A 57671-nucleotide genomic window follows, 5' to 3' on the forward strand; every position below is an offset into this window, starting at 1 on the left:
CATAACTCATTGAATCTCAAGGAGTTTTCCGTTTCGACTGCGCCGGAAGTGGGGCGAATTATAGACATCTGAAATTCGCCGTCAACACTTATTTTCAGAAATCACTCAGATTTCAGTGTGATACGCGCAAACGCCTTCTTGCCAGCCTGACAAACGTGGGTCGCGCCCAGTACATATATAAAGGAGCGATCAACGACTGCACCATCGATGCGCACACCACCAGACGCCAACAGATCACGCGCTGCCGCCGAGTTCTTCACCAACCCTGCCTTATTAAGGACAGCAGCGATCGGCATATCCTCAGTAGAGGCCAACTCGATCTCTGGCAGATCATCCGGCAACTCGCCATCTTTCATACGGTTACCCGCCGCACGATGGGCATTGGCAGCAGCCTCTTCGCCATGGAAGCGCGCAACGATCTCTTCAGCCAGTTTGATTTTGACATCGCGCGGATTAGCACCCGCCTCAACATCAGCGCGCAGTGCATTGATCTCATCCATCGAGCGAAAGCTGAGAAGCTCGAAGTAACGCCACATCAATGCATCCGGAATCGAAACCAGCTTGCTATACATGACGCCCGGCGCTTCCTGGATACCGACGTAGTTGCCCAAGGATTTGGACATCTTCTTCACGCCATCCAGACCTTCGAGCAGCGGCATGGTCAAAATGCATTGAGCCTCTTGACCATAACCACGCTGCAACTCACGCCCCATCAGCAAGTTGAACTTCTGATCGGTACCACCCAGCTCGACATCCGCCCGAAGCGCAACCGAATCGTATCCCTGCACCAGCGGATAGAGGAACTCGTGAATAGCGATTGGCTGATTGGTGGTGTAGCGCTTATCGAAGTCGTCACGCTCAAGCATGCGCGCCACGGTGTACTGAGAGGTCAGGCGGATGAAGTCCGCCGGCCCCATCTGGTCCATCCAGGTGGAGTTGAACGCAACTTCGGTTTTCGCCGGATCAAGAATCTTGAACACCTGCGTCTTGTAAGTCTCGGCGTTTTCCAGAACCTGCTCGCGAGTCAACGGAGGACGCGTAGCACTCTTGCCGCTCGGATCACCGATCATTCCGGTGAAGTCACCTATAAGGAAGATAACCTGATGCCCCAGCTCCTGGAACTGGCGCAGCTTATTAATAAGCACTGTGTGACCCAAATGCAGATCAGGAGCGGTCGGATCGAAACCAGCCTTGATACGCAGCGGTTGGCCGCGCTTGAGCTTCTCGATCAGCTCGGACTCGACCAATAGTTCTTCCGCACCACGTTTAATCAGCGCTAGCTGCTCTTCAACCGACTTCATAACAGACCCGCAAGGCTCAGATTCAAAGGGAACCAACCATACAAGATCGTGCACCAATTACAAGTTTTGCCCGGCGCACGGACACCAATCCACAAACGCGGCGTCTGCAGACTTGCTTCAGAGATGATTTGGTTATATTTTATACAGTTATTTCATCTTCATCATGTCATTCATCTTTTCCAATTCATCTTTTTTCAAAGTCAAAATTACTTATGACCACAGAACCGTCTAAAGCACCTCCGCTTTACCCGAAGACCCACCTGCTCGCCGCAAGTGGAATCGCCGCCCTTCTCAGCCTGGCACTCCTGGTATTCCCTTCCAGTGATGTTGAAGCCAAAAAGACGACCCTGAGCCTTGAACTGGAAAGTCCTGCTGAACAGCTGACACAAGATCAAGACGCCGCTGACGCAGCTCAAGCCACAAATGAGCCCGTAGCTTCGCCATTTGCTCAAATCGAAAACAGTAGCGAAAACACCCCGCAAACCGCAGAGGCTGCACCTGCGCCAGCCGCCGAAAAGCCAAAAGCGCCTGGCCATCGCGAGGTCATTGTTGCCAAGGGCGATACCCTGTCGACCCTGTTCGAAAAGGTCGGCCTGCCTGCCGCCTCCGTTCACGAAGTCCTGGCCAGCGACAAACAAGCCAAACAGTTCAGCCAACTCAAGCATGGCCAGAAGCTCGAATTCGAATTGACCCCTGACGGCCAACTGACCAGTTTGCACAGCAAGGTCAGTGACGTCGAAACCATTACCCTGACCAAGAATGACAAGGGTTATGCCTTCAACCGGGTTACCGCAAAACCAACCGTTCGAACTGCTTACGTCCATGGCGTAATCAATAGCTCGCTCTCACAATCAGCAGCCCGTGCCGGTCTCTCCCATAGTCTGACCATGGATATGGCCAGCGTCTTTGGCTACGACGTCGATTTCGCTCAAGACATCCGCCAGGGTGACGAATTCGATGTGATCTACGAGCAGAAAGTGGTCAACGGCAAAGCCGTCGGCACCGGACCTATCCTGTCCGCTCGCTTTACTAACCGCGGCAAGACCTACACCGCCGTGCGTTACACCAACAAGCAAGGCAACAGCAGCTACTACACCGCTGACGGCAACAGCATGCGCAAGGCGTTCATCCGTACTCCGGTGGATTTCGCCCGCATCAGTTCGAAGTTCTCAATGGGCCGCAAGCACCCGATCCTCAACAAGATTCGCGCCCACAAAGGTGTTGATTACGCTGCGCCGCGCGGCACGCCAATCAAGGCTGCCGGTGACGGTAAAGTGTTGCTGGCCGGACGTCGTGGTGGCTACGGCAACACGGTGATCATCCAGCATGGCAACACCTACCGCACGCTGTACGGCCACATGCAAGGCTTCGCCAAAGGCGTGAAGACTGGCGGCTCCGTTAAGCAAGGCCAAGTCATCGGCTACATCGGCACCACCGGCCTCTCGACCGGCCCGCACTTGCACTATGAGTTCCAGGTCAACGGCGTTCACGTCGATCCGCTGGGACAGAAGCTGCCAATGGCTGATCCAATTGCCAAAGCCGAACGCGCTCGCTTCCTTGCACAGAGCCAGCCGCTGATGGCGCGCATGGATCAAGAGAAAGCCACCATGCTGGCTTCGAGCAAGCGCTAAGTCATGGCCCTGTATATCGGCGTGATGTCCGGAACCAGCCTCGACGGTCTGGACATTGCCCTGATCGAACAGACTTCGGCGATCAAACTGGTCGCCACCCACTACATCCCCATGCCTGAATCCCTGCGCGCCGAGCTGCTTGGCTTGTGCGCCAGCGGTCCTGACGAAATCGCCCGCTCGGCAATTGCCCAGCAGAACTGGGTGACACTCGCGGCGCAGGGCATTCATACCCTCCTCGATCAGCAGCGACTCAAACCGCAAGACATTCGGGCGATAGGCAGCCACGGCCAGACCATTCGCCATGAGCCTGCACGCGGTTTCACCGTGCAGATCGGCAACCCCGCTCTGCTGACCGAACTGACCGGTATCACCGTAGTCAGCGATTTCCGCAGTCGCGATGTGGCGGCCGGAGGCCAAGGCGCTCCGCTGGTACCTGCATTTCATGAAGCGTTATTTGAAGAGCGTACCGGTAACCAGGCCGTCTTGAATGTCGGCGGCTTCAGCAATCTGAGTCTGATTGAGCCGACCAAACCTGTAGCCGGTTTCGACTGCGGCCCCGGGAATGTGCTGATGGACGCCTGGATTCACCAGCAGCGCGGCGAAAACTATGATCGCAATGGCGACTGGGCTAAAACAGGTTCAGTCGAGCCGACACTGCTAAACGCACTCCTCAGCGATCCGTTCTTCGTCACCAAGGGGCCGAAAAGTACCGGCCGAGAAGTGTTCAACCTGCCCTGGCTGGAACAACATCTCTCGCACCTGCCAACCTTTGCTGCCGAGAACGTGCAAGCGACGCTGCTTGAGCTGACCGCGTTGACGATCATTGAATCTTTGCAAAACGCTCAAACCGATACTCAGGAACTGTTGGTCTGCGGCGGCGGCGCGCACAACGCCACGCTGATGAAGCGTCTGGCCGAGCTGCTGCCGACCACCAAAGTCGCCAGCACTGCCACTCACGGCGTTGACCCGGACTGGGTCGAAGCCATGGCCTTCGCCTGGCTGGCCCATTGCTGCCTAGAAGGCATCGCCGCCAACCGCCCAAGCGTCACCGGCGCACGCGGGCTGCGGATACTTGGCGCTATCTACCCTGCTTAAAGATTAAGCACAGCAAAACGCCGCAGAACCGTGAGGCTCTGCGGCGTTTTGTTATCTGGAGCGAGGAGCGATCAGATCGAGAACGAAGACCCGCAACCACACGTCGTGGTGGCGTTCGGGTTCTTGATCACGAAACGCGAACCTTCCAGACCTTCCTGGTAGTCCACTTCAGCACCGGCCAGATACTGGAAGCTCATCGGATCCACCACCAGACTCACGCCTTCGCGCTCGACGATGGTGTCGTCCTCGGCCACATCTTCATCGAAGGTGAAACCGTATTGAAACCCTGAACAACCGCCGCCCGTAACGAATACGCGCAGCTTCAAGCGATCATTCCCCTCTTCATCGACCAGGCTCTTCACCTTGTGCGCGGCACCGTGGGTGAATTGCAAAGCCGTGGGGGTGAAGGATTCGACGCTCATGCTGACTATCTCCCGGCGTTACGCCGCCATAATGCGTGATGACGCGCATTATCCGCTTGTCCGAGAAAATCGGTCAACTATTGTTACGGTATATCAATAAACCCGACGAGCTGTTCAGAATGCAAAAAGGCCCGCTGAACGGGCCTTTTCGCTGTGCTGCTTAAAGTGTTACGGCAGCATACCGGCGTGGGACAGACCGAAACGCTCGTCCAGCCCGAACAGGATGTTCATGTTCTGCACCGCTTGACCCGACGCACCTTTGACCAGGTTGTCGATCACCGACAGCACCACCACCAGATCGCCATCCTGCGGACGATGAACGGCGATACGGCACACGTTGGCACCGCGCACGCTACGGGTTTCCGGATGGCTGCCGGCCGGCATTACATCGACGAACGGTTCGTTGGCATAGCGCTTTTCAAACAGCGCCTGCAGATCCACTGAGCGATCAACCACGGTCGCGTAGAGCGTCGAGTGAATGCCACGGATCATCGGAGTCAGGTGCGGAACGAATGTCAGACCGACATCCTTGCCCGCTGCGCGACGCAGGCCCTGGCGAATTTCCGGCAGGTGACGGTGACCTTTCACCGCATAGGCCTTCATGCTTTCTGACGTTTCGGAGTACAGCGAGCCGACAGCCGCACCGCGACCGGCACCGCTGACGCCGGATTTGCAGTCGGCGATCAAGCGCGAAGTATCCGCCAGACCAGCCTCGAGCAATGGCAGGAAACCCAGCTGCGTAGCGGTTGGGTAGCAACCCGGTACCGCGATCAGGCGAGCCTTCTTGATTTGCTCGCGATTGACTTCCGGCAGACCGTAAACCGCTTCATCCAGCAACTCCGGTGCGCCGTGCGGCTGACCGTACCACTTGGCCCACTCTTCAGCGTCTTGTAGACGGAAGTCTGCCGACAGGTCGATGACCTTGGTGCCCGCCGCGAGCAATTCACCGGCCAATGCGTGAGCCACACCGTGCGGTGTAGCGAAGAACACTACGTCGCAAGCGCCGAGGGTCTTGATGTCTGGGACGCTGAAGGCCAGGCCGTCGTAGTGTCCGCGCAGGTTCGGGTACATGTCAGCCACGGCCAGACCGGCCTCGGATCGGGAAGTGATCACTACCACTTCTGCCTGCGGATGCTGCGCCAACAGACGCAGCAGTTCGACACCGGTGTAACCCGTGCCGCCGACGATACCGACCTTGACCATAACCTGCCCTCAAAGAACCCACTGGAAAGCCGTCGATAATAGGGGCCGCGCGGCCCTGCGACAACCGTCAAGGTGACGTGCGGACGCTCAAGCCTCTACTATCCGGCTTACCGTGAACCTGGAATAACTAAAAATGCTCTATCTATGGATCAAAGCTTTTCACATTGTCAGCATCGTTTGCTGGTTTGCCGGGCTGTTCTACTTGCCGCGTCTGTTCGTGTATCACGCGCAAAGCGAAGACACGATCAGCAAAGAGCGCTTCAGTGTCATGGAGCGCAAGCTGTATCGCGGCATCATGGGTCCGGCGATGATTGCGACGCTGATCTTCGGCGGCTGGCTGATTTACCTCAACCCGAGCATCTTCAGCATGGGCGGCTGGATTCACGCCAAACTGACCCTGGTCGTCTTGCTGATCGGCTACCACCACATGTGCGGCGCGCAGGTAAAACGTTTTGCCCGTGGCGAAAACACCCGCAGCCATGTCTTTTATCGCTGGTTCAATGAAGTGCCGGTTCTGATATTGCTGGCTATCGTAATTCTGGTCGTGGTCAAGCCGTTCTAACTTCAACAAGTACAGATCCTTGGGGTGTTCATAATGTCGCTGCCCGCTTTGCTCGAACAACGTCTGCGTCTGCCTGTAGTGGCGGCGCCGATGTTTCTGATTTCCAACCCTGAGCTGGTGCTCGCCTGCTGCCGTAATGGCGTGGTCGGCAGTTTTCCTGCGCTGAACCAACGCGAAAGCAGCGGATTCAAAGCCTGGCTGGAACAGATCGAAGCGGGCCTGGCGACACTGGACAACCCGGCGCCGTACGCGGTGAACCTGATCGTGCACAACAGCAACCCGCGCTTGCAGGCAGACCTGAACATCTGCGTCGAACACAAAGTACCGATCGTCATCACCAGCCTCGGCGCGGTGAAGGAGTTGGTCGACGCGGTACACAGTTATGGCGGCCTGGTCTTCCATGACGTCACCACTCGCCGACATGCCGAGAAAGCGGCCGAGGCGGGTGTCGACGGTTTGATCGCCGTGGCGGCCGGCGCCGGGGGGCATGCCGGGACCTGGAGTCCGTTTGCGCTGATTGCCGAGATCCGTCAGTTCTTCGATAAAACCCTTCTGCTTGCAGGATGTCTTAACCACGGGCATGAGATTCTCGCCGCACAGCTGCTCGGCGCGGATCTGGCCTACTTCGGTACGCGATTTATCGGCACCACGGAAAGTCATGCGCCCGACGCCTACAAGGAGATGCTGCTGACAGCCAAGGCGTCCGACATCATCCATACTCCAGCGGTCTCGGGAGTGCCGGCGAGCTTTATGCGGCAGAGCCTGGAAGCGGCCGGTTACGACATGGCCGCTCTGCAAGGCAAAGGCGAAGTGAATTTCGGTGACAAGCTCAAGCCAATCAATGATGAAGCCAAAGCCTGGAAGACTGTGTGGTCGGCCGGACAAGGCGTCGGACAGATCGATGACCTACCGAGCGTAGATCAATTGATCGCACGGCTGGACGCTGAATACCGGAAAGCCCAGGAACACGCAGCACAATTGCCAAAACGCTGGCCGCGCGAATAAAACCGGGCCAGTCGACTCAAGACTGGCCTTACACTGACGACCTTTCAAACCATTCGCGACAAGGATGCCTCGGCCATGAGCGAACCCCGTTACAAGATCGTATTCGACGGTGCTTTGCAGCCCGGTGTCGATATCACTACCGCCAAGCTCAATCTGGCTGATCTTTTCAAAAGTGAAGTGGCCGCCATCGAACGCCTGTTCAATGGCCGCGCCGTAGCACTCAAACGCGACCTGTCCCACAACGATGCACAGGCTTATCTACAAGCTCTGAGCAAAACCGGGATTGATGCACGCATTGAAGCAGAGACGGCAATCGAACTGAATCTATCGGACGTCCAGGAACACTCCACTGTGGTGGCAGAACCGGACTCCCCGTATGCACCGCCTCGCGCCAATGTGGGGGAAAATCTTCCGGCGTTCGCCACGCTCAAGCCGTTCAGCGTCGAAGGCCGCATAGGTCGCCTGCGTTTTCTGGCATGGACGATGGTCCTGAGTCTGGTGACCCTGCCCATTGTCGGCGTGTTCGCCCTGCTGGCTCTGGGTCTGGTCAGCGGCGACTCCACCACCGGCCTGATCATCGGCGGAATTTTCGCGTTCTTCCTGTTTATCGCCTTCCTGATTGTCAGCATTCTGTTCAGCGTCCAGCGTCTGCACGACATTGGCTGGTCCGGCTGGCTCTGGCTGCTGAACCTGGTACCGTTCGTGGGCAGCTTCTTCCCGCTGGTGATCATGGTCGTACCGGGCAACACCGGCGCCAATCGCTACGGCCCTCCCCCGCCGCCAAACAGCACCGCCGTGAAAGTGCTGTGCTCCCTGTGGATCGTGTTCTTCGCACTGATTTTTGTCGGTGGAATGCTCGGCGGCATCTCAGCCATCCAGCAGGAATATGAAAGCAATCTGGAAAGCAGCTACGAAAGTGGCTCGGTGACCACTGACGAAGTCGAAGTAGAGGTCGAAACGCCTGCGGATTCCGCCGACGAGGCAGCCGAAGCGGCGCAGGCCCCTGTAGACTCTGCGAAAGAATGAACAGCGCTCCCCGCCGTGACACCCGCGTCGCCGGCGCGGAGCTGTTGCGATGGAGAATTGCATGACCCGTTACGCACTGATCACCGGCGCCTCCAGCGGCATCGGCCTGGCCATGGCCGAAGCTCTGGCCCGGCGTGGCCGCAGCCTGATTCTGGTGGCCCGACAGCGTGATCAGCTCGAAAGCATTGCGATCGAATTGACCCAGCGTTTTGGCGTCGAGGTACTGTTCCGCGCCTGCGATCTGGGCGAGCCATTGCGTCTGTCCGGCTTCCTGCTGGAACTGGAAGAAGGTGACCGACAGATCGACTTGCTGGTCAATTGCGCCGGCATCGGCACCTGCGGCCCGTTTCTCGCACAGGACTGGATGACCGAGCAGGATCTGATCGAAGTGAACATCCTTGCCCTCACCCGTCTCTGCCACGCCATCGGCAACAGCATGGCGCTGCAGGGTGGCGGGCAGATTCTCAATGTCGCCTCGGTGGCCGCCTTCAATCCCGGCCCATGGATGAGCACTTACTACGCCAGCAAGGCGTATGTGCTGCACTTCTCCGAAGCCTTGCGGGTTGAACTGAAACAAAGTGCGGTGAAGGTCTCGGTACTCTGCCCCGGCCCGACACGCACGGCATTTTTCCGCACGGCGCAGTTGAACAGCGACAAACTCAAAGACAGCAAGTTAATGATGAGCCCAGAGGAAGTTGCGCTGTACACCGTACGCGCCCTCGACAAGAACCGCGCAATCATCATTCCCGGACGACGCAACCGCTGGTTCGCGTTCTTGCCGCGACTGGGCTCGCGCTGGCTCAATCGCACCATCGTCGGTATGGTCAATAAAGCTTACTGCCCGCGCTGAAGAAACCGGATTCAACGCGGTACACTCGATTCAGCCCAAACAGCGGAGAAAACAGCAGTGGATACTCTGTTCACCAAGATCATCAACCGGGAAATCCCGGCCAAGATCATTTACGAAGACGACCAGGTTCTGGCCTTCCATGACATCGCCCCTCAGGCACCGGTGCATTTCCTGGTGATCCCGAAAAAACCGGTGCGCACCCTCAATGACCTGACCGAAGATGACAAGGCATTGGCCGGGCACATCCTGTTCACTGCGCAGCGTCTGGCACTGGAACTGGGTTGCGAAGAAGGTTTCCGCGTGGTGATGAACTGCAATGAAAAAGGTGGGCAGACCGTCTATCACATTCATATGCACGTACTCGGTCAGCGTCAGATGAACTGGCCACCGGGCTGATTCACGACAAAAACTGTGGGAGCGAGCTTGCTCGCGAAGGCGTCGGCAGATTCAAAACCTCCATTGCCTGACACTCCGCTTTCGCGAGCAAGCTCACTCCCACAAAAAAGCATGACCGCGCAGCAAATGACCCAACGCAAACCTTCCCCGGCCGATTCGGTTAAACTGGCCGCCGAGATTTTTCCCGGAGGTCAGCATGACTACCCAACGTCACTACTCGCCGATTGACCGTCTTCTGCTGCAAGCCGATGCTGCAATGCGTACTCTGCTGCCCTTCAGTGGCCAGCCGTACCGTCCGTCGCCGGCGATTTTGCAGCCGGACACGCAGATGAGCGACGAAGACACCCGCCACGTCGCCGGCCTGATGCGTATCAACCATACCGGTGAAGTCTGCGCCCAAGCGCTGTATCAGGGGCAGGCGTTGACCGCCAAGCTGCCTCAGGTGCGCGAGGCCATGGAGCACGCCGCCGAAGAAGAGATTGATCATCTGGTCTGGTGCGAACAGCGTATTCATCAGTTGGGCAGCCATACCAGCGTTTTGAATCCACTGTTTTACGGGATGTCGTTCGGGATCGGCGCAGTGGCCGGGTTGATCAGCGACAAGGTCAGCCTTGGATTCGTCGCGGCGACCGAGCATCAGGTGTGCAAGCACTTGAATGAACACCTGGAGCAATTGCCGGCCGAGGACGAAAAGTCCCGGGCAATTCTGGAGCAGATGCGCATAGATGAAGAACATCATGCGGAAAGTGCGCTGGAGGCTGGGGGTTTTCGGTTTCCGGCGCCGGTGAAGTTCGGGATGAGTATTCTGGCCAAGGTGATGACCAAGAGCACTTATCGAATCTGAGATCTGTGTAGGTGCTGAATCGCGAGCAGGCTCGCCCCCACAGGGTGCTTTGTTCCAGCAATAAAAAAGGCGACTGTCCTGAAACAGTCGCCTTTTTTGTACCCGGGAATCTTAGGTCGGCATGTTGCGTGCGTAGAAGATTTCGAGCATTTCGTGTTTCACACGGTCGGTCACCTGAACGCGCTGCTCGGAGGACAGATTGCTGGTGGCGTCGCCGAACAGGTAGTTGTCCAGTTCGAAGTTCTTCAGCAGCATTTTGGTGTGGAACAGGTTTTCCTGGTACACGTTCACGTCAGTCATCTGGTACGCGTCGCGGGTGTCTTCAGAGAGGTAGTTCTGGATCGAATTGATCTCGTGGTCGATGAAGTGCTTGTTGCCTTCAACGTCACGGGTGAAGCCGCGCACACGGTAATCTACAGTCACGATGTCCGAATCGAACTGGTGAATGAGGAAATTGAGCGCTTTGAGCGGTGAAATGACACCACAAGTCGACACATCGATGTCCACACGGAAAGTTGCAATACCGTCGTCCGGATGGATTTCCGGGTAGGTGTGCACCGTAATGTGACTCTTGTCGAGGTGGGCCAGGATAATTTCGGGCAACGGACCCGGCGACTCTTCGATCTGGCTTTCAGTCGGAGTTACCGGCTCTTCAGAAATCAGAATCGTGACGCTGGCGCCCTGGGGTTCATAGTCCTGACTGGCAATGTTCAGGATGTTGGCACCAATGATCTCGACAACTTCTGTGAGAATCTGCGTCAGGCGTTTCGCGTTGTACTCTTGATTGATGTACTCGACGTAAGCCTGCTGGTCTTGCGGGGTTTGCGCGTAGCAGATGTCATAGATGTTGAAGCTCAAGGTCTTTGTCAGGTTATTGAACCCGTGGAGCTTGAGTTTGCTTTTCACCGTTAAAAACTCTCTATGTATGCGGCCCGGCCGCGTGATCAAGCATGCCCGTCAAGTGCGAACGACGCACCTGCGTAGGACGGTTAACACCTCTTCGCTATGGCGATTTTGGTTATCTGTTCAAGCGGCTGATCCGTCGGCTGACCGATCACTGCCCTGAAAAAAGTGGCGCATTATGCAGACCTCAACGAGTGATCGTCAGAGTCTGCACTGCGTTTATGATAGTTGAATGTCGGTTCAACCGAGTTCGACGATTTCGTAGTCGTGGGTGATCGCCACGCCTGCCGCGCCAAGCATGATCGAAGCGGAGCAGTATTTCTCGGCGGACAGTTCAATGGCGCGCTTGACCTGAGCTTCTTTCAAGCCACGGCCCTTGACCACGAAATGCATGTGGATCTTGGTGAACACCTTCGGATCTTCGGTCGCGCGCTCGGCGTCGAGAAAGGCCTCGCAGCTTTCAACGGCCTGACGGGATTTCTTCAGGATGCTGACCACGTCGAAGTTGCTGCAACCGCCGACACCCAGCAGAAGCATTTCCATCGGACGAACACCCAGATTACGACCACCGGCGTCCGGCGGACCGTCCATCACCACGACATGACCGCTACCGGATTCGCCGAGGAACATGGCTTCGCCAGCCCATTGGATGCGTGCCTTCATCGCCCAGACTCCACTGTAAAAAAAAGGGTCGCCAGCTTAGCACAGGGCTTTGCCCGGACAGCGAGCAACGTTCCTAGGACACGATGCCTCCGCGCTGTAGGTAATTTCTCGAATTTGCGACGAAGTGTCTGTTAAGCTGGCGCCAATTCGCTGGCGCCCATGCCAGCCCGTGTAGCGACCGCCTTCAGCGCCTCATAAAAAATCAAACATCACCGTGCAGTCTTTTCGGGATACAACCATGGTTGCTATTACCCCCACATCCAAAATCAAGAATCTCGACAAGCTGTTGATGCATTGCCAGCGCCGTCGCCATGCGGCCAAGAGCAACATCATCTGTGCGGGCGATCGCTCGGACACGCTGTACTTCATCATCAAGGGTTCTGTGACGATCCTGATCGAGGATGACGACGGTCGGGAGATGATCATCGCTTACCTCAACGCCGGGGATTTCTTTGGCGAACTGGGCCTGTTCGAGCAAGCGGGACAGGAACAGCAACGCAGCGCCTGGGTGCGGGCCAAGGTCGAATGCGAAACAGCGGAAATCAGCTACGCCAAGTTCCGCGAATTGTCGCAGCAGGATCCGGACATTCTTTACGTACTCAGCGGACAAATCGCACAACGTCTGCGCAACACCACGCGCAAGGTCGGCGATCTGGCGTTCTTCGATGTAACCGGCCGAGTGGCGCGTTGCCTGCTGGAACTGTGCAAACAACCGGATGCGATGACCCACCCGGACGGCATGCAGATCAAGGTGACCCGTCAGGAAATCGGCCGGATTGTCGGTTGTTCGCGGGAGATGGTCGGTCGCGTGCTCAAGGATCTTGAGGAACGCAACCTAGTCGATGTGAAAGGCAAGACCATGGTGGTCTTCGGTACGCGCTAAGCCCGAAAGTCAGGCGTTGTAGATCTGCGCCAGCATCAAACGAAACAGTTCATCGAGACGCGCCAAAGCCCCGGGCGCGTTGAACTTTTCATGCAGGCCAATGTGGCTCTCCGCCCGCACCCGCTGCTCCAGGCCGCACGCTTCATTGAAACGATTGACCGCCGCGACCATCGAGTCGCGCTCGTTATCCATCAGCATCGCACCGTGCACCAGGCCCACCGGACGTTGCCCGCCCTGACTCTGGCGCCAGCGCTGGGCCGTGCCGACCATTTTGCGACCGTCCAGATTGACGTTGAAGCGACCGTCGCAGAATGCACCGTCGATTTCGCCAAGTGATGACGTGCCGCCCAACTCCTCCAGCAACTGACAGATCGGATCGCAGAGACGGTGGTAGCCGGTTTCGATGCGGTTCAGGTCGCCTTCGCTGCGTGGTGGCGCATAGACCAGGGCGATGTTGATCGTCGCCGCTGATTGCGGGACGGGTTCGCCACCGGTTTCGCGTAGCAGGACGGGCCAGCCAGCGGCGGCTGAGACTTCGCAGGCGTGGTCGAACGTGGCGAGGCGATTGAGGCGGCGAGGCATGACCAACGCACGATCGCTGGGTTGCCAGAATAGAAGGCCGAATTCTGCATCACCGGCGCAGACCGAGGCCAGCAAGTCTTGTTCGGCTTGCAGACCGGCGTCGATGGTCAGGGAGGTTGGCAGCGACATAACAGGCTCCGGCAACATGGAAATCTTTAGCGGTTTCGATGGCCCCTTCGCGAGCAAGCTCGCTACCACATTGGAATGCATTTCCCCTGTGGGAGTGAGCCTGCTCGCGATGGTCTCGACTCGGTCTAGAGCGAATCAGTCGAGGGTCGAACCGCTGATGGAAGTCCCGCGCTCCGGGAAGAACAGACGCTGCAATTCAGTGCCAGGATTCTCGGCGCGCATGAACGCTTCACCCACCAGGAACGAATACACTTCGCTGATTTCCATCAACTCGACATCGGCACGATTGAGAATACCGCTCTCGGTAATCACCAGGCGATCGCGCGGAATGCGCGGCAGCAGGTCGAGGGTGGTTTCCAGGCTGACGTCGAAGGTGTGCAGGTTACGGTTGTTGACCCCGACCAGCGGCGTGTCGAGGGTTTTCAATGCACGTTCCAGCTCATCGCCGTCGTGCACTTCGACCAACACATCGAGACCGACGCCTTTGGCGACAGCGGCCAGCTCGGCCATTTTCACGTCATCCAGTGCGGAGACGATCAGCAGCACACAGTCAGCACCCAGCGCGCGGGCTTCGACGATCTGGTAAGGATCGATCATGAAGTCCTTGCGAATCACCGGCAGTTTGCACGCGGCCCGGGCCTGTTGCAGATAAGCATCGGCGCCCTGGAAGTAATCGATGTCGGTCAGCACGGACAGACAGGTCGCCCCGCCCTTCTCGTAGCTTTTGGCGATGTCGGCCGGAATGAAGTTCTCGCGGATTACACCTTTGCTCGGCGAGGCCTTTTTGATTTCGGCAATGACTGCAGGCTGCTTCTTCTTGGCTTGCGCCAGCAACGCTTGGGCAAAACCACGGGGTGCATCGGCCGCCTTGGCCAGACTTTCCAGCTCACTCAGGCTCACACGGGCGCTACGCTCGGCGACTTCCTGAACCTTGCGGGCCAGAATGTTTTCCAGAACCGTCGGTACACTCATCCCTCATTCTCCACTTTGAATACCGCGGTAAAGGCACCCAGCTCCTCGAGTTTTTCTCGAGCGAGGCCGGTGTGCAGGGCGTCGTGCGCAAGCTCCACACCCTGTTTCAAACTACTCGCCACGTCAGCGGCATACAGCGCCGCACCGGCGTTGAGCACAATCATTTCGGCGGCTTTCTGGCCGTTTTCGGTCTTGCGCTTGCCGAGGGCATCGCGGATCAGCGCCAGCGACGCCTCCGGGCCTTCGACCGACAGACCGTGCAGACTCTGGCTCTTCATGCCGAGATCTTCCGGCTCGACCCAATACTCGGTGATTTCGTTGTTCTTCAACTCGGCAACAAAAGTCGGCGCGGCAAGACTGAACTCGTCCAGGCCGTCCTTCGAATGCACCACCAGTACATGCTTGCTGCCCAGGCGCTGCAAGACTTCGGCCAATGGCCGGCACAATGCCTGAGTGAACACGCCCACCACCTGATGTTTCACACCGGCCGGATTCGTAAGCGGGCCGAGCATGTTGAACAGCGTACGCAGGCCGAGATCGCGGCGCGGGCCGGCGGCGTACTTCATGGCTTTGTGGTGAGTCTGGGCAAACATGAAACCGATGCCGACGTTGTCGATGCAACGCGCGACTTGCACCGGCGTCAGGTTCAGATAGATGCCGGCGGCTTCCAGCAAGTCGGCGCTGCCGCTCTTGCCCGATACCGCGCGGTTGCCGTGCTTGGCCACGGTGCAACCGGCTGCCGCTACGACAAACGAAGAGGCGGTGGATACGTTGAAGATATTCGCGCCGTCACCGCCGGTGCCGACCACATCGACCACGCCGTCGAGGGTCTTCAGTTCTACCTGATCGGCCAGCTCACGCATCACCGACACGGCGCCGACGATTTCGTCGATGCTCTCGCTCTTCATGCGCATGGCCATCATGAACGCGCCGATCTGCGCGTCGCTGCATTGGCCAGTCATGATTTCGCGCATCACGTCGCGCATTTCATCGGTGCTGAGGTCGAGGTGATCGACGATACGGCTCAGGGCTGTCTTGATATTCATGGGAAGTCCTTAGCGCGTGCCGCCGGTTTGTTTGAGGAAGTTGGCAAACAGCTCATGGCCCTGCTCGGTCAGGATCGACTCGGGGTGAAACTGTACGCCCTCAATGTTCAGGGTCTTGTGACGCAGGCCCATGATTTCGTCGACGCTGCCGTCATCGTGTTGCGTCCATGCGGTCAGCTCCAGGCAATCGGGCAACGTCGCATGCTTGACGATCAGCGAGTGGTAACGGGTGACGGTCAGCGGATGATTGAGGCCTTGGAAAACACCCTTGTCCTCGTGGAATACCGGACTAGTCTTACCGTGCATCACCTGCCGCGCACGCACTACGTCGCCGCCAAAGGCCTGACCGATGGACTGGTGGCCGAGGCAGACGCCGAGGATCGGCAGCTTGCCGGCAAAGTGCTTGATCGCTTCGATGGAGATGCCGGCTTCGGTTGGCGTGCACGGGCCGGGGGAAACCACGATGCGCTCAGGCTTGAGTGCTTCGATTTCGGCGATGGTCAGCTCGTCGTTGCGCACCACTTTGACTTCGGCACCCAGCTCGCCGAGGTATTGCACAACGTTGTAAGTAAAGGAGTCGTAGTTGTCGATCATCAGCAACATGGCGTGTCGAACCTCTTGAATTCTGATTTGAAAACAGCCTTCAGATCACTTGCCCGCAGGGCGCTGCACGATGTCGGACGCAGAAAGATGCGTCGGCACAGCGGCATTTCAAACAGGCAAGGAAGGCAAAGCGATACAGATCCGGCAGGGCCGGCAGAAAAGATTCAGGCGCGCCAACGCCAGCGGGCGTGTGCCTTGATGACTTGATCCAGAAGTTTGCTGGTGATCAACACGGGGAAGGTCTCGTTCATACGTTTCGGCACAGTAACTTAGCTGGGCGGAGCGTGCAATATGGCCGGGGCTGCGGCAGATAAAACCGGGGGAGGATTCGCGACCGATGGCAAAACGCCGGGAGTTTTTGGTACTGTCGTTTCGTTCACCCACAATAATAAATAAACGGACTTGCTCATGATCAAACAGACGTTGTTTGTACCGCTGGCTGGCTGCCTGCTTGCACTGGCTTGTGCTCAGGCCAATGCTGCACCCAATCCCTATTCGAATTTCATAGTTTTCGGCGACAGTCTGAATGACGCCGGAACCTTCACCGACACTGGCGGACCGGCCGGCTCCACCGAGCGTTACACCAACCGGACCGGGCCGGTGTATCAGGATGGCAGCGGTGAACTGTATTCATTGAATTCCACGCAGTTGCTCGGCGGACGCCTTGGCTTTTCGCCAGACCAGACAGCCTCCTCCAGCTCCGCCGTGCGCGCCGAAAACGGCCAGCCGGACGGTAACAACTGGGCGGTCGGCGGTTATCGCACCGACCAGATCCTCGACTCGATCACCACGCAATCCGCAACCGGCGAACGCACCCGCGCCGGTTACCTGCCATCGAACGGCTTCCGCGCCGACCCGAATGCGCTGTATTACATTTCCGGCGGCGGTAACGACTTCCTGCAAGGTCGCATTCTCAGCCTGCCGCAAGCCAACGCCGCCGCCGATCGACTGGCCGACAGCGTGCAGACCCTGCAAACCGCCGGCGCCAAGTACGTGATGGTCTGGCTGTTGCCTGACGTTGGCCTGACCCCGGCCATCAACGGTACACCGCTGCAAGCCTTCAGCAGCCAGCTCGCCACGCAGTTCAACAGCCAGTTGGTCACTCGCCTGCAAGGCATCAACGCTGAAATCATTCCGCTGAACATTCCGGTCCTGTTGTCGGAAGTGTTTGCCGATCCAGGACGTTTTGGCCTCGCAACCGATCAGAACCTCACTGCGACCTGCTTCAGTGGCAATAGCTGCACCGAAAACGCCCGTTACGGCATCAACAGCGCGACACCCGATCCGAGCAAGCTGATCTACAACGACGGCGTGCACCCGACCGAGGCCGGGCAAAAGCTGATCTCCGATTACGCCTATTCCCTACTCGCCGCGCCGTGGGAGCTGACGCTGCTACCGGAAATGGCCCACGCCACCGTGCGTGCGCATCAGGATGAGCTGCGCAATCAATGGCAGGCGGACTGGGAGAACTGGCAAGCGGTAGGTCAATGGCGCGCCATTGTTTCGGCAGGCGGCCAACATCTTGATGTCGACAGCCAAAGCAGCGGCGCCAGCGCCGATGGCAGCGGTTACAACCTCAACGTCGGCGGCAGCTACCGCTTGAATGAAGCTTGGCGCGTCGGTGTGGCAGGCGGTTTCTACCGGCAGAATCTGGAGGCTGGGCATAACGACTCCGACTACAAACTCAACAGCTACATGGCCACGGCATTTGCCCAATATCAGCAAAATCGCTGGTGGGCTGACGCAGCGTTGACCGGCGGCAAGCTCGACTACGACAACCTCAAGCGCAAATTTGATCTGGGCGTCAGCGAAGGTGCTGAAAAAGGCGACACCGACGGTAGCCTCTGGGCCTTCAGCGCCCGCGTCGGTTACGACATTGCCCAGCCGGGCAGCGAGTGGCATCTGTCGCCATTCGTCAGCGCCGACTACGCCAGCGTCGATGTCGACGGCTACTCAGAGAAAAGCAACCGCGCCACGGCGCTGACCTTCGATGATCAGACTCGTGACTCGAAACGCCTGGGGCTGGGCTTGCAGGGCAAGTACAACATCACCCCGCAAACCCAGGTATTCGGCGAGTACGCTCACGAGCGTGAGTACGAAGACGACGTGCAGAAGGTCAACATCGCACTCAACACCTTGCCGGCCAACGACTTCAAACTTGAGGGCTACACGCCGCAGAGTCATTTGAACCGTTTGAGCCTGGGCGTCAGCCACAAACTCACGGCGGATCTGGCGCTGCGCGGCGGTTATTCCTTGCGCAAGGATGATGATTTTACCCAGCAGGGCGTTAATGTCGGGGTTGTGCTCGACTTCTAAATCCCACGCATAAAAAAGCGGCGCCTTCACAGGCGCCGCTTTTTATTGCCGAACACAAAGCCCACGGTGGGAGCGAGCCTGCTCGCGAAGAGGGTGTGTCAGTCGCCTTTAATGTTTCCTGACACAACGCCTTCGCGAGCAGGCTCGCTCCCACAAGGTTTTGTGTTGGCTCAGGCTTCCGGGGTTTGCTCGGCCAGGGCCACGGCGCGGAACATCGCGCGGCGCTTGTTCAGAGTTTCTTCCCATTCCAGTGCCGGCACCGAGTCGGCAACGATGCCGCCGCCGGCCTGCACGTGCAGTTCGCCGTTCTTGATCACCGCCGTACGAATCGCAATCGCGGTGTCCATGTTGCCGTTCCAGGCGAAGTAACCCACCGCCCCACCGTAGACGCCACGCTTGACCGGCTCCAGTTCGTCGATGATTTCCATCGCGCGAATCTTCGGCGCGCCCGACAAGGTGCCCGCCGGCAGAATCGCTCGCAGCGCGTCCATTGCCGTCAGCCCGGCTTTCAACTGGCCGGTGACGTTGGAGACGATGTGCATCACGTTGGAATAGCGCTCGATGACCATCTTCTCGGTGAGCTTCACCGAGCCGATTTCCGAAACCCGGCCAGTGTCGTTACGCCCCAGATCGATCAGCATCAAGTGTTCGGCGATCTCCTTGTCGTCTGACAGCAAGTCCTCTTCCAGCGCCACATCCGCTTCTTCCGTGGCGCCACGTGGGCGCGTGCCGGCAATCGGGCGCACGGTGATCAGGTTGTCTTCGACCCGCACCAGCACTTCCGGCGAACTGCCAACGACGTGGAAGTCGCCGAAGTTGAAAAAGTACATGTACGGCGTCGGGTTGAAGCAACGCAAAGCGCGGTACAGATCGATCGGCGCAGCCTTGAAGTCGATCGACATGCGCTGCGACGGCACGACCTGCATGCAGTCGCCGGCAAGGATGTATTCCTTGATGGTGTCGACGGCTTTTTCGTAATCGTTCTGGGTGAAACTCGAACGGAACACCGGATCAGCCGCTTGTTGCTTGCTGAAATCCAGGCCACGACGCGGGGTTATCGGCTGACGCAGTTTCTCCAGCAATGCCTGCAACTGCGCCTGACCTTGTTCGAAAGCATCGGCCTGCGCAGGGTCGGCCAGCACGATCGCGTGCATCTTGCCGGCGAGGTTGTCGAACACCACGACGGCGTCGGAAACCATCAGCAGAATATCCGGTACACCCAGTGGATCCGGGTTCGGGCACTTGCCCAGGCGCTTTTCGACATAACGCACGCAGTCGTAACCGAAGTAACCGACCAGACCACCGTTGAAACGCGGCAGACCGGCGATGGTCGGCACGTTGTAACGCGCCTTGAAGGTTTCGACGAAGGCCAGCGGATCTTCAACGTCGTGGCTTTCGGTCTCGACGCCATCAACGGTGATGCTGACGTGATGGTCATGAACCCGCAACACAGTGCGGCACGGCAGACCGATGATCGAGTAACGGCCCCATTTCTCGCCGCCCTGTACCGATTCGAGCAGGTAGGAGTTGGGCTGGTCGGCCAGTTTCAGGTAGATCGACAGCGGGGTGTCGAAGTCGGCCAGGGTTTCGCAGGCCAACGGAATGCGGTTGTAGCCGTCAGCGGCCAAGCGCAGGAATTCTTCGCGGATCATAAGGTGCCTCGTGGTGTGAGGGGCAAATCAGTCAGGTATGCAAACGCGCCGGCAGGCCGGCCAGGAACAAGTCAGGCGCGCCAACGCCAGCGGGCCAGGGCCTTGATGACTTTCATCCAGAGTTTGCGAGTGACCACCACGATGGCGTTTCCAGAATGGGATTGAGCAGCGTCGGGCAACGTTATCTCAGCGGCCGAACCGAGGCAACCGGGAATTAGCTTGCGCAGATCGTCGATCACCAGCGCCGGGGATTCCTCGGCGATCGGCCTGCCGTGGTTGTAGCCATAACTCAGCGCCACGCATTTGACCCCCGCCGCTTTCGCCGCCAGCACGTCGCTGCGCGAGTCGCCGACGAACAACGATTGCGAGGCCGGGATGTTGGCCATTTTCATCACGAAAAACAGCGCGGCCGGATCAGGCTTTTTCTGCGGCAGGGTATCGCCACCGATGATCCACTTGAAGTAGCGACCGATCTTCATCTGATCCAGCAGCGGCGCGACGAAGCGCTCCGGTTTGTTGGTAATCAGCGCCATGGCCACGCCTTGCTTGTGCAGCCACTTGAGAGTGTCGCGCACGCCGGGATAGACCACGGTCAGCTCATGGCTGGCGCCGTAGGCGTCCATGAATACTTCCAGCGCGTGCTCGGCTTCGACGTCATCCACCGCCGAATGATCGATACCACCGGCCAACGCACGGCGCACCAGTACTGGCGCGCCGTTGCCAACCCACTCGCGCACCGAATCGATGCCCGCCGGTTGCCGGCCGAGAGAGAGCAGCATGGTGTCCACCGCGGCTGCCAGGTCCGGAACCGAGTCGATCAGTGTGCCATCCAGATCGAACATCACCAGCCGTGGCAGTTTCCCCGGGAACAGCTGCTCAAACCCGCTCATGGGCGAGCCAGCGCCAGTTCGGAACGCATCTTGTCGATGACTTCCTGATAGTTCGGCGCATTGAAGATTGCCGAGCCGGCAACAAAGGTGTCAGCGCCAGCAGCGGCGATTTCGCGGATGTTGTTGACGTTGACGCCGCCATCGATTTCCAGGCGGATGTCACGGCCCGAGGCATCGATGATCGCCCTCGCTTCGCGCAGTTTATCGAGGGTGCCAGGAATGAATTTCTGCCCGCCGAAGCCCGGGTTGACGCTCATCAGCAAGACCATGTCGACCTTGTCGATCACATACTTGAGCACGTCCAGCGGGGTCGCCGGGTTGAACACCAGACCGGATTTGCAGCCACCTTCACGGATCAGCTGCAGCGAGCGATCGACGTGCAGCGTGGCTTCCGGGTGGAAGGTGATGTAGGTGGCGCCAGCTTCGATGAAGTCGCCGACAATGCGATCCACCGGGCTGACCATCAGGTGCGCGTCGATCGGCGCGGTAACGCCATACTTGCGCAATGCCGCGCAGACCATCGGACCGATGGTCAGGTTTGGCACGTAGTGGTTGTCCATGACGTCGAAGTGGACGAAGTCGGCGCCAGCGGCGAGAACGTTGTCTACTTCCTCGCCGAGGCGGGCGAAGTCGGCGGAGAGAATCGACGGAGCAATTACGAAGGGCTGCATGACGCACCTTTTCTGAGCTAAATCACGATGGCGCGCATTGTATACCTCAAGTTTCCAAGCGCGCACCGTGACCGCGATGATTGGGTTATGCCATGACGGATGACCAGCGCTGACTCAATACGCCGCGCGGTAGATCTTCTCGATATCGACAGCACTGAGTTTGCGCGGGTTATTGCGCATCAGCCGCTCAATGCCCGCAGCTTCCACGGCCATCGCCGGGATCGCCTCTTCCGGCACGCCGAAACTACGCAGCCCGGCCGGGATTTCCACGGCCGCGCACAGATCGGTCATCGCCTGCACGGCTTTGTCCGCCGCCTCGGCTGCACTCAGATGAGCAGTCTTCACCCCCATGGCTTCGGCAATATCCTGCATGCGTTCGACGCAGGCCATCTTGTTCCAGGTCATGACATACGGCAGCAGCAAGGCATTGCTCACGCCATGGGCAATATTGAAACGCCCGCCCAGTGGATAGGCCAGCGCATGCACCGCGCCGACCCCGGCATTGCCGAACGCCATGCCGGCCATCAGGCTGGCGGTGGCCATGTCTTCGCGAGCCTGCAGGTTGGCGCCGTTGGCATAGGCCTTGGGCAACGCTTTGGCGATCAGCTTGATGGCGCCGATGGCCAGCGAATCGGTGATCGGCGAGGCATTCACCGACAGATAGGATTCGATGGCGTGCACCAACGCGTCGACACCACTGGCGGCGGTGACGCTGCGCGGACAGGTCAGGGTCATCTGCGGGCTGACCAGCGCCACGTCCGGTAATAGAAAGTCGCTGACGATGCCTTTCTTCAACTGCGCGACTTTGTCCGAGAGGATCGCAACATTGGTCACTTCAGAGCCAGTGCCGGCGGTGGTCGGGATGGCGATCAGCGGCGGGCCTTTGCGTGGCACCTGATCGACGCCGAACAGATCTTCCAGCGCGCCGTGGTAACCGGCGTAGGCGGCGACGCTTTTGGCGATGTCGATGGCACTGCCGCCACCAAGACCGATCAAGCCGTCATGCCCGCCTTCGCGGTACACGCGCATGCAGTCTTCGACGATGGCGATTTCCGGATCGGGCAGCACGCGGTCGAAAATCTCGTAGTCGCGCCCACCGAGTTGCACCAGCGCCAGCTCGACGGTGCCGGATTTGACCAGCGCGGCGTCGGTGACGATCAGTGGATTGTCGATGTCCAGGCGCGTGAGCTCAGCGGCCAGTTGTTCGATGGCGGCGGCGCCGGTGATCAGTTTGTGAGCGATTTTGAACTGGGACAGACTCATCGTACGCAGCCTCTTATAGATGTGGGAGCTGGGCACAAGATTAGCTGGGGATTTGGGGTTGTCTGCTATTCAGGTGGTGAATGGTTGATCGGTTAGAAGATCAAGAGCCCCTCACCCTAGCCCTCTCCCGGAGGGAGAGGGGACTGACCGAGTTGTACTCTCGAAGTACATCGACCTGAAATACCGAGTCGAGCTCCAGCCTTGAAAAGCACGAATATCTGCTCCCTTTCCCCCTCGCCCCCCTTGGGGGAGAGGGCTGGGGTGAGGGGGTAAGCTTTTGATCTGGCCCTTAAACCTGAGCCGTACGCAGTTTTTCGCTACGCCCGCGCAGCCATTCCAGGGTCAGCAGCAAAATGACGGAGAAGGCGATCAGCAACGTGGCAGCAGCGGCAATCGTCGGACTCAGGTTCTCGCGAATCCCGCTGAACATCTGCCGTGGCAACGTCGCCTGCTCAGGCCCGGCAAGAAACAACGTCACCACCACCTCATCAAACGAAGTCGCAAACGCAAACAACGCCCCGGAAATCACCCCCGGCGCAATCAGCGGCAAGGTCACCCGGCGGAACGCCGTCAGTGGCGATGCACCGAGACTCGCCGCCGCCCGCACCAGGTTGTGGTTAAACCCCTGCAATGTCGCCGACACGGTGATGATCACAAACGGCACACCCAACACCGCATGCACCACAATCAGCGAGAAAAAGCTGTTGCCCAAACCCAACGGCGCGAAGAACAGATAACTCGCCACGCCGATGATCACCACCGGCACCACCATCGGCGAAATCACCAGCGCCATCACCAGCGCTTTGCCGGGGAAGTCACCGCGAGTCAGACCAATCGCCGCCAGCGTACCGAATATCATCGCCAGCACCGTCGCCGCTGGGGCAACAATGATGCTGTTCTTCAGTGCCCGCATCCATTCCGCCGAGGCGAAGAAGTCGTGGTACCACTGCAGCGAGAAACCCTGCAGCGGATAGACCAGAAAACTCCCCGAGTTAAATGACAGCGGAATAATCACCAGCACCGGCAGAATCAGGAACAACAGAATCAGGCCGCAGAGGATCCGCAGGCTGTAGAACCACACCCGTTCAATGGGCGACATGTAAGGACTCAGCATTTCGAATTCCCCTTAGCTCAGGCGCAGGCGACTGGCGCCGACCAGCCAGCTGTAAATCAGATAAAGCACCACGGTCGCCAGCAGCAACAGCCCGCCCAGCGCGGTGGCCATGCCCCAGTTGATGCTGGTGTTGGTGTAGAAAGCGACGAAGTAGCTGACCATTTGATCGTTCGGGCTGCCGAGCAGCGCCGGGGTGATGTAGTAGCCGATAGCGAGGATGAACACCAACAGGCAACCGGCGCCAACACCGGCGTAGGTCTGCGGGAAGTACACCCGCCAGAAACTGGCGAACGGGTGGCAGCCGAGGGAAATCGCCGCGCGCATGTAGGTCGGCGAGATGCCTTTCATAACGCTGTAGATCGGCAGGATCATGAACGGCAGCAGAATGTGCACCATCGAGATGTACACGCCGGTGCGGTTGAACACCAGTTCCAGCGGTTTATCGATGATGCCCATGGCCATCAGCCCACTGTTGATCAGACCGCCCGATTGCAGCAATACGATCCACGCGGCGACGCGCACCAGAATCGATGTCCAGAACGGCAGCAGCACGAGGATCATCAGTAGGTTGCTTTGCCGCGACGGCAGATTGGCCAGCAGGTACGCCAGCGGATAAGCCAGCAGCAGGCAGATCACGGTGATGACCAGACCCATCCAGAAGGTGCGGGCGAAGATGTCGAGGTAGATCGCCTGATCCGGAGTGGCCGGGGCGATTTCGCCGAGGTCGTCGATGCGATGATCCACAGCCGCCAGCAAGTAGTAAGGCGTGATGCTGCTGGTGTTGCGTTTGACCGCTTGCCAGTAGGCCGGGTCGCCCCAACGCTCGTCGAGGCCTTCCAGTGCTTCTTTATAGGAGGCCGGTTCGCTGGCGAAGGGCAGCGCCCGGGCGGTTTTGGTCAACAGGCTGCGATAGCCGGCCAACTCCATGTTCAAGCGCTTGGACAGATCGCCCAGCGTCTGGTTTTTGCGCGCTTCGGCGAGGTCTTCGCCGGCAGCCTTGTAGACCGGTTCAGCGGGCAGGCCACGGCCGTCCCAACTGGCGATGGCCGCCACGGTGCGCGGCATGCCGCCGACCACTTCGGGGTTGCCGACGCTTTTGTAGAGCAGCGCCACGATCGGCACCAGAAACACCAGCAACAGAAACAGCACCAGCGGCGCAATCAGCGCTTGAGCCTTCCAGCGGTTGACCCGCTCGGCGCGCTTGAGCTTCTGCTTCAAGGTGGGGCTGGTGCCCTCGTTCAGGGGAACGGCGATGGCCATGACGTACTCCGCAAATCTTTGATCGTTACAGAGGTGGTGAACCACCTCGATCGATTGATGCACACAGATCCAAATGTGGGAGCGAGCTTGCTCGCGAAGGCGGCGCATCAGTCGACATCAATGTTCAATGTACTGGCGCTTTCGCGAGCAAGCTCGCTCCCACAGGAGAGCGAGCCCTCGGTTATTTCGCAGCCCAGGAGTTGAAGCGCTGCTCCAGTTGCTCGCCGTTGTCAGCCCAGAAGCTGACGTCGATCTGCACCTGGTTGGCGATGTTTTCCGGGGTGGTCGGCATGTCTTTCAGAACATCCTTGGCCAGCAGCGGTACGGCTTGGGTATTGGCCGGGCCGTAGGCGATGTTTTCCGAGTAGGTTTTCTGCTGCTGCGGCTGTACTGAGTAAGCGATGAATTTCTTCGCCGCTTCGGCGCGCTTGGCGTCCAGACCTTTCGGGATGGCCCAGGCGTCGAAGTCGTAGATGCCGCCGTTCCACACCACTTTCAGGTTGGATTCCTTCTGCACGGCAGCGATGCGACCGTTGTAGGCCGAGCTCATCACTACGTCACCGGAAGCGAGGTATTGCGGCGGTTGCGCGCCGGCTTCCCACCACTGAATGCTTGGCTTCAGCTCATCAAGCTTCTTGAACGCACGATCCTGGCCACCCTTGCTCGCCAGCTCTTTGTAGACGTCTTTCGGCGCCACACCGTCGGCCATCAGCGCGAATTCGAGGGTGTACTTGGCGCCTTTGCGCAGGCCACGCTTGCCCGGGAATTTCTTGGTGTCCCAGAAATCCGCCCAACTGGTCGGCGCGGTTTTCAGCTTGTCGGCGTTGTAAGCCAGTACGGTCGACCACACGAAGAAGCCCACGCCGCACGGCTGAATCGCGCCTTTGACGTAGTCTTCAGTCTTGCCGAACAGTGCCGGGTCGAGTTGTTCGAACATGTCTTCGTCGCAGCCACGGGACAGCTCTGGCGATTCAACTTCCACCAGATCCCACGACACGCTCTTGGTGTCGACCATGGCTTTGACCTTGGCCATTTCGCCGTTGTATTCGCCGGCGACGATCTTGCCGTTGCCCGCAGCTTCCCACGGTGCATAGAAGGCTTTGACTTGCGCCGCCTTGTTCGCCCCGCCAAACGACACCACGGTCAAATCCGGGCCGGCGGCCATCGCGCTGGCCGCACCCATCAGGCCCAGGGTCAGGGCGGTGAACTTCAGGGATCTCAACATTTATTGTTCTCTCCACGTGCAGGGTTGGTGTTGGTATTGCCGGGGCGATCAGTTCGCCTCTAAAAGCGGATCAAGCGCGCGTACGTGCTCGACCTGCCAGCCAAGCGGTACCACGTCACCGACGGCGAGCGCAGGATCGAGCTCGGCAATCGGTTGTTTCACGAAGAAGTCGGTCTTGCCGCAGACTTCCAGGCGCACCCGGACGTGGTCGCCCAGATAGATGAATTCCGCCACCCTCCCTGAGAAGCGGTTAACGCATTGATCACTCGAACCGTTGAGGCTGACGCGCTCCGGACGGATCGACAGGGTCACCGGTTCGCCGGTCTGGCCGACGTTGACCGCCAGCGCCTCGACCTTTTCGCCACGGCCCAACTCGACCACGCAACGCTCGCCGCTCTGACTGAGCAGGCGGCCGTTGAGGCGGTTGTTCTCGCCGATGAAGTTGGCGACGAAGGTGTTTTTTGGCTCTTCGTAAAGGGTGCGGGGCGGGGCGATCTGCTGGATTTCGCCTTGATGGAATACCGCCACGCGGTCGGACATGGTCAGCGCTTCACCCTGATCGTGGGTCACATAGACCACGGTCACACCGAGGCGCTGGTGCAGGTGTTTGATTTCCATCTGCATGTGTTCACGCAGTTGCTTGTCGAGGGCGCCAAGAGGCTCGTCCATCAGCACCAGTTGCGGTTCGAACACCAGCGCACGGGCCAATGCCACACGCTGTTGCTGACCGCCGGACAGTTGCGCCGGATAACGCGAGGCGAACGCGTCGAGCTGAACCATGCTGAGGACTTTTTTCACGCGGTCGCTGACGTCGCTTTTGTTCAGGCCACGGACGGTCAGTGGAAACGCGAGGTTTTCCGCCACGGTCATGTGCGGGAACAGCGCGTAGTTCTGGAACACCATGCCGATGTCGCGCTTGTGCGGCGGCACGTTGTTGATCGAACGCCCGGCCAGCAGAATTTCGCCGGCGGTCGGTGTTTCGAAGCCAGCGAGCATCATCAGGCTAGTGGTCTTGCCGGAACCGGATGGCCCTAGCAGGGTGAGAAATTCGCCTTTGCGGATGTCCAGGTTGAGGTCTTTGACGATCAGGTTCTCGCCGTCGTAGCTCTTCTGCACTCCACGAAAGCTGACCAGTACATCACTGGCCCCTGCGTTTGTATCGACCTGGCTCATACCCACACCTTTGTTGTTGATGACTGCTTGTGGGTTAAGCCTAGTGGCTGCTGACAGGCGCGCAAATCGGGGCGCAGGAGAGAATCGCCTCAGCCGGATGGAAGGTTGGGGGTAGGGATTGCCCTACAAGGATGGCGCTAATGGATAAGGCAGTGGCGAGGGTTGAGTTGCAGGCTGCAAGAACAAGCAAAAGCGCCTGTCGTTAATGGATATGCGCACATCGAGAGCTGAACAAAGAACCCTGTGGGAGCGAGCTTGCTCGCGAAAGCGGTGGGTCATTCAACTCATTCTGTGACTGATACACCGCATTCGCGAGCAGGCTCGCTCCCACAGGGGAACAGTGCTGATCAGAGGAGTTTGTGTTCCATCGCGTATTTCACCAGTTCGGCCAGCGAGGTGATGTTGAGCTTTTGCATCAGCCGCGCCTTGTGGGTGCTGATGGTTTTGCTGCTCAGGGCCAGTTGCTGGGCGATGTCGTTGACGTTGGCGCCTTGGGCCAGGCGCTCGAACACCGAGAATTCGCGCTCCGACAGCAACGAATGCAGCGGCCGCGCATCGGTCAGGCCGACTTCAAAGACCATGCGATCCGCCAGATCCGGATCAATGTAACGCCCACCGGCCGCGACCTTGCGAATGGCGGTGAGCAACAACGCCGGATCACTGTCCTTGGTCGCATACCCGGCGGCGCCAACCTTCAGCGCCCGAGCAGCCATCTGCGCTTCGTCATGCATCGACAGCACCAGAATCGCTGGCGGATTGTTCAGAGCACGGATGCGCGGGATCGCTTCGAGGCCATTGACCCCGGGCATGGAGATGTCGAGCAGCACCACTTCGCACGGCACATTGCGCAGGGTTTCGAGCAGTTGCTCACCATTGCTCGCCTCGCCCACCACTTGCAGATCCTTGGCCAGGCCAATCAATTGCTTGATGCCTTCGCGGACAATGGTGTGGTCTTCGGCTACCAGTACACGGATCAAATCTTTTCTCCAGATTTCAGGTACACACCAATCCCTGTGGGAGCGAGCCTGCTCGCGATAGCGTCAGCCCAAACACCACAAATTTTCAAACCTCACTCACCGGCACCCGCACCACCAGACTGGTGCCCTCCCCCGGCTCACTCTCCAGCGTCAACCTCCCGCCCATGATCAGCACCCGTTCGCGCATGCCCACCAGACCAAACGAAGTCGGCCGACCGCCAGCGGGGGCAAATCCTACGCCATCATCACTGACCGTCAGGCACAATTCGTCGCCCTCCAGTGCCAGCGTCAGTTCCACAGTATGCGCCTGGGCATGGCGCATCACATTGGTCAGCGCCTCCTGCAAGATCCGGAACAGGCCAATCGCCTTGGCATCACTGAGCGCCGGCAGATTGTCCGGCACCTGCACCAGACACGGAATCTGCGTACGCGCCTCGAAGCGCCGCGCCTGCCACTCGATTGCCGACGCAATCCCGGCATCGAGAATCGGTGGTCGCAGCGCCGTCGCCACATCACGCACCAATTGAAATAACTGGGCGATCAGGCGCTTCATGCTGTTCAACCGTTCGTTCAGACCGGGATCGAGTTGCGCGTAGGCCAGTTCGCACATCGATGTTTCCAGTTTCAGCACCGTCAACATCTGCCCCAATTCGTCGTGAACCTCGCGGGCAATTCGCGCCTTCTCTTCTTCACGCACGCTTTCAAGGTGCGCCGACAGTTCGCGCAGTTGCTCGCGGGAGGCCGCCAGTTCCAGCTCGATACGCTTGCTCTCGCTGATGTCCCAGACGATACCGTCCCAGACATACGCGCCGTCCTCCAGTTGCCGGGTGATCGCTTTGATCTCGGCCCAGCGCTGCTCGCCCTGGCGCGTGAGGATCCGGCCCTGCCATGACCAGTCACTGTCGGTGTCCAGCGCCTGATCCTGAGTGCAGTGATAACTCGCCTTATCGTCGGGATGCACCAGGCTGCGCAGGCCCATGTCGCGATGGGCAATGGCGGCCGGGGCATAGCCGACCAGACTTTCGCTGCCCTCGCTGATATAGGCAAAGTCGATCTGCCCGGTCACCGGCGCCCGCTCCAGACGGAACACCAGCCCCGGCACATTCGCCGCAATGCCTTGCAGTCGCGCCTCGCTTTCCTGCAACGCCGCCAGAGCCCGGCGGCGCTCGGTGACATCGGTGAGGTAAACCACCAGGTATTCGCTGTCGCGAAAGCGCAGGAAACTCAGCGACACGTCCGCGGGCAAAACACTGCCGTCGGCGCGCACGCAACTGGTTTCGAAACTCAGCGGCCCTTCTTCGCTGGCCCGCGCGCGCTTCCACAGATTGAGCCAGCGATCCATGTGCAGCCCCGGCTCGAAGTCGATCAGGGGACGCTCGATCAACCCGCCTGAGGGGTAACCGAGCATGTTTTCCGCCGCGCGATTGGCGTAGCGCACATGGCTGTCCCAGTTGACCCAGAGGATGCCGACGGTGCTTTGATCGATGGAGAACTGCGTCAACCGCAGCGCTTCTTCGCTGGCCGCGCGCAAGGCGATGTCTTCCCGGGCGGCCAGCAATCGCTGCTCCAGGCTGTGCTGTTGGCGGCGCTGCCAGAACACGATCGCGACACAACTGAGCAGCATCACCGCAAATAACAGACTGAGGTTCTGCCAGAAGCCGGGCGACTCCGACAGTCGCGGGTATTTCGGTTGCAGCCATTGGTTGTGCAGTTGCTCCAGATCTTTGGCCGGAATCGCGCGCAAAGCACTTTGCACAATACCGGCCAGCTCCGGCCAATCACGGCGCGAACCGACTCGCAGCAGTTGCGGCAGGCCGATATCGCCGACCACCACCAGCTCGGCGAACTCCGGCTCTACCGACAACCGCCCGAGTTGTGCCTCGTCGACCACGGCGTAGGCAGCCTGCTGCGTCAACAGCAACTGCAAGGCTTGACGCTCCAGCGGCACGCCTTGCAGGTTCAGGTGTGGATAGTTGCCGCGCAGGTAATCGGCAGTACTGCTGGGCATGCGCACGGCGACGCGGACCTGGCTGTCGAGTTTCTCCAGATCGATCACGCCACTGGCCTTCTGATCACTGACCACCAGTTGCGGCACGCGCATGTAGGGATCGGAGAACTGCCACAGACGCAACGCACTCGGGGTTTGACTCAGGCCCGGAGCGATATCGATCTCGCCCTCGCGCACGGCGGTTTCCAGTTGTGCGAGATCCTGAAAGTTACGCCAGCTCAGTTCGACATTGAGCGTCTTGGCCAACAACTTCATCAGTTCGACATTGGCCCCGGACAGCCGCTGCAAACGCCGGTCGTATTGCGCATACGGTGCTTGCAGGACCAGACCGACGCGCAGTTCATTGTGCTGCGCCAGCCATTGCTGCTGGCCCGCCGACAATTGCGCAACGTGGGCCGGGGGCGCAGGCGCCGCCCAGCCCATCAAGGGAAACCACAAACAGCCGATAACCCACAGGCAGCAAAATCGCTTCATTGAAGTCTCATACACTGACAAATTCTGACCAACCCATTAGGCTGCCGGGATACTTTCTGGCCTGGAATAACCGATGCCCTCTGTTTACCGCCTGGCAATGCCAGCATTGTGCCTGTCGCTGATCCTGCCCTGTGCGTTTTCCGTCAACGCCGCCGACCCCACTCCTGCGGCGGAAAAACCGGCAGAAGAAAAACCGGCCGAACGCCAGCCACTGCTAGAGCGTAGTCAGGAAGAGGCCGCCGCACTGGAACGTAAAGTCCCGGCGCAAGAACAGCAACAATTGCAGGCCGGCAGCGACAGCTTCCTCGCCCTGTGGAAACCGGCCAACACCGCCGAGCCCAAAGGCGCGGTGATCATCATCCCTGGCGCCGGCGAAACCGCTGACTGGCCGCAGGCAATCGGCCCATTGCGGCGCAAACTGCCGGATGCAAAATGGAGCAGCCTGAGTATCACCCTGCCCGACCTGCAAAGCGACGCCATCGCACCGCGCGTGGTTGAAGCGCCGGTTGCGCCGAAAGCACCGGAGTCGGGTAGCAAGGACTCCACCACCGCGCAGCCAATTGAACAAGCCGCTGGCGGTGAAGCCGAAGTGGCGGATCAAGTGGTCGCCGAAACCACTGAAGAACAATCCAAGGCTGACGCCGAACGCATCTTCGCGCGCATCGACGCCGCGATTGCCTACGCCGAACAGCAGAGCGCACGCAGCATTGTCGTGCTCGGACACGGCACTGGCGCCTATTGGGCCGCGCGATACCTGGGCGAGAAACAAACCGCGCAGGTAGAGAAGTTCGTCATGGTCGATGCGCAGATGCCAGCCAAGGCCAAACCGCCACTGGCCGAGCTGACGCCAACGCTGAAGCTGCCGACCGCAGATATTTTCTACATGGACAAGCCGCTGGATCGCAACGCCGCGCTGGAGCGCATGCAGGCGAGCAAGCGTTTGAAGACTTCGGCGTTCAGCCAAGTGGCGCTCAGAGCCTTGCCAGACAGCAAGGCTGAGCAGGAACAGTTGTTCCGCCGGGTGCGTGGCTGGTTGAATCCGCAGAACATGGACTGACCGAATAAGACCGAGTCGCCCGCATTCGCGAGCAAGCTCGCTCCCACAATGGATTGTGTGCACAGATCCAATGTGGGAGCGAGCCTGCTCGCGAAGGTGCCATCACCGCCAACACAGCTCTAACGACTAGCGAAAATCCCGCCGCTCACGAATCAACGTGTAAGCATTGTGCAGCTCCCGGGTTCTATCAGTCGCTTCACGCACCTGCGCTGGCGTCGCCCCCGTTCCGGCAATCTTGTCCGGATGATGACGACTGAGCAGGCGCCGATAGGCCCGTTTGATCTGCGCCGGTTCACTGGAGGCCGACACGCCCAATAAACGCATCGCCTCCTGATAGCTCACTGCAGCACTGACGATCGGACGCTTGCCCGGTTCGTAATCACTGGCCAGCGCCTGCACCTGATGCGTTGTCCAGCCCAGCCATTTGCCCCACTGCGCCAACAATTCACGCTCGCTGACGCCAGCACGACCATCGGCCCAGACCATCCGCCAGCACGCACGCAAGACACCCTCGGCCGCATGGGGCTGCGCGCTCAAGCGCCGCAGATAACCGCGCAGATTGTCATTTTCAGACTTGCCACGGTTGAATGCCGCGATGGCGCGGCGCGTTGCCGGCTCACTCATCTCCAGCGCACGCATCTCGTTGCGCGCCTGCTGGATATGCCCGTCGGTAACCCGACCATCACTCTTGGCCAGACGCCCGAGCAACACAAACAACAGTTCGTCGTTGCGCAGCATCGGCCGACCGCCGAGTTTTTCCCGCAAGTGTCCCCAGCTCTGCAAGTGCAGACGCCGATCCAGCGCCTGCCCCAACAATGCCCCAAGCATGGCCCCCGGAATGCTGGCGATTGCAAAACCCGCTCCGGCTCCAATCAGAGTCCCTGGCCACAACATGTCAGCGACTCGCTTCTATCAATGTTTCAGCTTCAGCCAGACGCTCATGCGTACCGACATCGACCCAGTGCCCTTTCAGGCGCTCGCCACTCACTTCGCCAGCCGCCATGGCTTTGCGCAGCAGCGGTGCCAGCTTGAACGCGCCGTCGACGCAGCCATCGAACAGTTGCGGATGCAGCACAGCGATGCCGCTGTAGGTCAGGGTTGCAGCATCAGGCTGGCCATCGATCACCTGGCCGTCGGCCAACGTGAAATCACCGTTCGGGTGATGCGTCGGGTTGTCCGCAAGGACCAGATGCGCGAGTCCGTTGATCGGCTGGTGCAGGACGCTGAAGTCATAATCGGTCCAGATATCACCGTTGACCACCAGGAACGCATCATCGCCAAGCATCGGCAGCGCCCGGAAAATCCCGCCGCCGGTTTCCAGTGGCTCGCCTTCGGGCGAGTACTGAATGCTCACACCAAATCGCGAACCGTCACCCAGATAATCCTCGATCTGCTGACCGAGCCAGGCGTGGTTGATCACGATCTCGTTGAATCCTGCGGCCGCGAGGGCGCGCAGGTGATATTCGATCAAGGGAACACCGCCGGCACGCACCAGTGGTTTCGGCGTGGTCAGGGTCAGCGGACGCATGCGCTCGCCTTTGCCTGCCGCCAGAATCATTGCCTTCATGCTGTTGCTCCACTCCGCAGGCTGGTGAACAGCGCTTGCAGTTCGGCCAATTCAGGACGTCGCGCAATCACCGCTTCTATATAGGAGAAGAAACGTGGCACGTCGGCCAGATAACGCGGCTTGCCGTCACGGTGGCAGATGCGCGCGAAGATGCCGATAACTTTCAAATGGCGCTGCACGCCCATCAGATCGCTGGCGCGCAGGAAGTCTTCGAAGTCCGGCTGCACTGGAATGTTCAGCGCCGAAGCTTGCTGCCAGTAATTTTCCAGCCAGCCACGCACGCGCTCTTCAGGCCAACTGAGGAAAGCGTCCTTGAACAGGCAGGTCACGTCGTAGGTCACCGGGCCATAAACCGCATCCTGGAAATCCAGCACGCCGGGATTCGGTTCGCTGAGCATCAGGTTGCGTGGCATGTAGTCGCGGTGTACCAGCACTTTGGGTTGAGCGAGTGCGCTGTCGATCAGCAGATCACTAACCTGCTGCCACTGCTGTTGCTGAGTCGAATCAAATTCGACACCGAGTTCACGCTTCACATACCACTCGGGGAACAGTTCCAGCTCACGGCGCAGCAAGGCAACGTCGTAGCTCGGCAACGGTGCAACCATCGGCAATTGCTGAAAAGCCAGCAGCGCTTGCAGGGCATCGGCGAACAATGCGTCGGCATTTTCGCCATCGATCACGTCGAGATAGGTCTGGTTGCCCAGGTCATTGAGCAAAAGAAATCCGCGCTCGAGGTCCTCGGCATAAATTTTCGGCACATTTATTCCGGATTTCGCCAGCAAAAAAGCGATATCCACGAACGGTTTGCAGTTTTCCTGGGGCGGCGGTGCGTCCATCACGACGAAGCTGCGCCCCTCGCCTTCCCAGCGGAAGTAACGGCGGAAACTCGCGTCGCTGCTGGCCGCAGTCAACGTGGCCGGGGGCACGGTGCCCCAGCCCTGATCTGCAAACAGGATTGCCAACTGCTCATCGAGCCAAACTTTCAGGTGTTGCAAGCGTACATCTTGGTCAGGCATTGCAAGGGTCTCCGACGGCGCTAGCCGTCAAGCGGGTCATGCTTTATTATCCAGCATCTTTTTCAGACCATCGAGAGGCGTGCGGCCCACACCGCGGGCAGATGGCACGCAGGAAGCCCGGACTAATAAGATGGCATTGAAATCCCCCGCGTTTCGTAAAAAATTTCCGTTGTTGGTAACCGGCAGTCTGCTGGCTATGCAACCTCTGGCCAGTCAATTCGTTGTTGCCGCCGAGCAGTATGACTGCTCCGTCTCGGCTTCGGGTGGTTGGGCCTGTGCGCCCAAATCAACCGCTGCTGCGTTGCCGCCGCGTCCGGTGCATGACGGCAGTGCCGTCAGTGCTACGGGCGAAGCGGCGACCGAGAACGGTTCGGCTGCCGACACAGCGCCTAAAACGGCGCTGGTCACCGAAGCCAAGGGCCGCGGTTTGAAATCCCGTAGCGAAGACTTCAGTCACCTCGACTGGGTTCCGCGCGAGAAGCTCACCGCCGCTCAATTGGCCGAGACCGGGCCTTACTGCTCTGGTGCCTACATCGAACCGATTCGTCCTGGCATGAATGACAAGACGAACAAAAGCGATGCTCCGACCTTTATCGGCGCAAAAGCCTCGCGCTATAACACCGATGATCAAGTCGGTACGCTGGCCGGTGATGTTGTCCTGCGTCAGGGCAGCATGCAGGTCGAATCCGACGAGGCCAGCCTGTATCAGGCCGAGAGCCGCGCCGAACTCAATGGCGATGTACGTATCCGCGACAACGGCGCGCTGATCGTCGGCGACCACGCCGATGTGCAACTCGACACCGGTGAAGCCAAGGTCGACAACGCCGAATACGTGATGCACAAATCGCGCATCCGCGGTAACGCGCTGTACGCCAAGCGTGCCGAAAACGCGATCATCCGCTTGAAGGACGGCACGTACACCACGTGCGAACCGAACAGCAACGCCTGGCAGCTCAAGGGCAACAACATCACCTTGAACCCGGCCACCGGCTTCGGTACCGCGACCAACGTGACGTTGCGCGTTAAAGACATTCCGATTCTGTACACGCCGTACATCTACTTCCCGATCGACGACCGTCGCCAGTCGGGCTTCCTGCCGCCGACCATTGGCAGCGGCAGCGATACCGGCTTCATGCTGGTCACCCCGTACTACTTCAACCTGGCGCCGAACTATGACGCCACGTTGTACCCGCGCTACATGAGCAAGCGCGGCATGTTGGTGGAAGGCGAATTCCGTTACCTGACCAAGTCGAGTGAAGGTCAGTTTGGTGCGGCGTATCTGAACGATGACGATACCGAGCGCAGCAAGCAGACCGACTACGAAAAAACCCGTTACATGTACAACTGGCAGCACAAGGGCGGTCTCGACTCCCGCGTGCTCACCGAAGTCGACTACACCAAGATCAGCGATCCTTATTACTTCCAGGATCTGCAGACTGATCAGATTGGCGTGAAAAGCAGTGACTACGTGAACCAGCAGGGCGCGATCACTTACCGTGGCGACAGCTACACCGCCCGCCTGAATGCGCAGCAGTACCAGTTGGCAACCGTTTCCAACATCACGCCGTATGGCCGTCTGCCGCAGATCACCTTCAATGGTCAGCTGCCGTATCACCCGGAAGGTCTGAACTTCGACTACGAGACCGAGCTTGTCCGGTTTGATCGTGATCTGAAAACCGGCACTTTCACTCAGGAAGACGGTATTACGACAGAGTCTAGACTGGACAACAACGTTCAAGGCCTTGCACGCGCTAACGGCGACCGTCTGAACCTGAAGCCTGGTGTCAGTCTGCCAATGAACTGGACTTATGGCTTCCTGAAGCCGTCGCTCAAGTACCAGTACACCCAGTATCAATTGGATCTGGACGGTACCGGCAAATCCCAAATCGTTGATCAGCAAAATGCCGCAGCTGCGGCAGGTACTGATTACGTAGGCGGCAAGTTCGGCAGTAACCAGAACCGTGGCGTACCAATTGCCAGCATCGACAGCGGTCTGTACTTCGACCGCAATACGTCTTTCTTCGGCAAGAACTACCGTCAGACACTGGAACCGCGACTGTTCTACCTCTATGTACCTGAGGAGAATCAGGAAGATATTCCAGTATTCGACACCAGCGAATACACCTTCAACTACGCCTCGCTATTCCGCGACAACCGTTTCTCCGGCTCCGACCGTGTCGGCGACGAGAACAAGCTGTCGCTGGGCGTGACCAGCCGCTGGATCGAAGACGACGGTTTCGAACGTCAACGCATCAGTGTCGGCCAGGCTCTGTACTTCAAGGATCGCGAAGTTCAACTGCCAGGTATCGACGCCAAAACCCGTGACGATGCGAAGTCCAACGTTTCGCCATATGCACTGGAATACGAATACCGCTGGAACCGCGACTGGCGCACCACGGCCGACTACAACTGGGATCCGGACAGCCGCAGCCCACGTTCCGGCAGCGCGATGTTCCACTACCAGCCTGAAGACAACCCGAACAAGGTTATCAACGCCGGCTATCGCTATCGCAATGACCAGGTTCGTTACGACCAGAACACCGGTAAATGGTCGGTGGGCGGTGGTGACTACGGCACCCCTGGCCAGCCTGGCTACGTGAAGGACTACTACAAGATCCAGCAGCATGACTTCTCGGTCATCTGGCCGATCGTTCCGCAGTGGAACGCGATCAGCCGCTGGCAGTATGACTACAACCGTAACCGTACCCTGGAAGCCTTCGGTGGTTTCGAGTACGACAACTGCTGCTGGAAACTGCGCCTGATCAACCGTTACTGGGTTTCCTATGACGAGTTCAGCCAGGAAGCTCCGCAAAACGAAAAAGGCGACCATGGCGTCTTCCTCCAAATTGTTCTGAAGGGACTCGGCGGCCTCACTGGCGCCAAGGTAGAGAGCTTCCTCGACAAAGGCATTCAAGGTTATCGTGAACGTGAAGACCAAGCTTTCTGATTGTCTGCGCCCGCTGATGCTGGGCGCGCTGTTCCTGGGTACTGCGGCGAACGCCGCAGTTCAATCCATCGACAAAGTGGTAGCGATCGTCGACAACGATGTGGTCATGCAGAGCCAACTGGACCAGCGCGTCCACGAAGTGCAGCAGACCATCGCCAAGCGTGGTGGCGGCCTGCCGCCTCCTGGCGTACTGGATCAACAGGTGCTTGAGCGCCTGATCGTCGAAAACCTGCAACTGCAGATCGGCGAACGCTCCGGCATCCGTATCACCGATGAAGAACTGAACCAGGCGGTCGGCACCATTGCCCAGCGCAATAACATGTCGGTTGAGCAGTTCCGTGCTGCTCTGGCTCGCGACGGCCTGTCCTACGACGACGCCCGTGACCAGATCAAACGCGAGATGATCATCAGCCGCGTGCGTCAGCGTCGCGTGGCAGAACGCATCCAGGTTTCCGAGCAGGAAGTGAAGAACTTCCTCGCTTCCGACCTGGGCAAAATGCAACTGTCCGAAGAGCTGCACCTGGCCAACATCCTGATCCCGACGCCGGAAAGCGCCAACTCTGAAGCGATTCAGAACGCTGCCCGTCAGGCCATGGAGGTTTACCAGCAACTCAAGCAAGGCGCTGACTTCGGCCAGATGGCCGTTGCCAAGTCCGGCAGCGACAACGCACTGGAAGGCGGCGACATGGGCTGGCGTAAAGCCGCGCAACTGCCTCCGCCGTTCGACCGCGAGTTGAGCAGCATGGCTGTTGGCGACATCACGCAACCTGCACGCACGCCGGGTGGTTTCATCATCCTCAAGCTGCTGGCAAAACGTGGTGGCGAAGCGCAGATGCGCGATGAAGTGCATGTACGTCACATTCTGGTTAAGCCGAGCCCGATTCGCGATGAAGCGAAGACCAAGGCACTGGTTCAATCCTTGTACGAGCGCATTCTGGCCGGTGAAGATTTTGCCACTCTGGCGAAAAGCTATTCCGAAGACCCGGGTTCGGCGCTCAACGGCGGCGACCTGAACTGGATCGACCCGAACGCACTGGTACCGGAATTCCGCGAAGTGATGGCCAAGACCCCACAAGGTCAGCTGTCCAAGCCATTCCAGACTCAATATGGCTGGCACGTTCTGGAAGTCCTTGGCCGTCGCGCCACTGACAGCACTGAACAGGCCCGCGAGCAGCAAGCCATGACCGTACTGCGTAACCGCAAATACGACGAAGAGCTGCAAACCTGGCTGCGTCAGATCCGTGACGAAGCGTACGTAGAGATCAAACTCCCTGGTGCAGACCAGGCAGCGCAGTGAAACCCAAGCGTTTCGCGCTGACACCCGGCGAACCAGCCGGCATCGGTCCCGACCTGTGCCTGCTGCTCGCCTCGCAAGCCCAGCCACATCCCCTGATTGCCATCACCAGCCGCGACTTGCTCCTTGAGCGGGCCGCGCAGCTGGGGCTGGCCGTCACTTTGCTGGATGTTGCGCCTGATCACTGGCCGGACGCTCCGGCGCCCGCAGGCAGCCTGTATGTCTGGGATACGCCGCTCAGCGCCCCCGTGGTTGCCGGGCAACTGGACAAAGCCAACGCCGCATTCGTCCTCGAGACCTTGACCCGCGCCGGCAATGGCTGCCTGAACGGTGATTTCGCCGGAATGATCACCGCGCCTGTGCACAAAGGCGTGATCAACGAGTCCGGCATCGCCTTTTCCGGGCACACAGAATTCCTCGCCGACCTGACTCATACCGCCCAAGTGGTGATGATGCTCGCCACGCGTGGTTTGCGCGTGGCACTGGTCACCACTCACCTGCCCCTGCGCGAGATTGCCGACGCAATCACACCAGAACGGCTGGAGCGCGTGACGCGGATTCTGCACAGCGACCTGCAACACAAATTCGGCATCGCCCAGCCACGCATCCTGGTCTGCGGACTCAACCCGCACGCCGGTGAAGGCGGCCACCTGGGCCATGAAGAAATCGACATCATTGAACCGACATTAGAGCGCCTGCGCGGCGAGGGCATGGACCTTCGTGGCCCGCTGCCTGCCGACACTCTGTTTACCCCCAAATATCTGGAGCACTGCGACGCAGTGCTGGCGATGTACCACGACCAGGGTTTGCCTGTGCTTAAGTACAAAGGCTTCGGCGCTGCCGTCAACGTGACCCTGGGTCTGCCGATCATCCGCACGTCGGTCGATCACGGCACCGCCCTCGATCTGGCCGGCAGCGGCAAGATCGACACCGGCAGCCTGCAAGTCGCCCTGGAAACCGCCTACCAGATGGCCGAGACCCGTTTATGACCGAGCAATACCAACACAAGGCGCGCAAACGCTTTGGCCAGAACTTCCTGCACGATGCCGGCGTTATCGACCGCATCCTGCGCTCCATCAGCGCCAAGTCTGAAGACCGCCTGCTGGAAATCGGCCCGGGCCAGGGCGCACTGACCGCCGGCCTGCTGTCCTCCGGCGCACAACTCGACGTGGTGGAACTGGACAAGGATCTGATCCCGATCCTCAACCAGCAGTTTGCCGGCAAGGACAACTTCAATCTGCATCAGGGCGATGCACTGAAGTTCGACTTCAACACGCTCAACGCCGCGCCAAACAGCCTGCGTGTGGTTGGCAACCTGCCGTACAACATCTCCACGCCGCTGATTTTTCACCTGCTGAACAATGCCGGCATCATTCGCGACATGCACTTCATGCTGCAGAAAGAAGTGGTCGAGCGTCTGGCAGCAGGTCCTGGCGGTGGTGACTGGGGTCGCCTGTCGATCATGGTTCAGTACCATTGCCGTGTGGAACACCTGTTCAACGTTGGCCCGGGCGCGTTCAACCCGCCGCCGAAGGTCGACTCGGCCATCGTCCGCTTGGTGCCGCACGCCGTACTGCCGCACCCGGCCAAGGATCACAAGCTGCTGGAGCGCGTTGTGCGCGAAGCGTTCAACCAACGCCGCAAGACCTTGCGCAATACTCTCAAGCAACTGCTCAGCAATGCCGAGATTGAAGCCGCCGGCGTCGATGGCAGCTTGCGTCCGGAGCAACTGGATCTGGCCGCGTTCGTACGTCTGGCCGACCAGCTCGCGGTACAAGTCCCGGCCTCCCCCGCCGCCGACTGATAAACGATGAACGCTATCGGGCAGGACGCCACTCTGGTTTACTGCCCGATACTTGCCTAGACTGAATCCCCATCAGCTACGCCCCGCGTTCCGCTTCGTTTAAGGCCTCTTGCATGTCCGATTCCCGTTACCAGGTCGATGTCAGCGTCGTCACCCGCTATCTGGCAGACCAATCGCAACCCGAGCACGACCGCTTCGCCTTCGCCTACACCATCACTGTGCAGAACAATGGCGCCATCCCGGCCAAGCTACTTTCGCGGCACTGGGTGATCACCGACGGTGATGGCCATGTAGAGGAGGTGCGCGGCGCTGGCGTGGTCGGCAAACAACCGTTGATCGAGGCCGGCGAAAGCCACACCTACAGCAGCGGTACAGTGATGACCACCAAGGTCGGCACCATGCAGGGCTCCTACGAAATGGTCGCCGACGATGGCAAACATTTCGACGCCATCATCAAGCCGTTCCGCCTCGCCGTGCCCGGGTCTTTGCACTGATGGCGACGTATGCCGTCGGCGACCTGCAGGGCTGCCTCGAACCGCTGAAATGCCTGCTCAAGCAAGTGGCGTTCGACCCAAAGCTTGATCGACTGTGGCTGGTCGGTGACCTGGTCAACCGTGGCCCGCAATCACTGGAAACCCTGCGTTTTCTGTATGGCATGCGTGAATCGCTGGTCTGCGTGCTCGGTAACCACGACCTGCATTTGCTGGCAGCGGCTAAAAATATCGAGCGTTTGAAAAAGTCCGACACCCTGCGCGAGATTCTCGATGCCCCAGACAGCGCGGAACTGCTGGAATGGGTACGCCAACAAAAGCTCATGCACTACGACGAGCAGCGCGATGTCGCCATGGTTCACGCCGGCATTCCACCGCAATGGTCGCTGAGCCGCGCACTGAAGTGCGCCGCCGAAGTCGAAACGGCCCTGCGAGACGACAACATGCTGCTCGCCTACCTCGACGGCATGTACGGCAACGATCCAGCGAAATGGGACAACGATCTCAAAGGCGTGACTCGTTTGCGCGTCATCACCAACTACTTCACGCGCATGCGCTTCTGCACCGCCGAAGGCAAACTCGACCTCAAGAGCAAGGAAGGCCTCGACACAGCACCCGCCGGATATAAACCGTGGTTTCAGCACAAGGATCGCAAGACCAAAGGCCTGCGCATCATCTTCGGCCACTGGGCGGCACTCGAAGGCAATATCCATGAGCCAGGTATCTCGGCGCTCGACACCGGTTGTGTCTGGGGCGGTAGCCTGACCCTGATGAATGTCGACAGCGGCGAACGGCTGTCGTGCAAATGCGACGAACACGGCGGACTCGCGCCAACTGTCGCACCACTTATCCCCGAAACTTCGCCAGTCAGCGCACCGCGTTAGACTGCGCTTTCAGCCGAGCAACAGGAACCCGCCATGAGCGAATTCAAACGAATCCCCCCGGAACAGGCCCAGGCCCTGCGTGAACAAGGTGCTGTCGTCGTCGACGTGCGCGACCCGGCGACTTTCGCCGCCCTGCACATCAGCGGCTCGAAGCATCTGGACAACCATTCCCTGCACGCTTTCATTCAAGGCGCTGACCTTGATGCGCCGACCGTCGTCGTCTGCTATCACGGCAACTCCAGCCAGGGTGCTGCGGCCTACCTGATCAGCCAAGGCTTCTCCGACGTCTACAGCATGGACGGCGGCTTCGAGCTGTGGCGTACGATTTATCCTGCGGAAACTGCGCAAGGCACCGCCGAATAATTTTTTTGTCACGCGCAGGCCCCGGCTGCCGTGGGCCCGCGCTGGCAGACGAACGGTCTTGCCACAACTAATTACGTATCTCGCCTTTACCTCCCGAATTCCCAACTATCCTTAAGCCCAGGCCATCCAAAACAGGGGAGAGCCGGTACACCGGCGCACGGGTCATCGGGAGTGACTTTCACGATTGTCGATCGTGAAAGTGTTCTGGGGGGTAAACAAACAGCTGCCTAAACGGTTGTTTGCCAGCATCGACTGAGTGATCCGGCGTCGGCTCCACGTATCGAGCGAGGTGACGTCATGAGTATCTTTAGCCACTTCCAACAACGCTTCGAGTCCACACGCCAGGAAGAACTCTCGCTGCAAGAGTACCTGGAGCTGTGCAAAAAAGACCGGAGCGCCTACGTTTCTGCCGCCGAGCGTCTATTACTGGCCATCGGTGAACCGGAACTGCTCGACACCTCGACCAATTCGAGGCTGTCACGCATCTTCTCCAACAAGGTGATCCGTCGCTATCCGGCCTTTGAAGACTTCCACGGGATGGAAGAATGCATCGACCAGATCGTTTCGTATTTCCGCCATGCCGCCCAAGGCCTGGAAGAGAAGAAACAGATCCTTTATCTGCTCGGTCCCGTCGGTGGCGGTAAATCGTCCCTGGCCGAAAAGCTGAAACAGCTGATTGAAAAAGTGCCCTTCTACGCCATCAAGGGCTCGCCAGTATTCGAATCGCCTCTGGGTCTGTTCAACGCCACCGAAGATGGCGCGATCCTCGAGGAAGACTTCGGCATTCCACGGCGCTACCTGAACACCATCATGTCGCCTTGGGCGACCAAGCGCTTGGCCGAATTCGGCGGCGACATCAGCCAGTTCCGCGTGGTCAAACTGTACCCGTCGATCCTCAACCAGATCGCCGTAGCCAAGACCGAACCGGGCGACGAGAACAACCAGGACATCTCCGCACTGGTCGGCAAGGTCGACATCCGCAAACTCGAGGAATACCCACAGAACGACGCCGACGCCTACAGCTACTCCGGTGCGCTGTGCCGTGCCAACCAGGGCCTGATGGAATTCGTCGAAATGTTCAAGGCACCGATCAAGGTGCTGCACCCATTGCTGACCGCGACGCAGGAAGGCAACTACAACAGTACCGAAGGCCTCGGCGCGATTCCGTTCACCGGGATCCTGCTCGCCCACTCCAACGAATCGGAATGGCACACTTTCCGCAACAACAAGAACAACGAAGCGTTCATCGACCGGATCTATATCGTCAAAGTGCCGTACTGCCTGCGCGTCAGTGACGAAGTGAAGATCTACGACAAACTGCTGTTCAACAGCTCCCTGGCCAAAGCGCATTGCGCGCCTGACACCCTGAAGATGCTCGCGCAGTTCACTGTGCTGTCGCGCCTCAAGGAGCCGGAAAACTCCAACATCTATTCGAAGATGCGCGTCTACGACGGCGAAAACCTCAAAGACACCGATCCAAAGGCCAAGTCGATCCAGGAATACCGCGACTCGGCAGGCGTCGACGAAGGCATGAACGGTCTGTCGACCCGGTTTGCCTTCAAGATCCTGTCCAAGGTCTTCAACTTCGATCCGCATGAAATCGCTGCCAACCCGGTGCATCTGCTCTATGTGCTGGAACAGCAGATCGAACAGGAACAATTCCAGGCTGAAACCCGCGAGCGCTACCTGCGCTACCTGAAGGAATATCTGGCGCCGCGTTATATCGAATTCATCGGCAAGGAGATCCAGACCGCGTACCTCGAGTCTTACAGCGAGTACGGCCAGAACATCTTCGACCGCTACGTGCTGTACGCGGACTTCTGGATTCAGGACCAGGAATACCGCGATCCGGAAACCGGCGAGATTCTCAACCGCGTCGCGCTGAACGAAGAACTGGAGAAAATCGAAAAACCGGCCGGCATCAGCAATCCGAAGGATTTCCGCAACGAGATCGTCAACTTCGTACTGCGCGCACGGGCCAACAACAACGGCAAGAACCCGACCTGGCTCAGCTACGAGAAACTGCGGGTGGTCATCGAGAAGAAAATGTTCTCGAACACCGAGGACCTGCTGCCAGTCATCAGCTTCAACGCCAAGGCCAGCAAGGAGGATCAGCAAAAGCACAACGACTTCGTCACTCGAATGGTCGAACGCGGCTACACCGACAAACAGGTACGGCTTCTTTCCGAATGGTACCTACGGGTACGGAAGTCGCAGTGAAGCAGCTGCAAGCTTCTAGCTACGAGCTGCAAGAACAAAGCGCGTAACCCAGTGATGCCCGGGAACCTGCTTTTACTTGCAGCTTGAAGCTCACAACTTGAAGCTGCCCGGAGGGCTTCCTATGAGTTATGTGATCGACCGACGTCTCAATGGCAAGAACAAGAGCACGGTGAACCGTCAGCGCTTCCTGCGGCGTTACCGTGACCACATCAAGAAGGCTGTCGAAGAGGCGGTCAGCCGGCGCTCCATTACCGATATGGAGCACGGTGAACAGATCAGTATTCCCGGTCGCGACATCGACGAACCGGTTCTTCACCACGGCCGCGGCGGCAAGCAGACCGTGGTTCATCCCGGCAACAAGGAATTTACCGCTGGTGAACATATCGCACGGCCACCTGGAGGTGGCGGCGGACGCGGTCCGGGCAAGGCCGGAAACTCCGGCGAGGGCATGGACGAATTCGTCTTCCAGATCACTCAGGAAGAATTCCTCGAATTCATGTTCGAAGACCTCGAACTGCCGAACCTGGTCAAACGCAACCTGAGCGGCACCGACACTTTCAAAACCGTGCGCGCCGGGATCAGCAACGAAGGCAACCCGTCACGGATCAACATCATCCGCACCCTGCGCTCGGCCCACGCACGGCGCATCGCGCTGTCTGGCAGCAGTCGAGCGAAACTGCGTGAAGTCAAAGAAGAACTTGAGCGTCTGAGACGCGAAGAGCCGGACAACTTCGGCGATATTCAGGAACTCGAGGCGGAAATCGAAAAACTCAGCGCGCGCATTCACCGCGTGCCGTTCCTCGATACATTCGACTTGAAGTACAACCTGCTGATCAAGCAGCCCAACCCCAGTTCAAAAGCGGTGATGTTCTGCCTGATGGACGTCTCCGGCTCCATGACCCAGGCGACCAAGGACATCGCCAAACGCTTTTTCATCCTGTTGTACCTGTTCCTGAAACGGAACTACGACAAGATCGATGTCGTGTTCATCCGCCACCACACCAGCGCCCGGGAAGTCGACGAAGAGGAGTTTTTCTATTCACGGGAAACCGGCGGCACCATCGTTTCCAGTGCCCTGAAACTGATGCAGGAGATCATGGCCGAGCGTTACCCGAGCAACGAGTGGAATATCTACGCGGCGCAGGCTTCCGACGGCGACAACTGGAATGATGACTCGCCAATCTGCCGCGACATCCTGATCAACCAGATCATGCCGTTTGTGCAGTACTACACTTATGTGGAGATTACCCCGCGCGAACATCAGGCCTTGTGGTACGAGTACGAACGCATCGCCGAAGCCTTCTCTGACACTTTTGCCCAGCAGCAACTGGTCTCGGCCGGGGATATCTATCCGGTCTTCCGTGAACTCTTCCAGCGCAGGTTAGTGACATGACCGCCAAAGAGCAGAAGCGCCAACCCATTTCCACCGGCTCCGAATGGACGTTCGAGCTGATCCAGACCTATGACCGCGAAATAGCCCGGATCGCGGCCCGCTATGCGCTGGATACCTACCCCAACCAGATTGAAGTGATCACCGCCGAGCAGATGATGGATGCGTATGCCTCGGTGGGCATGCCACTGGGCTACCACCACTGGTCCTACGGCAAACACTTCCTCAGCACGGAAAAGTCGTACAGCCGTGGGCAGATGGGCCTCGCCTACGAAATCGTGATCAACTCTGACCCGTGCATTGCCTATCTGATGGAGGAAAACACCATCTGCATGCAGGCGCTGGTAGTTGCGCATGCCTGTTACGGGCATAACAGTTTCTTCAAGGGCAATTACCTGTTCCGCACCTGGACCGACGCCAGCTCGATCATCGATTACCTGGTGTTTGCCAAGCAGTACATCATGCAGTGCGAGGAGCGTCACGGCATCGATGCAGTAGAAGACCTGCTCGACTCCTGCCATGCGTTGATGAACTACGGCGTCGACCGCTACAAACGTCCTTACCCGATTTCCGCCGAAGAAGAACGGCGTCGGCAGAAGGATCGTGAAGAGCACATGCAAAAGCAGATCAACGATTTGTGGCGCACCATTCCCAAAGGCGCGGATAAATACAGCGACAAGGACAACGCACGCTTCCCGGCCGAGCCGCAGGAAAACATCCTGTACTTCATCGAAAAACACGCGCCGTTACTGGAACCGTGGCAGCGCGAGATCGTGCGGATCGTGCGCAAGATCGCCCAGTACTTCTACCCGCAACGCCAGACCCAAGTGATGAACGAGGGCTGGGCAACATTCTGGCACTACACGCTGATGAACGACCTGTATGACGAAGGGCTGGTTACCGACGGCTTCATGATGGAATTTCTCACCTCGCACACCAGCGTGGTGTTTCAGCCAGGTTTCGATAGCCCTTACTACAACGGCATCAACCCCTACGCGCTGGGTTTCGCCATGTATCGCGACATCCGGCGCATGTGTGAAGAACCTACCGAAGAGGATCGTCACTGGTTCCCGGAAATTGCCGGGAGCGACTGGCTGTCGACCATCAAATTCGCCATGAGCAGCTTCAAGGATGAGAGTTTCATCCTGCAGTATCTGTCGCCCAAGGTGATCCGTGACCTGAAACTGTTCAGCATCATGGATGACGATCAGAAGGACGACTTGTTGGTGCCTGCGATTCACGACGAACCCGGCTACCGGATCATCCGCGAAACACTGGCCGCGCAATACAACCTCGGCAACCGTGAACCGAACGTGCAGATTTACAGCATCGATCGGCGCGGCGACCGCTCACTGACCTTGCGCCACCAGCAGCATGACCGCAAACCGCTGGGAGACTCCACTGACGAGGTGCTTAAACACCTGCATCGCTTGTGGGGCTTCGATATCCATCTGGAAACCCTGCAAGGCGACCAGATCATGAAAACCCACCACGTACCGCCACGCAGTGAACACAGCGAAGGGGATTACGGTCGACTTGACCTTGCCGTCATTCATCTTTGATCCGGTTTCGGCCTCCGAAAGTCTGACGCAAGGGTTATTCTGTCGGGCTAACGGAGGTTTTTTATGCAGATTTTCAAGGTTGGCGGTGCCGTACGTGATCGCTTGCTGGGCAAACCAGTCACCGACATCGATTGGGTCGTGGTCGGTGCCAGCACGGAAGAAATGCTCGCCCAGGGTTATCGCCCGGTTGGCGCGGATTTCCCCGTGTTTCTTCATCCCAAAAGTGGCGAGGAGTACGCCCTCGCCCGCACCGAACGCAAGAGCGGGCGCGGTTATGGCGGTTTCACTTTTCACGCCAGCCCCGAAGTGACGCTTGAAGAAGACCTGATTCGTCGCGACCTGACCATCAACGCCATGGCCGAGGACAATGAGCAAAATCTGACCGATCCCTACCATGGTCAGCGCGATCTTGAAGCCCGGATTCTGCGCCACGTTTCTCCGGCGTTCGCCGAAGATCCCCTCCGTGTATTGCGCGTTGCCCGCTTCGCAGCGCGCTATGCCGGGCTGGGTTTTACTGTCGCACCGGAGACGCTGGAATTGATGCGTCAGCTCAGCGAGTCCGGTGAGCTGGAGGCGTTGACCGCTGAACGTAGCTGGAAAGAAATCTCCCGGGCACTGATGGAAGATCAGCCGCAAGTGTTCATTCAGGTGCTGCGCGACTGCGGCGCACTGAAAGTACTGATGCCAGAAGTCGACGCGCTTTTCGGTGTGCCACAACCGGAAGCGCATCACCCGGAAATCGATACCGGCCTGCACACACTCAGCGTCCTGGAGCAATCAGCGCTGCACAAACAACCGCTGACGGTACGCTGGGCTTGCCTGCTGCACGATCTCGGCAAAGGTCTGACCCCAGAGGAAGAGTGGCCGCGACACATCGCCCATGAGCACACGGGGTTGAAGCTGATCAAAGCGGTCAACGAACGCTTTAAGGCACCAAAGGATTGTCAGGAGTTGGCCTTGTTGGTCGGCAAGTACCACACCCACAGCCACCGGGCGCTGGAGTTGAAGGCCTCGACGCTGCTTGAGCTGTTGCAGAGCTTTGATGTGTATCGCCGACCGCAGCGGTTTGAAGAGTTTATCGCGGCATGCGAAATGGACGCCCGAGGCCGTAAAGGGCTGGAGCAGAGAAGTTATCCACAGGCGGATTATTTGCGCGGTGCGGCGAAGGCTGCGCGAGAGGTTGCGGTGCAGCCGTTACTGGAGAAGGGATTCAAGGGCCCGGAACTGGGCGAAGCGCTGAAACGTGAGCGACTGAAGGCTTTGAAGATCTACAAAGACGCGGCGCCAGCCTGAAAAGCGTCGTCGGATCGCCGCCCGGATCCGGCGCTCCCACAGGGAAATGCATTCCAAAATGTGGGAGCGAGCCTGCTCGCGAAGACGTCAGTCGATTCAACACAAGTCTGAAGGCGTAAGCTGCTGTCCGCGCCACTCAAACCCAACCGGCGCCAGCACCTGATCAATCTGCGCTTCAGCCCACAATATCGCGAAGCTTTTTCCTACACCCGGGTGCACGCGATCCGGCGCAATCAGCGACAGCGGCCACAGCACAAAAGCATTTTTCAGAATCTCCGCGCGCGGCAGAACCAGTCCGTCGAAATTCCCCGCCAGATCACCATACAACAGCACGTCGATATCCAGCGGCAAGCCCTTGCGATCAGGCGCATAGCGACCGTTATCCGCCTCAATGAATTTCAAGCGGCGATCCAGTTCCATCAACGGCAGGTCGGTATACGCCGACACCACGAAATTGAAGAACGGCCCGCTCTTGATGCCCACAGGCGCGCTTTCGAACACCGCCGAACAGCGGACATCCACCAGAAACGTCGCCAAAGCGTCGAGTCCAGCGCGCAAATGAGTTTCGCGCTCGATATTGCTACCGAGCCCGAGGTAGACCTGAGTCAGCGACATCCGCGCTCGATCTCCACACCCACGCCGCCCTTGGCAGCCGGAACGGCGCCGGGTTTGGTCAGCTTCAGGCGCACCCAAGTGATCTTGAATTCGCTCATCAGCACTTCAACCAGACGTTCGGCGAAGGTCTCGACCAGTTGAAACTGCGCTTGCTCGGCAAACGCCTGAATTCGCGTGGACACGCTGGCGTAGTCGAGCGCCAGGGTCAGGTCATCACCGGCGGCGGCCGGGCGATTGTCCCAGGCGAAGCTCAGATCAAGGCGCAGGCACTGGCGGATGCCGCGCTCCCAGTCGTAGGCACCAATCACGGTGTCGACTTCCAGGCCTTCGATAAACACTCTGTCCAAGCACTTCTCTCCGCTGCACGACAAGGGCGCAATGCGCCGTTAGAATCAGGGCGTCCTCGCCCGGAATAGTTAGCATGTTTTGGTTACTGGCGACTCTCGCCTACCTGCTCGGCTCGCTGTCCTTCGCCATTTTGCTCAGCCGCCTGACCGGAAACCCGGATCCGCGAATGAGTGGCTCGGGTAATGCCGGTGCCACCAACATGCTGCGCCTGGCCGGTCGCAAACTGGCGATCCTGACCCTGCTGGGTGATCTGTGCAAAGGCCTGGTGCCGGTGCTGATCGCTTCGACTGCCGGCCTTTCGCTGCAGGATCAGGCGTGGATCGGCGTGTGCGCCGTGATCGGTCACCTGTTCCCGCTGTACTTTCGCTTTCGTGGCGGCAAGGGTGTCGCCACCGCTGCCGGCATGCTGCTGGGCCTGTATCCGCCCGCCGCGCTGCTGGCAGTATGCGCCTGGTTACTGACGTTTTACCTGACCCGCACCAGCTCGCTCGCAGCACTGATTGCAACCCCCTTAACCCTGCCTTTGCTGGCCTGGCAGGAACCGGAAGCGCTGCTGCCGATGAGCGCGCTGACACTGCTGATCGTCTGGCGCCACCGCGGCAATCTACGCGACCTGTTTGCCGGGCGCGAACGGCATTTTTAAATACCGGCCATGAGCGCCACTCATCACAACGCCGACAATTGCTCCATCGGCCAGCGCGCCTGCACGCTGATCGCCAGACTTTCCTGCTGACCGGCCTGCAAACGCTGGCAACCGGCAAAGGCGATCATCGCGCCATTGTCGGTACAGAACTCCGGGCGTGCATAAAACACATCGCCCTTCATGTCGCCGAGCATCTTTTCCAGCGAAACACGCAACGCCTTATTGGCGCTGACGCCGCCCGCAATCACCAGACGCTTCATGCCGGCCTGCTTCAGGGCACGCTTGCACTTGATGGTCAAAGTCTCCACCACGGCCTGCTGGAACGCCAGCGCGATGTCGCAACGGGCTTGCTCGCTGTCGTCCCCGGCGTTGACGCACTGCTGCCAGGCGTTGAGCGCAGAGGTTTTCAGACCACTGAAGCTGAATTGCAGACCCGGGCGATCACACATCGGACGCGGGAAGGTAAAACGTCCTGCGACGCCCTTCTCGGCCAGCTTGGCGATTTCCGGCCCACCCGGATAATTGAGACCCATCATCTTCGCGGTTTTGTCGAATGCCTCACCGGCGGCATCATCCAGCGTCTCGCCGAGCAAACTGTATTGGCCAATGCCATCGACCTGAACCAGCTGCGTATGACCACCGGAGACCAACAAAGCGACGAACGGGAATTCGGGCGGTTTCGGCTCCAGCATCGGCGCCAGCAAGTGGCCTTCCATGTGGTGCACGCCGAGCGCCGGAATGCCCCAGGCAAACGCCAGTGCCTGAGCGCAGGAAGCGCCGACCAGCAATGCGCCAACCAGGCCAGGACCCGCGGTATAGGCGATTGCATCGATCTCGGTCGGTACGCAGTCAGCCTCGGCCAACACCTGACGGATCAAGGGCAGCATGCGTTTGACGTGGTCACGCGAGGCCAGCTCCGGCACCACGCCGCCATAAGCGCGGTGCAGGTCGATCTGGCTGAACAGTGCGTCGGCCAGCAGGCCGCGTTCGCTGTCATATAATGCGACGCCGGTTTCGTCGCAGGAGGTTTCTAATCCCAGTACTAGCATGGGTTTGCGCCTTGTTTAGGCTGAATTCGAAGGCGCGCATAATAGTCGCCGCGTGATGCCCCGACCAGCGGTTTTCGATCAGAGGCTTTGCATTCCGAGCGATGAGGGGTTAACATCCGCAACCCTTAAAAACCGACGTCTTCAAGTGCTCTTTTGCCGCGAGGATGTTGACCCCGGTAATGAATGAAGGTAGCTCTGGATGCCAGCCGTCAAAGTTAAAGAGAACGAACCCTTCGACGTAGCTCTGCGTCGTTTCAAGCGCTCCTGCGAAAAAGCCGGTGTACTGGCTGAAGTTCGTAGCCGCGAATTTTACGAGAAGCCAACTTCTGAGCGTAAGCGCAAAGCAGCAGCCGCTGTTAAGCGTCACGCCAAGAAAGTTCAGCGCGAACAGCGCCGCGCCGTTCGTCTGTACTAATACACAGACGTTCGTAGCAAGCTTCTTGCCTAAGCCCGGCTCTCAGCCGGGCTAATGGCATTTGCGTAAAACGCTTGATGCTTCACCGTCGAAGCCGCACACGCGACCAAGACGAATCTGCTTCACACGTCAGACCTGGCTCTTTTGCCAGCGGTGCACGTCTTTTCTGACGAGCCTTTCAAGGCTACTGACGAGCACACCCACTGATTCCTCTTACGACGATCAGCCCAAGGCACCTGCATGCGTGCCCGCTTTATTGAGCGATCCGAGGCCCTGAACCGGCCGTCAGCGGATTCAGCGCAACACTTTCAAATAGTCGACGACTGATGAGTACTAACGTCAGTGGATTTTCGGCAGATACACTTCCCGACAGCGATTACGCAGACGACACCGGTCGAGCCGCACATTTTGCGTGCTTCAAACAATGACCCGCGTCCGGCAGCCCTTCGCATCGGACTTATTACAGCGCAGACGACGAGAACGCCATGGCCGGGCTGATTCCCCAGAGCTTCATTGACGACCTGCTGAACCGCACCGACATCGTCGATGTGGTCAGTTCGCGCGTGCAATTGAAGAAGGCCGGCAAGAACTACACCGCCTGTTGCCCGTTTCACAAAGAGAAAACGCCGTCTTTCAGCGTCAGCCCCGACAAGCAGTTCTACTATTGTTTCGGCTGCGGCGCCGGCGGCAATGCCCTCGGCTTTCTCATGGATCACGACAACCTGGATTTCCCCCAGGCTGTCGAAGATCTGGCCAAAGCCGCCGGTATGGAAATCCCCCGCGAAGAAAGCGGCCGCGAGCGCAAGCCACGGCAGCCGACCGATTCGCCGCTGTATCCACTGCTCACCGCCGCCGCCGACTTTTACCGGCAGGCGCTCAAGAGCCATCCGGCACGCAAAGCTGCAGTGGATTACCTCAAGGGACGCGGCCTGACTGGCGAGATCGCCCGGGATTTCGGCCTCGGTTTTGCGCCGCCGGGCTGGGACAATCTGTTCAAGCACTTGAGCAGCGATACATTGCAGCAGAAGGCCATGATCGACGCAGGCCTGCTGATCGAGAACGCCGAAACCGGCAAACGCTATGACCGCTTCCGCGATCGCGTAATGTTCCCGATCCGCGACACCCGCGGGCGGATCATCGCTTTCGGCGGCCGCGTACTCGGCGACGACAAGCCGAAATACCTGAACTCACCGGAAACCCCGGTATTCCATAAAGGCCAGGAACTCTATGGCCTCTATGAAGCACGCAAGAACAACCGCAACCTCGACGAAATCATCGTCGTCGAAGGTTACATGGACGTCATCGCCCTCGCACAGCAGGGGCTGAAGAATGCCGTCGCGACGCTGGGCACCGCGACCAGCGAAGAACATTTGAAGCGCCTGTTCCGCGTCGTACCGAACGTGTTGTTCTGTTTCGACGGCGACCAGGCCGGCCGCAACGCCGCGTGGCGCGCCCTGGAAGCAACGCTTTCAAGCCTGCAAGACGGCCGCCGGGCGCGCTTTTTGTTTCTGCCCGAAGGCGAAGACCCGGATACCCTGGTGCGCGCCGAAGGCACTGACGCCTTCAAGGCCCGGATCAATCAGCACGCTCAGCCACTGGCGGATTATTTCTTCCAGCAATTGACCGAAGAAGCCGATCCGCGCTCGCTCGAAGGCAAGGCCCACATGGCCACCCTCGCCGCACCGCTGATCGACAAAGTGCCGGGCGCCAACCTGCGTATTCTGATGCGTCAGCGCCTGACCGAAATCACCGGCCTGAGCAGCGAAACCGTCAGTCAGCTGGCACAAAGCGCGCCACAGGAAGCGCCGCCCGCCTACGATCCGGGCATCGATTACGATGCGATGCCGGACTACAGCGACTACCATCAGCCGCAGGCACAGGATATGTATGTGCCGCAGCAGGAGTGGACGCCGAAAAAGCCCGGCGCTGGCGGCAAGAAGTGGGACAAAAAACCCTGGGACAAGAACGGCAAACGTGGCGGTGATCGCGATCAGCAGCGCCCGCGCACACCGATTGGCGTCGAGTCGCCAACCCTGACCGCCCTGCGCACACTGCTTCATCACCCACAATTGGCCAAGCGCGTCGAAGATGCCGGGCACATTGCGGACGAGAATCAGACCAACGCCCAGTTACTTGTGGCCCTGCTCGAAGCTGTACAGAAGAATCCCAAGCTAAACTCATTTCAGTTGATCGCGCGATGGCACGGCACTGAACAGGGACGCTTGCTCAAGGCTTTGGCAGAAAAGGAGTGGCTGATTGACGGCGATAACCTTGAACAACAGTTTTTCGACACCATTACTAGCTTGTCAGCCCGCCAACGCGAGCGAAATCTGGAACAGTTGCTCAGGAAAGCGCGTCAAAGCGAACTGAGCGTTGAAGAGAAAAACCAACTGCGCGACCTACTAAGTCGCAATGTTTCCGCATCAAACCCGACCTCAACTGGCGCGTGAGGTCATAGCTCAGGTATAATCCTCGGCTTGTTTTTTGCCCGCCAAGACCTTCAGTGGATAGGGTGTTATGTCCGGAAAAGCGCAACAGCAGTCTCGTATTATTGAGTTGATCAAACTGGGTCGTGAGCAGAAGTATCTGACTTACGCCGAGGTCAACGACCACCTGCCCGAGGATATTTCAGATCCTGAGCAGGTGGAAGACATCATCCGCATGATTAACGACATGGGGATCCCCGTACACGAGAGTGCTCCGGATGCGGACGCCCTTATGTTGGCCGACGCCGATACCGACGAGGCCGCTGCGGAAGAAGCAGCCGCTGCGTTGGCAGCGGTGGAGACCGATATCGGTCGCACCACTGACCCTGTGCGCATGTACATGCGTGAAATGGGTACGGTCGAGCTTCTGACTCGTGAAGGCGAAATCGAAATCGCCAAGCGTATCGAAGAGGGCATCCGTGAAGTGATGAGCGCAATCGCGCACTTCCCTGGCACGGTTGACCACATTCTCTCCGAGTACACCCGCGTCACCACCGAAGGTGGTCGCCTGTCCGACGTTCTGAGCGGTTATATCGACCCGGACGACGGCATTGCGCCGCCTGCCGAAGTGCCGCCGCCTGTCGAAGCTAAAGTGGCGAAAGCCGACGACGACACCGACGACGATGAAGCCGAATCTTCCGATGACGAAGAAGAAGCCGAAAGCGGTCCGGATCCGGTCATCGCTGCCCAGCGTTTCGGCGCCGTGGCTGACCAGATGGAAATCACCCGCAAGGCCCTGAAAAAGCACGGTCGCAACAACAAGGCAGCGATTGCCGAGTTGCTCGCACTGGCCGAATTGTTCATGCCGATCAAACTGGTGCCGAAGCAATTCGAAGGCCTGGTCGAGCGTGTCCGCAGTGCCCTGGATCGTCTGCGTCAGCAAGAGCGCGCGATCATGCAACTGTGCGTACGTGATGCACGTATGCCACGCGCCGATTTCCTGCGTCAGTTCCCGAGCAACGAAGTCGACGAAAGCTGGTCCGACGCCCTGGCCAAAGGCAAAAGCAAATACGCCGAAGCCATTGGTCGCGTGCAACCGGACATCATTCGTTGCCAGCAGAAACTGATCGCGCTGGAAACCGAAACCGGTCTGACCATCGCAGAAATCAAGGACATCAACCGTCGCATGTCGATCGGTGAGGCCAAGGCCCGCCGCGCGAAGAAAGAGATGGTTGAAGCCAACCTGCGTCTGGTGATCTCGATCGCCAAGAAGTACACCAACCGTGGCCTGCAATTCCTCGATCTGATCCAGGAAGGCAACATCGGTCTGATGAAAGCGGTAGACAAGTTCGAATACCGTCGTGGTTACAAGTTCTCGACTTATGCCACCTGGTGGATCCGTCAGGCGATCACTCGCTCGATCGCCGACCAGGCCCGCACCATCCGTATTCCGGTGCACATGATCGAGACGATCAACAAGCTCAACCGTATTTCCCGGCAGATGCTGCAGGAAATGGGTCGCGAACCGACCCCGGAAGAGCTGGGCGAACGCATGGAAATGCCTGAGGACAAGATCCGCAAGGTATTGAAGATCGCTAAAGAGCCGATCTCCATGGAAACCCCGATCGGTGATGACGAAGACTCCCATCTGGGTGACTTCATCGAAGACTCGACCATGCAGTCGCCAATCGATGTCGCCACTGTTGAGAGCCTGAAAGAAGCGACTCGCGAAGTGCTGTCCGGCCTCACTGCCCGTGAAGCCAAAGTACTGCGCATGCGTTTCGGTATCGACATGAACACCGACCACACACTCGAAGAAGTGGGCAAACAGTTTGACGTAACGCGTGAGCGGATCCGTCAGATCGAAGCCAAGGCGCTGCGCAAGCTACGCCACCCGACGCGAAGCGAGCATCTGCGCTCCTTCCTCGACGAGTGATACCAGAACCCCCGGCCCAGGCCGGGGGTTTTGTTTATATGGCAGATTAAATCCCTCGCAACACCCCTCCCCCGCATACCCCGTCTACACTCGAAACAATCATCCCCGAGCCATAACGAGAGCGTTATGCCCAGATTGGCGTCCGTGCTTTTTTTGCTGTCACTGATGATCTGGACCGCAACGGCTGACGCGCTGACTCTGACCGATGAAGAACGTAGCTGGCTGGCGGCTCACCCGGACTTGCGCCTGGGTGTCGATGCGTCGTGGCCGCCCTTTGAATTTCGCGACGACCAGAACCGCTATCAGGGCCTGGCGGCGGACTATATCGACGTGATTCGCCAACGCCTGGCAATTAAATTGACGCCCATCGAACCGGTGAGCTGGACGGTGGTGCTCGAACAGGTCAAATCGGGCAAGATCGACCTCCTGCCCGGCATCATGTCCACCCCCGAGCGTCAGACCTACCTGTCGTTCACCCGCCCGTATCTTGATTTTCCGATCGTCATTCTCGCCCACATCGGCGGCGCGCAACCGCGCAAGCTCGACGACCTGTACGGTTTGAAGATCGCCGTGGTGGAAAACTACGCGCCCCACGAACTGCTGCGCACCCACCACCCCGATCTGAACCTGGTGGCCATGCCCAATGTCAGTTCGGCATTGCAGGCGTTGGCGACCGACGAAGTGGACGCCGTCGTCGGTGACCTCGCGTCCAGCGTCTGGAGCCTGCGCCAGCTCAAGCTCGACGGTCTGTACGTCAGCGGCGAAACCCCTTATCGCTACCAACTGGCGATGGCCGTCCCCCGCGCCAACAAGGTACTGGTGGGAATTCTCGACAAAGTCCTCGCTGACATGAGTCCTGATGAAATCAGTAGTATTCAGGAGCATTGGGTCGGCAACGTCCTTGATCATCGGACATTCTGGTCAGACCTGCTGATCTACGGTTTACCGGGTCTGTTGCTGTTGGTGACGATTCTCGCCGTGGTGATCCGCATCAACCGTCGCCTGAGTTCGGAAATCGCCCGACGTATCGACCTCGAACAGGAACTGCGCAGCAGCGAATACCACTATCGTGGCCTGGTCGAGAGCCTGTCGGCCATCGCCTGGGAAGCGCGGATGAGCGACTTCACCTACAGCTATGTGTCGCCCCACGCCGAAGACCTGCTTGGCTATCCACAATCCCATTGGTTGATTCCCGGTTTCTGGCACAACATC

The 57671-nt window shown here is 58.9% G+C and carries 52 protein-coding genes (1 of these 52 running past the window's edge); 27 read left to right on the forward strand and 25 right to left on the reverse strand.

The window, feature by feature from the left end:
* Positions 1-101: 101 nt before the first annotated feature.
* Positions 102-1301, reverse strand: coding sequence for a tyrosine--tRNA ligase (gene tyrS, locus BMY54_RS28385; RefSeq protein ID WP_093441830.1), 1200 nt, complete (start codon positions 1299-1301; stop codon positions 102-104).
* Positions 1302-1513: 212 nt separating this feature from the next.
* On the opposite strand from tyrS, the gene BMY54_RS28390 reads away from it, so the two are divergent.
* Entirely contained in the window at positions 1514-2932 is a 1419-nt protein-coding gene (locus tag BMY54_RS28390; protein WP_093441835.1) for a peptidoglycan DD-metalloendopeptidase family protein, read from the forward strand.
* 3 nt (positions 2933-2935) lie between these two features.
* Positions 2936-4027 carry an anhydro-N-acetylmuramic acid kinase gene (locus BMY54_RS28395; protein ID WP_093441839.1) on the forward strand — a complete coding sequence of 364 codons (1092 nt, stop codon included), beginning with the start codon at positions 2936-2938 and terminating at the stop codon, positions 4025-4027.
* Positions 4028-4098: 71 nt separating this feature from the next.
* Here the strand turns inward: BMY54_RS28395 and erpA are convergent, their stop codons facing one another.
* Both erpA and argC read right to left on the reverse strand, forming a co-directional pair.
* Positions 4099-4449, reverse strand: a complete 351-nt coding sequence (gene erpA, locus BMY54_RS28400; protein ID WP_008077999.1) for an iron-sulfur cluster insertion protein ErpA — start codon at positions 4447-4449, stop codon at positions 4099-4101.
* 168 nt (positions 4450-4617) lie between these two features.
* Complete coding sequence (gene argC / locus BMY54_RS28405) at positions 4618-5652, reverse strand: N-acetyl-gamma-glutamyl-phosphate reductase (RefSeq protein ID WP_034155112.1); 1035 nt, start codon at positions 5650-5652, stop codon at positions 4618-4620.
* 133 nt (positions 5653-5785) lie between these two features.
* On the opposite strand from argC, the gene hemJ reads away from it, so the two are divergent.
* From hemJ to coq7, 6 genes are all read left to right on the forward strand, one after another.
* A complete protein-coding gene (hemJ, locus tag BMY54_RS28410; RefSeq protein WP_034155111.1) occupies positions 5786-6214 on the forward strand; it encodes a protoporphyrinogen oxidase HemJ in 429 nt (142 codons plus the stop codon).
* A 33-nt stretch (positions 6215-6247) separates the two neighbouring features.
* Positions 6248-7219, forward strand: a complete 972-nt coding sequence (locus BMY54_RS28415) for an NAD(P)H-dependent flavin oxidoreductase (protein WP_093441844.1) — start codon at positions 6248-6250, stop codon at positions 7217-7219.
* Positions 7220-7294: 75 nt separating this feature from the next.
* Positions 7295-8245, forward strand: a complete 951-nt coding sequence (locus tag BMY54_RS28420; protein ID WP_093441849.1) for a DUF805 domain-containing protein — start codon at positions 7295-7297, stop codon at positions 8243-8245.
* 61 nt (positions 8246-8306) lie between these two features.
* Positions 8307-9095, forward strand: a complete 789-nt coding sequence (locus BMY54_RS28425) for an SDR family NAD(P)-dependent oxidoreductase (RefSeq protein WP_093441854.1) — start codon at positions 8307-8309, stop codon at positions 9093-9095.
* 57 nt (positions 9096-9152) lie between these two features.
* Positions 9153-9491 carry a histidine triad nucleotide-binding protein gene (locus tag BMY54_RS28430; protein ID WP_003228789.1) on the forward strand — a complete coding sequence of 113 codons (339 nt, stop codon included), beginning with the start codon at positions 9153-9155 and terminating at the stop codon, positions 9489-9491.
* Between the two features lie 196 nt (positions 9492-9687).
* On the forward strand, positions 9688-10335 hold the full coding sequence (gene coq7 / locus BMY54_RS28435) for a 2-polyprenyl-3-methyl-6-methoxy-1,4-benzoquinone monooxygenase (protein WP_008077993.1): 648 nt from the start codon (positions 9688-9690) through the stop codon (positions 10333-10335).
* A 111-nt stretch (positions 10336-10446) separates the two neighbouring features.
* Here coq7 and speD read toward each other — a convergent pair whose 3' ends face one another.
* Both speD and BMY54_RS28445 read right to left on the reverse strand, forming a co-directional pair.
* The gene (gene speD / locus BMY54_RS28440; protein WP_093441859.1) at positions 10447-11241 is read right to left on the reverse strand and encodes an adenosylmethionine decarboxylase; all 795 of its coding nucleotides are present in this window, start codon (positions 11239-11241) and stop codon (positions 10447-10449) included.
* A 237-nt stretch (positions 11242-11478) separates the two neighbouring features.
* On the reverse strand, positions 11479-11901 hold the full coding sequence (locus BMY54_RS28445) for an OsmC family protein (protein WP_016772921.1): 423 nt from the start codon (positions 11899-11901) through the stop codon (positions 11479-11481).
* 238 nt (positions 11902-12139) lie between these two features.
* On the opposite strand from BMY54_RS28445, the gene crp reads away from it, so the two are divergent.
* Positions 12140-12784 (forward strand): cAMP-activated global transcriptional regulator CRP, encoded by a 645-nt coding sequence (crp, locus tag BMY54_RS28450; protein WP_093441863.1) that lies wholly within the window; start codon positions 12140-12142, stop codon positions 12782-12784.
* A gap of 9 nt (positions 12785-12793) precedes the next feature.
* On the opposite strand, the gene BMY54_RS28455 is transcribed toward crp, so the two are convergent.
* From BMY54_RS28455 to BMY54_RS28470, 4 genes are all read right to left on the reverse strand, one after another.
* Positions 12794-13495, reverse strand: a complete 702-nt coding sequence (locus tag BMY54_RS28455) for a lipoate--protein ligase family protein (protein WP_093441866.1) — start codon at positions 13493-13495, stop codon at positions 12794-12796.
* Between the two features lie 135 nt (positions 13496-13630).
* The gene (gene trpC / locus BMY54_RS28460) at positions 13631-14467 is read right to left on the reverse strand and encodes an indole-3-glycerol phosphate synthase TrpC (RefSeq protein WP_093441870.1); all 837 of its coding nucleotides are present in this window, start codon (positions 14465-14467) and stop codon (positions 13631-13633) included.
* The gene (gene trpD, locus BMY54_RS28465) at positions 14464-15513 is read right to left on the reverse strand and encodes an anthranilate phosphoribosyltransferase (RefSeq protein WP_093441874.1); all 1050 of its coding nucleotides are present in this window, start codon (positions 15511-15513) and stop codon (positions 14464-14466) included. The genes trpC and trpD overlap by 4 nt, the downstream gene beginning before the upstream one ends.
* Positions 15514-15522: 9 nt before the next feature.
* Complete coding sequence (locus BMY54_RS28470; protein WP_093441878.1) at positions 15523-16116, reverse strand: aminodeoxychorismate/anthranilate synthase component II; 594 nt, start codon at positions 16114-16116, stop codon at positions 15523-15525.
* A gap of 408 nt (positions 16117-16524) precedes the next feature.
* Here BMY54_RS28470 and estP point away from each other — a divergent pair, with 408 nt between their 5' ends.
* Positions 16525-18432, forward strand: a complete 1908-nt coding sequence (gene estP, locus BMY54_RS28475; protein ID WP_093441882.1) for an esterase EstP — start codon at positions 16525-16527, stop codon at positions 18430-18432.
* A gap of 170 nt (positions 18433-18602) precedes the next feature.
* Here the strand turns inward: estP and trpE are convergent, their stop codons facing one another.
* The 10 genes from trpE to BMY54_RS28525 all read right to left on the reverse strand — a co-directional run bounded on the left by trpE (position 18603) and on the right by BMY54_RS28525 (position 31139).
* Positions 18603-20084 (reverse strand): anthranilate synthase component I, encoded by a 1482-nt coding sequence (gene trpE / locus BMY54_RS28480; RefSeq protein WP_093441886.1) that lies wholly within the window; start codon positions 20082-20084, stop codon positions 18603-18605.
* 71 nt (positions 20085-20155) lie between these two features.
* Entirely contained in the window at positions 20156-20974 is an 819-nt protein-coding gene (locus BMY54_RS28485; protein WP_034155098.1) for a phosphoglycolate phosphatase, read from the reverse strand.
* Positions 20971-21645, reverse strand: coding sequence for a ribulose-phosphate 3-epimerase (gene rpe, locus BMY54_RS28490; protein ID WP_007918813.1), 675 nt, complete (start codon positions 21643-21645; stop codon positions 20971-20973). The genes BMY54_RS28485 and rpe overlap by 4 nt, the downstream gene beginning before the upstream one ends.
* A gap of 114 nt (positions 21646-21759) precedes the next feature.
* Positions 21760-22908 carry an iron-containing alcohol dehydrogenase gene (locus BMY54_RS28495; protein ID WP_093441891.1) on the reverse strand — a complete coding sequence of 383 codons (1149 nt, stop codon included), beginning with the start codon at positions 22906-22908 and terminating at the stop codon, positions 21760-21762.
* Positions 22909-23197: 289 nt separating this feature from the next.
* Positions 23198-24022, reverse strand: coding sequence for an ABC transporter permease (locus BMY54_RS28500; protein ID WP_008084123.1), 825 nt, complete (start codon positions 24020-24022; stop codon positions 23198-23200).
* A gap of 12 nt (positions 24023-24034) precedes the next feature.
* Entirely contained in the window at positions 24035-25282 is a 1248-nt protein-coding gene (locus tag BMY54_RS28505; RefSeq protein ID WP_093441896.1) for an ABC transporter permease, read from the reverse strand.
* A 181-nt stretch (positions 25283-25463) separates the two neighbouring features.
* Entirely contained in the window at positions 25464-26507 is a 1044-nt protein-coding gene (locus tag BMY54_RS28510) for an ABC transporter substrate-binding protein (protein ID WP_008085222.1), read from the reverse strand.
* A gap of 48 nt (positions 26508-26555) precedes the next feature.
* Positions 26556-27680, reverse strand: coding sequence for an ABC transporter ATP-binding protein (locus tag BMY54_RS28515; protein ID WP_038363353.1), 1125 nt, complete (start codon positions 27678-27680; stop codon positions 26556-26558).
* A gap of 347 nt (positions 27681-28027) precedes the next feature.
* On the reverse strand, positions 28028-28657 hold the full coding sequence (locus BMY54_RS28520) for a response regulator (protein ID WP_093441901.1): 630 nt from the start codon (positions 28655-28657) through the stop codon (positions 28028-28030).
* 85 nt (positions 28658-28742) lie between these two features.
* Complete coding sequence (locus BMY54_RS28525; RefSeq protein WP_093441907.1) at positions 28743-31139, reverse strand: PAS domain-containing sensor histidine kinase; 2397 nt, start codon at positions 31137-31139, stop codon at positions 28743-28745.
* Between the two features lie 73 nt (positions 31140-31212).
* On the opposite strand from BMY54_RS28525, the gene BMY54_RS28530 reads away from it, so the two are divergent.
* The gene (locus BMY54_RS28530) at positions 31213-32196 is read left to right on the forward strand and encodes an alpha/beta hydrolase family protein (RefSeq protein ID WP_093441912.1); all 984 of its coding nucleotides are present in this window, start codon (positions 31213-31215) and stop codon (positions 32194-32196) included.
* A 126-nt stretch (positions 32197-32322) separates the two neighbouring features.
* Here BMY54_RS28530 and BMY54_RS28535 read toward each other — a convergent pair whose 3' ends face one another.
* The 3 genes from BMY54_RS28535 to BMY54_RS28545 are packed head-to-tail and all read right to left on the reverse strand — an operon-like array spanning position 32323 to position 34779.
* Positions 32323-33090, reverse strand: coding sequence for a TerB family tellurite resistance protein (locus BMY54_RS28535; RefSeq protein WP_093441918.1), 768 nt, complete (start codon positions 33088-33090; stop codon positions 32323-32325).
* A gap of 1 nt (position 33091) precedes the next feature.
* Positions 33092-33763: an N-acetylmuramate alpha-1-phosphate uridylyltransferase MurU gene (murU, locus tag BMY54_RS28540; protein ID WP_093441923.1), complete on the reverse strand. Its 672-nt coding sequence runs from the start codon at positions 33761-33763 to the stop codon at positions 33092-33094.
* Positions 33760-34779, reverse strand: a complete 1020-nt coding sequence (locus BMY54_RS28545) for an aminoglycoside phosphotransferase family protein (RefSeq protein WP_093441926.1) — start codon at positions 34777-34779, stop codon at positions 33760-33762. Before BMY54_RS28545 ends, murU begins: the two co-directional genes overlap by 4 nt.
* A gap of 130 nt (positions 34780-34909) precedes the next feature.
* Between BMY54_RS28545 and BMY54_RS28550 the strand changes: the two genes are divergently transcribed.
* From BMY54_RS28550 to BMY54_RS28600, 11 genes are all read left to right on the forward strand, one after another.
* Complete coding sequence (locus BMY54_RS28550; RefSeq protein ID WP_093441930.1) at positions 34910-37726, forward strand: LPS-assembly protein LptD; 2817 nt, start codon at positions 34910-34912, stop codon at positions 37724-37726.
* Positions 37707-39023 carry a peptidylprolyl isomerase SurA gene (gene surA, locus BMY54_RS28555; protein ID WP_139213452.1) on the forward strand — a complete coding sequence of 439 codons (1317 nt, stop codon included), beginning with the start codon at positions 37707-37709 and terminating at the stop codon, positions 39021-39023. Before BMY54_RS28550 ends, surA begins: the two co-directional genes overlap by 20 nt.
* A complete protein-coding gene (gene pdxA, locus BMY54_RS28560; RefSeq protein WP_093441935.1) occupies positions 39020-40009 on the forward strand; it encodes a 4-hydroxythreonine-4-phosphate dehydrogenase PdxA in 990 nt (329 codons plus the stop codon). Before surA ends, pdxA begins: the two co-directional genes overlap by 4 nt.
* On the forward strand, positions 40006-40824 hold the full coding sequence (gene rsmA / locus BMY54_RS28565) for a 16S rRNA (adenine(1518)-N(6)/adenine(1519)-N(6))-dimethyltransferase RsmA (RefSeq protein WP_093441939.1): 819 nt from the start codon (positions 40006-40008) through the stop codon (positions 40822-40824). Before pdxA ends, rsmA begins: the two co-directional genes overlap by 4 nt.
* A 113-nt stretch (positions 40825-40937) precedes the next feature.
* The gene (gene apaG, locus BMY54_RS28570; protein ID WP_093441944.1) at positions 40938-41318 is read left to right on the forward strand and encodes a Co2+/Mg2+ efflux protein ApaG; all 381 of its coding nucleotides are present in this window, start codon (positions 40938-40940) and stop codon (positions 41316-41318) included.
* Positions 41318-42199, forward strand: a complete 882-nt coding sequence (locus tag BMY54_RS28575; protein ID WP_093441948.1) for a symmetrical bis(5'-nucleosyl)-tetraphosphatase — start codon at positions 41318-41320, stop codon at positions 42197-42199. Before apaG ends, BMY54_RS28575 begins: the two co-directional genes overlap by 1 nt.
* Before the next feature lie 33 nt (positions 42200-42232).
* Positions 42233-42562, forward strand: coding sequence for a thiosulfate sulfurtransferase GlpE (gene glpE, locus BMY54_RS28580; RefSeq protein ID WP_093441952.1), 330 nt, complete (start codon positions 42233-42235; stop codon positions 42560-42562).
* Positions 42563-42859: 297 nt separating this feature from the next.
* Positions 42860-44782 (forward strand): PrkA family serine protein kinase, encoded by a 1923-nt coding sequence (locus BMY54_RS28585; RefSeq protein ID WP_007910115.1) that lies wholly within the window; start codon positions 42860-42862, stop codon positions 44780-44782.
* 121 nt (positions 44783-44903) lie between these two features.
* Positions 44904-46175 (forward strand): YeaH/YhbH family protein, encoded by a 1272-nt coding sequence (locus BMY54_RS28590; protein ID WP_007910114.1) that lies wholly within the window; start codon positions 44904-44906, stop codon positions 46173-46175.
* Positions 46172-47734 carry a SpoVR family protein gene (locus tag BMY54_RS28595; protein ID WP_093441957.1) on the forward strand — a complete coding sequence of 521 codons (1563 nt, stop codon included), beginning with the start codon at positions 46172-46174 and terminating at the stop codon, positions 47732-47734. Before BMY54_RS28590 ends, BMY54_RS28595 begins: the two co-directional genes overlap by 4 nt.
* A 63-nt stretch (positions 47735-47797) precedes the next feature.
* Positions 47798-49027, forward strand: a complete 1230-nt coding sequence (locus BMY54_RS28600) for a multifunctional CCA addition/repair protein (RefSeq protein ID WP_093441962.1) — start codon at positions 47798-47800, stop codon at positions 49025-49027.
* A gap of 96 nt (positions 49028-49123) precedes the next feature.
* On the opposite strand, the gene folK is transcribed toward BMY54_RS28600, so the two are convergent.
* Together folK and folB are read right to left on the reverse strand one after the other, a co-directional pair.
* Entirely contained in the window at positions 49124-49642 is a 519-nt protein-coding gene (gene folK / locus BMY54_RS28605) for a 2-amino-4-hydroxy-6-hydroxymethyldihydropteridine diphosphokinase (RefSeq protein WP_093441967.1), read from the reverse strand.
* Entirely contained in the window at positions 49633-49989 is a 357-nt protein-coding gene (gene folB / locus BMY54_RS28610; protein WP_064390789.1) for a dihydroneopterin aldolase, read from the reverse strand. Before folB ends, folK begins: the two co-directional genes overlap by 10 nt.
* Before the next feature lie 74 nt (positions 49990-50063).
* Between folB and plsY the strand changes: the two genes are divergently transcribed.
* Entirely contained in the window at positions 50064-50633 is a 570-nt protein-coding gene (plsY, locus tag BMY54_RS28615; RefSeq protein WP_093441972.1) for a glycerol-3-phosphate 1-O-acyltransferase PlsY, read from the forward strand.
* Positions 50634-50656: 23 nt separating this feature from the next.
* Here plsY and tsaD read toward each other — a convergent pair whose 3' ends face one another.
* Positions 50657-51682, reverse strand: a complete 1026-nt coding sequence (gene tsaD / locus BMY54_RS28620) for a tRNA (adenosine(37)-N6)-threonylcarbamoyltransferase complex transferase subunit TsaD (RefSeq protein WP_093441977.1) — start codon at positions 51680-51682, stop codon at positions 50657-50659.
* Positions 51683-51881: 199 nt separating this feature from the next.
* On the opposite strand from tsaD, the gene rpsU reads away from it, so the two are divergent.
* From rpsU to BMY54_RS28645, 4 genes are all read left to right on the forward strand, one after another.
* Positions 51882-52097 carry a 30S ribosomal protein S21 gene (rpsU, locus tag BMY54_RS28625; protein ID WP_002551877.1) on the forward strand — a complete coding sequence of 72 codons (216 nt, stop codon included), beginning with the start codon at positions 51882-51884 and terminating at the stop codon, positions 52095-52097.
* A gap of 485 nt (positions 52098-52582) precedes the next feature.
* On the forward strand, positions 52583-54547 hold the full coding sequence (gene dnaG / locus BMY54_RS28630; RefSeq protein ID WP_093441982.1) for a DNA primase: 1965 nt from the start codon (positions 52583-52585) through the stop codon (positions 54545-54547).
* A 67-nt stretch (positions 54548-54614) separates the two neighbouring features.
* Entirely contained in the window at positions 54615-56459 is a 1845-nt protein-coding gene (gene rpoD, locus BMY54_RS28640; RefSeq protein ID WP_093441990.1) for an RNA polymerase sigma factor RpoD, read from the forward strand.
* A 126-nt stretch (positions 56460-56585) separates the two neighbouring features.
* Positions 56586-57671: the 5' end (the start) of a bifunctional diguanylate cyclase/phosphodiesterase gene (locus BMY54_RS28645; RefSeq protein WP_093441996.1), read on the forward strand. The gene runs 2661 nt beyond the window's last position; 1086 of the gene's 3747 nt are visible here — the first part of the coding sequence; the start codon lies at positions 56586-56588; its stop codon lies beyond the right edge, outside the window.

Source organism: Pseudomonas sp. ok266, from assembly GCF_900110195.1.
GTDB classification, from domain to species: Bacteria; Pseudomonadota; Gammaproteobacteria; order Pseudomonadales; family Pseudomonadaceae; genus Aquipseudomonas; species Aquipseudomonas neuropathica.

Coding starts and splice junctions, on each gene's coding strand:
- BMY54_RS28545 (WP_093441926.1), bottom strand. CDS start 34,779: ATGCCTGACCAAGATGTACGCTTGCAACACCTGAAAGTTTGGCTCGAT.
- crp (WP_093441863.1), top strand. CDS start 12,140: ATGGTTGCTATTACCCCCACATCCAAAATCAAGAATCTCGACAAGCTG.
- BMY54_RS28415 (WP_093441844.1), top strand. CDS start 6,248: ATGTCGCTGCCCGCTTTGCTCGAACAACGTCTGCGTCTGCCTGTAGTG.
- rpe (WP_007918813.1), bottom strand. CDS start 21,645: ATGCAGCCCTTCGTAATTGCTCCGTCGATTCTCTCCGCCGACTTCGCC.
- coq7 (WP_008077993.1), top strand. CDS start 9,688: ATGACTACCCAACGTCACTACTCGCCGATTGACCGTCTTCTGCTGCAA.
- tyrS (WP_093441830.1), bottom strand. CDS start 1,301: ATGAAGTCGGTTGAAGAGCAGCTAGCGCTGATTAAACGTGGTGCGGAA.
- tsaD (WP_093441977.1), bottom strand. CDS start 51,682: ATGCTAGTACTGGGATTAGAAACCTCCTGCGACGAAACCGGCGTCGCA.
- hemJ (WP_034155111.1), top strand. CDS start 5,786: ATGCTCTATCTATGGATCAAAGCTTTTCACATTGTCAGCATCGTTTGC.
- BMY54_RS28390 (WP_093441835.1), top strand. CDS start 1,514: ATGACCACAGAACCGTCTAAAGCACCTCCGCTTTACCCGAAGACCCAC.
- BMY54_RS28590 (WP_007910114.1), top strand. CDS start 44,904: ATGAGTTATGTGATCGACCGACGTCTCAATGGCAAGAACAAGAGCACG.
- BMY54_RS28550 (WP_093441930.1), top strand. CDS start 34,910: ATGGCATTGAAATCCCCCGCGTTTCGTAAAAAATTTCCGTTGTTGGTA.
- rsmA (WP_093441939.1), top strand. CDS start 40,006: ATGACCGAGCAATACCAACACAAGGCGCGCAAACGCTTTGGCCAGAAC.
- BMY54_RS28500 (WP_008084123.1), bottom strand. CDS start 24,022: ATGCTGAGTCCTTACATGTCGCCCATTGAACGGGTGTGGTTCTACAGC.
- BMY54_RS28585 (WP_007910115.1), top strand. CDS start 42,860: ATGAGTATCTTTAGCCACTTCCAACAACGCTTCGAGTCCACACGCCAG.
- BMY54_RS28510 (WP_008085222.1), bottom strand. CDS start 26,507: ATGTTGAGATCCCTGAAGTTCACCGCCCTGACCCTGGGCCTGATGGGT.
- BMY54_RS28485 (WP_034155098.1), bottom strand. CDS start 20,974: ATGAGCGGGTTTGAGCAGCTGTTCCCGGGGAAACTGCCACGGCTGGTG.
- apaG (WP_093441944.1), top strand. CDS start 40,938: ATGTCCGATTCCCGTTACCAGGTCGATGTCAGCGTCGTCACCCGCTAT.
- trpD (WP_093441874.1), bottom strand. CDS start 15,513: ATGAATATCAAGACAGCCCTGAGCCGTATCGTCGATCACCTCGACCTC.
- BMY54_RS28595 (WP_093441957.1), top strand. CDS start 46,172: ATGACCGCCAAAGAGCAGAAGCGCCAACCCATTTCCACCGGCTCCGAA.
- argC (WP_034155112.1), bottom strand. CDS start 5,652: ATGGTCAAGGTCGGTATCGTCGGCGGCACGGGTTACACCGGTGTCGAA.
- BMY54_RS28470 (WP_093441878.1), bottom strand. CDS start 16,116: ATGTTGCTGATGATCGACAACTACGACTCCTTTACTTACAACGTTGTG.
- BMY54_RS28505 (WP_093441896.1), bottom strand. CDS start 25,282: ATGGCCATCGCCGTTCCCCTGAACGAGGGCACCAGCCCCACCTTGAAG.
- dnaG (WP_093441982.1), top strand. CDS start 52,583: ATGGCCGGGCTGATTCCCCAGAGCTTCATTGACGACCTGCTGAACCGC.
- BMY54_RS28575 (WP_093441948.1), top strand. CDS start 41,318: ATGGCGACGTATGCCGTCGGCGACCTGCAGGGCTGCCTCGAACCGCTG.
- glpE (WP_093441952.1), top strand. CDS start 42,233: ATGAGCGAATTCAAACGAATCCCCCCGGAACAGGCCCAGGCCCTGCGT.
- plsY (WP_093441972.1), top strand. CDS start 50,064: ATGTTTTGGTTACTGGCGACTCTCGCCTACCTGCTCGGCTCGCTGTCC.
- BMY54_RS28530 (WP_093441912.1), top strand. CDS start 31,213: ATGCCCTCTGTTTACCGCCTGGCAATGCCAGCATTGTGCCTGTCGCTG.
- BMY54_RS28425 (WP_093441854.1), top strand. CDS start 8,307: ATGACCCGTTACGCACTGATCACCGGCGCCTCCAGCGGCATCGGCCTG.
- rpsU (WP_002551877.1), top strand. CDS start 51,882: ATGCCAGCCGTCAAAGTTAAAGAGAACGAACCCTTCGACGTAGCTCTG.
- BMY54_RS28535 (WP_093441918.1), bottom strand. CDS start 33,090: ATGTTGTGGCCAGGGACTCTGATTGGAGCCGGAGCGGGTTTTGCAATC.
- erpA (WP_008077999.1), bottom strand. CDS start 4,449: ATGAGCGTCGAATCCTTCACCCCCACGGCTTTGCAATTCACCCACGGT.
- trpC (WP_093441870.1), bottom strand. CDS start 14,467: ATGAGTGTACCGACGGTTCTGGAAAACATTCTGGCCCGCAAGGTTCAG.
- BMY54_RS28420 (WP_093441849.1), top strand. CDS start 7,295: ATGAGCGAACCCCGTTACAAGATCGTATTCGACGGTGCTTTGCAGCCC.
- BMY54_RS28395 (WP_093441839.1), top strand. CDS start 2,936: ATGGCCCTGTATATCGGCGTGATGTCCGGAACCAGCCTCGACGGTCTG.
- BMY54_RS28455 (WP_093441866.1), bottom strand. CDS start 13,495: ATGTCGCTGCCAACCTCCCTGACCATCGACGCCGGTCTGCAAGCCGAA.
- estP (WP_093441882.1), top strand. CDS start 16,525: ATGATCAAACAGACGTTGTTTGTACCGCTGGCTGGCTGCCTGCTTGCA.
- BMY54_RS28445 (WP_016772921.1), bottom strand. CDS start 11,901: ATGAAGGCACGCATCCAATGGGCTGGCGAAGCCATGTTCCTCGGCGAA.
- trpE (WP_093441886.1), bottom strand. CDS start 20,084: ATGATCCGCGAAGAATTCCTGCGCTTGGCCGCTGACGGCTACAACCGC.
- BMY54_RS28495 (WP_093441891.1), bottom strand. CDS start 22,908: ATGAGTCTGTCCCAGTTCAAAATCGCTCACAAACTGATCACCGGCGCC.
- BMY54_RS28600 (WP_093441962.1), top strand. CDS start 47,798: ATGCAGATTTTCAAGGTTGGCGGTGCCGTACGTGATCGCTTGCTGGGC.
- BMY54_RS28515 (WP_038363353.1), bottom strand. CDS start 27,680: ATGAGCCAGGTCGATACAAACGCAGGGGCCAGTGATGTACTGGTCAGC.
- BMY54_RS28525 (WP_093441907.1), bottom strand. CDS start 31,139: ATGAAGCGATTTTGCTGCCTGTGGGTTATCGGCTGTTTGTGGTTTCCC.
- folK (WP_093441967.1), bottom strand. CDS start 49,642: ATGTCGCTGACTCAGGTCTACCTCGGGCTCGGTAGCAATATCGAGCGC.
- rpoD (WP_093441990.1), top strand. CDS start 54,615: ATGTCCGGAAAAGCGCAACAGCAGTCTCGTATTATTGAGTTGATCAAA.
- murU (WP_093441923.1), bottom strand. CDS start 33,763: ATGAAGGCAATGATTCTGGCGGCAGGCAAAGGCGAGCGCATGCGTCCG.